Annotated in this window: 39 protein-coding genes (1 of these 39 cut by a window edge); 1 reads left to right on the top strand and 38 read right to left on the bottom strand. The window is 45.2% G+C overall.

Annotated elements, in window-relative coordinates; translation table 11 throughout:
- From flgK to MKY73_RS01640, 6 genes are all read right to left on the bottom strand, one after another.
- Positions 1-1326, bottom strand: the 5' portion of a protein-coding gene (gene flgK / locus MKY73_RS01665; RefSeq protein ID WP_339305378.1) for a flagellar hook-associated protein FlgK. Its footprint begins 213 nt before the window's first position; the window shows 1326 of its 1539 coding nt (coding positions 1-1326); the start codon lies at positions 1324-1326; its stop codon lies off the left edge, out of view.
- Positions 1327-1345: 19 nt separating this feature from the next.
- On the bottom strand, positions 1346-1849 hold the full coding sequence (locus MKY73_RS01660) for a flagellar protein FlgN (protein ID WP_076328745.1): 504 nt from the start codon (positions 1847-1849) through the stop codon (positions 1346-1348).
- Positions 1850-1860: 11 nt separating this feature from the next.
- A complete protein-coding gene (gene flgM, locus MKY73_RS01655) occupies positions 1861-2145 on the bottom strand; it encodes a flagellar biosynthesis anti-sigma factor FlgM (RefSeq protein WP_053779526.1) in 285 nt (94 codons plus the stop codon).
- Positions 2146-2321: 176 nt separating this feature from the next.
- A complete protein-coding gene (locus MKY73_RS01650; RefSeq protein WP_278298061.1) occupies positions 2322-2726 on the bottom strand; it encodes a TIGR03826 family flagellar region protein in 405 nt (134 codons plus the stop codon).
- A 150-nt stretch (positions 2727-2876) separates the two neighbouring features.
- Positions 2877-8354, bottom strand: coding sequence for a fibronectin type III domain-containing protein (locus tag MKY73_RS01645; protein WP_339305377.1), 5478 nt, complete (start codon positions 8352-8354; stop codon positions 2877-2879).
- A gap of 315 nt (positions 8355-8669) precedes the next feature.
- Complete coding sequence (locus tag MKY73_RS01640; protein WP_339305376.1) at positions 8670-9260, bottom strand: ComF family protein; 591 nt, start codon at positions 9258-9260, stop codon at positions 8670-8672.
- 74 nt (positions 9261-9334) lie between these two features.
- Between MKY73_RS01640 and MKY73_RS01635 the strand changes: the two genes are divergently transcribed.
- Positions 9335-9523 (top strand): hypothetical protein, encoded by a 189-nt coding sequence (locus MKY73_RS01635; protein ID WP_339305375.1) that lies wholly within the window; start codon positions 9335-9337, stop codon positions 9521-9523.
- A gap of 146 nt (positions 9524-9669) precedes the next feature.
- Here MKY73_RS01635 and MKY73_RS01630 read toward each other — a convergent pair whose 3' ends face one another.
- The 32 genes from MKY73_RS01630 to MKY73_RS01475 form a co-directional block, all read right to left on the bottom strand.
- The gene (locus tag MKY73_RS01630; protein WP_339305373.1) at positions 9670-10812 is read right to left on the bottom strand and encodes a helicase-related protein; all 1143 of its coding nucleotides are present in this window, start codon (positions 10810-10812) and stop codon (positions 9670-9672) included.
- Between the two features lie 917 nt (positions 10813-11729).
- On the bottom strand, positions 11730-11972 hold the full coding sequence (locus MKY73_RS01625; RefSeq protein WP_339305372.1) for a hypothetical protein: 243 nt from the start codon (positions 11970-11972) through the stop codon (positions 11730-11732).
- A gap of 128 nt (positions 11973-12100) precedes the next feature.
- Positions 12101-12277, bottom strand: coding sequence for an aspartyl-phosphate phosphatase Spo0E family protein (locus MKY73_RS01620; protein WP_339305371.1), 177 nt, complete (start codon positions 12275-12277; stop codon positions 12101-12103).
- A 285-nt stretch (positions 12278-12562) separates the two neighbouring features.
- Entirely contained in the window at positions 12563-13933 is a 1371-nt protein-coding gene (locus tag MKY73_RS01615; RefSeq protein WP_339305370.1) for a helix-turn-helix transcriptional regulator, read from the bottom strand.
- A gap of 425 nt (positions 13934-14358) precedes the next feature.
- A complete protein-coding gene (locus MKY73_RS01610; RefSeq protein WP_339305368.1) occupies positions 14359-14736 on the bottom strand; it encodes a hypothetical protein in 378 nt (125 codons plus the stop codon).
- 355 nt (positions 14737-15091) lie between these two features.
- Complete coding sequence (locus MKY73_RS01605) at positions 15092-15814, bottom strand: response regulator transcription factor (protein ID WP_026081439.1); 723 nt, start codon at positions 15812-15814, stop codon at positions 15092-15094.
- 7 nt (positions 15815-15821) lie between these two features.
- Positions 15822-16982 carry a sensor histidine kinase gene (locus MKY73_RS01600; protein WP_074092506.1) on the bottom strand — a complete coding sequence of 387 codons (1161 nt, stop codon included), beginning with the start codon at positions 16980-16982 and terminating at the stop codon, positions 15822-15824.
- A gap of 47 nt (positions 16983-17029) precedes the next feature.
- Positions 17030-19753, bottom strand: a complete 2724-nt coding sequence (locus MKY73_RS01595) for a stalk domain-containing protein (RefSeq protein ID WP_339305366.1) — start codon at positions 19751-19753, stop codon at positions 17030-17032.
- A gap of 226 nt (positions 19754-19979) precedes the next feature.
- A complete protein-coding gene (locus MKY73_RS01590; RefSeq protein WP_339305364.1) occupies positions 19980-21206 on the bottom strand; it encodes a stalk domain-containing protein in 1227 nt (408 codons plus the stop codon).
- A 116-nt stretch (positions 21207-21322) separates the two neighbouring features.
- Positions 21323-25105, bottom strand: coding sequence for an S-layer homology domain-containing protein (locus MKY73_RS01585; protein ID WP_339305362.1), 3783 nt, complete (start codon positions 25103-25105; stop codon positions 21323-21325).
- Between the two features lie 189 nt (positions 25106-25294).
- Entirely contained in the window at positions 25295-26497 is a 1203-nt protein-coding gene (gene metK / locus MKY73_RS01580; protein WP_339305360.1) for a methionine adenosyltransferase, read from the bottom strand.
- 255 nt (positions 26498-26752) lie between these two features.
- The gene (locus MKY73_RS01575; protein WP_017691962.1) at positions 26753-27025 is read right to left on the bottom strand and encodes an alpha/beta-type small acid-soluble spore protein; all 273 of its coding nucleotides are present in this window, start codon (positions 27023-27025) and stop codon (positions 26753-26755) included.
- 149 nt (positions 27026-27174) lie between these two features.
- A complete protein-coding gene (locus MKY73_RS01570; RefSeq protein WP_339305358.1) occupies positions 27175-27768 on the bottom strand; it encodes a hypothetical protein in 594 nt (197 codons plus the stop codon).
- A 136-nt stretch (positions 27769-27904) separates the two neighbouring features.
- Positions 27905-30556, bottom strand: coding sequence for a hypothetical protein (locus MKY73_RS01565; RefSeq protein ID WP_339305356.1), 2652 nt, complete (start codon positions 30554-30556; stop codon positions 27905-27907).
- A gap of 130 nt (positions 30557-30686) precedes the next feature.
- Positions 30687-34322: an S-layer homology domain-containing protein gene (locus MKY73_RS01560; RefSeq protein WP_339305354.1), complete on the bottom strand. Its 3636-nt coding sequence runs from the start codon at positions 34320-34322 to the stop codon at positions 30687-30689.
- 518 nt (positions 34323-34840) lie between these two features.
- On the bottom strand, positions 34841-35182 hold the full coding sequence (locus tag MKY73_RS01555; protein WP_036612519.1) for a hypothetical protein: 342 nt from the start codon (positions 35180-35182) through the stop codon (positions 34841-34843).
- 206 nt (positions 35183-35388) lie between these two features.
- Positions 35389-39384 carry an S-layer homology domain-containing protein gene (locus tag MKY73_RS01550; RefSeq protein ID WP_339305353.1) on the bottom strand — a complete coding sequence of 1332 codons (3996 nt, stop codon included), beginning with the start codon at positions 39382-39384 and terminating at the stop codon, positions 35389-35391.
- Positions 39385-39549: 165 nt separating this feature from the next.
- Entirely contained in the window at positions 39550-40677 is a 1128-nt protein-coding gene (locus MKY73_RS01545) for an MraY family glycosyltransferase (protein ID WP_339238171.1), read from the bottom strand.
- Between the two features lie 373 nt (positions 40678-41050).
- Positions 41051-41812 carry a WecB/TagA/CpsF family glycosyltransferase gene (locus MKY73_RS01540; protein ID WP_339305351.1) on the bottom strand — a complete coding sequence of 254 codons (762 nt, stop codon included), beginning with the start codon at positions 41810-41812 and terminating at the stop codon, positions 41051-41053.
- A gap of 7 nt (positions 41813-41819) precedes the next feature.
- Positions 41820-43001, bottom strand: coding sequence for a polysaccharide pyruvyl transferase CsaB (csaB, locus tag MKY73_RS01535; protein WP_339305349.1), 1182 nt, complete (start codon positions 42999-43001; stop codon positions 41820-41822).
- Entirely contained in the window at positions 42977-44998 is a 2022-nt protein-coding gene (locus tag MKY73_RS01530) for a DUF5693 family protein (RefSeq protein WP_339305347.1), read from the bottom strand. The genes csaB and MKY73_RS01530 overlap by 25 nt, the downstream gene beginning before the upstream one ends.
- A 410-nt stretch (positions 44999-45408) precedes the next feature.
- On the bottom strand, positions 45409-47130 hold the full coding sequence (locus MKY73_RS01525; protein ID WP_339305345.1) for a phospho-sugar mutase: 1722 nt from the start codon (positions 47128-47130) through the stop codon (positions 45409-45411).
- A gap of 111 nt (positions 47131-47241) precedes the next feature.
- Complete coding sequence (gene fabZ, locus MKY73_RS01520) at positions 47242-47673, bottom strand: 3-hydroxyacyl-ACP dehydratase FabZ (RefSeq protein WP_145324406.1); 432 nt, start codon at positions 47671-47673, stop codon at positions 47242-47244.
- Between the two features lie 482 nt (positions 47674-48155).
- The gene (locus MKY73_RS01515; RefSeq protein WP_210109216.1) at positions 48156-48380 is read right to left on the bottom strand and encodes a DNA-directed RNA polymerase subunit beta; all 225 of its coding nucleotides are present in this window, start codon (positions 48378-48380) and stop codon (positions 48156-48158) included.
- Between the two features lie 12 nt (positions 48381-48392).
- Positions 48393-49232, bottom strand: coding sequence for a flagellar hook-basal body protein (locus MKY73_RS01510; protein ID WP_339238184.1), 840 nt, complete (start codon positions 49230-49232; stop codon positions 48393-48395).
- Positions 49233-49739: 507 nt separating this feature from the next.
- Positions 49740-50624 (bottom strand): flagellar hook-basal body protein, encoded by an 885-nt coding sequence (locus tag MKY73_RS01505; protein ID WP_339305343.1) that lies wholly within the window; start codon positions 50622-50624, stop codon positions 49740-49742.
- A 102-nt stretch (positions 50625-50726) separates the two neighbouring features.
- Entirely contained in the window at positions 50727-51725 is a 999-nt protein-coding gene (locus MKY73_RS01500; protein ID WP_253441322.1) for a rod shape-determining protein, read from the bottom strand.
- A gap of 219 nt (positions 51726-51944) precedes the next feature.
- Entirely contained in the window at positions 51945-52232 is a 288-nt protein-coding gene (spoIIID, locus tag MKY73_RS01495; RefSeq protein ID WP_024632710.1) for a sporulation transcriptional regulator SpoIIID, read from the bottom strand.
- A gap of 170 nt (positions 52233-52402) precedes the next feature.
- Positions 52403-53143, bottom strand: a complete 741-nt coding sequence (locus MKY73_RS01490; RefSeq protein WP_339305341.1) for a M23 family metallopeptidase — start codon at positions 53141-53143, stop codon at positions 52403-52405.
- 434 nt (positions 53144-53577) lie between these two features.
- Positions 53578-54918, bottom strand: a complete 1341-nt coding sequence (gene spoIID, locus MKY73_RS01485) for a stage II sporulation protein D (protein ID WP_339305339.1) — start codon at positions 54916-54918, stop codon at positions 53578-53580.
- Between the two features lie 466 nt (positions 54919-55384).
- Positions 55385-56731 (bottom strand): UDP-N-acetylglucosamine 1-carboxyvinyltransferase, encoded by a 1347-nt coding sequence (gene murA, locus MKY73_RS01480; RefSeq protein WP_082762960.1) that lies wholly within the window; start codon positions 56729-56731, stop codon positions 55385-55387.
- Between the two features lie 522 nt (positions 56732-57253).
- A complete protein-coding gene (locus MKY73_RS01475) occupies positions 57254-57511 on the bottom strand; it encodes a DUF1146 family protein (RefSeq protein WP_124116534.1) in 258 nt (85 codons plus the stop codon).
- Positions 57512-57671 lie beyond the last annotated feature (160 nt).

Genomic DNA, 57671 nt, shown 5'->3' with positions numbered 1-57671 from the left:
TTGCACCCCCAGCTGTCCAACAATGGCACTAAACTGTGCGCCAATAGCTGCATTACGCATGCCGTCGGCAGACTTCATTGGTGTATCTTTCAGATTGGCGAGCAAGATGGCAAGAGTATTATTACCTTTGATTACGGTCTCTGTGCCGGACGCATCTGTAGTACGCAAAGAAGTAGCAATTTTATTCGGATCAGCTAAAATTTCTGCATTTAACGAGATATTACCAGCTGTAATGGATGTCCCACCACCCGCTGCTGTGAAGAAAGGTAGACCTGGGGTGGTTGTACCATCCATCGTATACCCCAACTGATGCAGACCATTGAGTCCCTTTACGGTTACCTTCGTGTCTGTTGCTAATGCTCCCCCTGCAAGTCCTAAAGCATTCGTTGCAGGGATAACCGATCCTGCTGGAAGTGTGATTTCAATATCACCATTCGCGAGTGTATTAGCCAGGTCATCCATTTGTTTCTTATAATCACTTACCAACGTGTCTCTCGACTTAATCATGCCATGAACTTCACCATTGGTGAGTGTACCAGCAGTATATGCATCATTCAGAAAAGCAGGATCTACCGCGACTTGTACTGCCCCGCCGGTAACGAGTGCCTGTCCATTCATCTGGATAGCATATCCTTGCGGGGAATCAGTTACGGTAACATTCATGATTTTGGACAGCTTGTCCGTCATTAAATCCCTTTGGTCACGTAAATCGTTGGCATTGTCGCCAAGAGACTCAATTTTCACGATGGCACTATTGAGGTTCGCAATGTTACCCAGGTAACCCTGGATCTCATTACTTTTCACAGCAATATTACTGTCCAAATCCTGACTAAGCGCATCTAATTGGCGGCTAATCTGATTCATCGCATCCGTAAGAGCGAGTGTGGTTTCCTTGACAATCCGGCGTGCCGTAACATCCTCAGGATTCTTGCTCAGATCAGACCATGATTTGTAGAAGTTATCCATAACAGTCCGAAATCCGGTATCCGATGGTTCATTCACAATAGCTTCAAGTTTCTCAAGTGTATCTCGTTGAATAGACCAACTCCCGAAGTTGGTGTTTTCATTACGATACTGGTCATCCAGAAATTTCTCGCGCACACGGGTAATGGAGTCGAACTCTACCCCTGTACCGAGCTGTCCCGGTGTTGTGCTATGCAAAAAAGCGAACGGCTCCATTGGAATGGAAGCCTGCATGTTTACTTTTTGGCGTGAATAGCCTTCCGTGTTGGCATTGGCTACGTTATGGCCTGTTGTGCTAAGAGCTGTCGTCTGTGTGAACAAACTGCGTTTAGCCGTTTCGATTGAATGAAATGTAGATGTCACCTGGTTTCCCCCTAATTAATCAGGCACGCGTGTCAAACAGACCGATTCGCCCTGGATTGCCGTTCTTATCAGCAGGATGCTGATATGTGGCATCCTGTTCTGGCCGAGAAGCAAAGATGTCCATTGAAAGATCAATAAACATCAACGATTGCTCGATCAGCTTTTGATTCAGTTGATTGATTTCCTTTAATTCATGCAGTGTTCCCGCCAGCTTCTTCTGGACTTCAAGTAATCGCAGTTTGTCAGCCGGATCAAAAATCAGCTTCGAGATCTCCGTAATGTTCAGGTTCAGCATGGACTTGATCCCACGCTCCTGAAGCAATTCGTGAACTGCGCTCTGCCGTTCAATCTCCAATGGCTCCTGTTGTTTCATGAAACGGGATTCTTTGTTCAGAACGGCAATGAGTTCATCCACATCGTTTTTGACAATGACCTGTCTCTTGACCTCGCTGAGTGCTAGCATATCGCGGTGACTTTGTTCCATTTGCTGCAAAACTGCAATTAATCTGTCCAGTGCTGCCATTACGTGATCACCTATTCCTTATCAAAAGACTTAAAATACGGCAGCAGCTTGTCAGCAAGCTTGCTACTGTCTACCTGATACGTTCCCGAACTGACCTGTTCTTTCAGTTCCTGTATCCGCTGAATGCGTCCTGCATCTTGTGTACGCCCTTGTTCCTCAAGCATCTTCATCGCCTCCGGAGAAATGGATACTTCGTCCTTACGGCGGCTCTTCTTGGCATCAGCCTGCTGATTGGATTCAACGTTCCTCTGGTATGAATTGATGGCGCCAATTCTACTCGGTTCATTGATTTTCATTTAAAATGCACTTCCTTCCACGTTAGAATTTTACATTGATATACGTTTTTCTTACTTTATCTTTATGTTATCGAAATGATTAGGATAATAAAAAAAACCGATAATCTTTAATAAGTTTATCGGTACGTTTCAAAACATTTGTTATAGCAAAACATGTATTTGAGCCCTCGCTCCTATTAATCGCGTAGTTTGTCGAGAGCATTGTAGGTTCGTCCGCCTATATTGCCGTTATCCTTCTGACCTACATCACGAGCTGCACTAGCCAAGTCTTTCGTTAGACGATTACGACAAGAGTCACACATGTGACCTTCCCGAATCAATGTTCCGCATACTTCACAAGGATACATCATATTCGGGGCATTTTCGATGGAAATCCGTCCCTCACGGATGAACTTGGTAATGGTTTTGATCGAAACTTCTGTTGCATCAGATAGTTCCTGTATATTGGTGCCTTTGTTTTCGCGCAAATACTCTACACAGATCTGATATTCCTGTTCCATTTCCTTAATACAATTCGAGCATACATCTCGAAAATTCAACGCATATAATTTACCACAGCGAGGACAATTACCCAGATTCATCGCTAAAACGCCCCTCTCAAACTTCCATTTCCGAATAGATAATAACTATACATTACCTTATTTTCTCTGATGAATCCATAGTCTATTTGCAAAACAAAAGAGGGGCGCGGGATGCACATATACGCAACCCTGCTCCCCAATTTTATATTCCTAATTCAATGTTCTAATACTTATTACAGAAGACCAGATGCTTGTGTTCTGATCGTTGAATGCGCGAATGCGATATTTATGCAAACTGGACGGTAACAAGTCAGAATGAGTAAATGTTGCATCACTGACCGTCGCCACAATTTGCCCTTCGGCTTCAATTTCGTAAAACGAAGCCCCCATAACCGCACCCCATGTCAAAATAACGTTTGTTCTATCGGAAGTCCCCTTCAGCACGGGTGTAGTTAATTGAGTCATTCCCGTTATCATCTCACTCCAAGCTCCTGCACCAGAAGCATTTTTAGCACGAATTCGGAAGGTATGCTCCGTATTTGGGGCAAGTCCGCTCTTCGTATAAGCAACTCCACTCACGACAACTACTGTACCATCAATCTCCAGATCATACCCTGTAGCTCCAGTTGCAGCAGTCCATCTCAGCGCGATCGCCGCTGTGGTTGCAGAGTTAATACTTAAACCTGAGACACTGGCAGGCAACGTAGTTTGGGACAGTATTGCTGTCCAGGTACTCGCATTAGTTTCAGTCAGGGCACGTATACGGTACTTATGCGCCGTCCCACCAAGTAGTCCATTGTGGATATACAAGGCATCACTTACTGTTGCAACCACTGTGCCATCGGCCTCAATCTCATATTTCGTTGCACCCGCAACTTCATTCCATGTCAGCGTAACTGCGGTTTCTTCAGGTACAGCTTTCAGCGTTGTTGGTACATTTAATTGAGTCGAAGCGGTTACGACCTCACTCCAGCTACCAATGCCAGCAGCATTTTTGGCACGAATGCGGAAGGTATGATCTGTATTGGCCAGAAGTGCTGTTTTGGTATAAGCCAGAGCCGACACAGCAACGATTTTACCATCGATCTCAAGATCGTATCCTGTTGCTCCCGTAACCGCATTCCACTTCATAGCAATGGTTACTGTTGTTGCAGAATTCATACTCAATCCGGTCACACTGCCTGGTATAGTGCTTTGAGTCAAGACTGTAGACCAAGCACTACTGTTCTTATCCGTTAATGCACGCACACGATAGGTGTGCGATGTTCCTGCAAGCAAATCACTATGAACATATGAGGGATCAATTACTGTAGAGACAATTGCTCCATCTGCCTCAATCTCATAATTGGTTGCATCTTTGATATCAAGCCAATTCAAAGTAATAGCGGTTTCCTCTGATGTTGCTTTCAGAGCAGGTGTGTTTAACTGAGTTGTAACATTTGTTACATCTCCCCAAGCTCCAGCCCCAGCAGTATTTTTGGAACGAACACGGAATGTATGATCCGTATTGGCGATAAATCCCGTTTTGGTGTAAACCACTCCACTAACAGGTACCACCGTGCCATCAATTTCAAGGTCATATCCCGTCGCTCCTGAGACTGCGTTCCACTTCAGAGCAGCAGCTGTGTTCGTTATACTTGTTACCGTTAACCCGGTAACAGAACCAGGCAACGTATTTTGTGTCAAGACCGCAGTCCAGGCTCCAACATTGGTTCCGGTTAGAGCGCGTACGCGGTATTTATGCGCCGTTCCAGCTATGAGATTATTGTGAGTATAAGTAGGCTCCGTAACAATACCCACTACGACTCCATCCGCTTCAATCTCATATTTGGTTGCATCTTTAACTTCAGGCCATGTCAAGGTAACCGCTTGTTCCTCAGAAGAAGCCTTCAGAACAGGTGTGTTCAGTAAAGTTGTGCCATCTACAATCTCACTCCATATACCTGCACCTGCTGTATTTTTAGAACGAATACGGAACGTGTGATCCGTATTTGTCACAAGACCACTCTTCGTATAAGCTACTCCTGTTACTGGTACAACTGTACCATCGATCTCAAGATCATATCCTGTTGCTCCCGTTACTGCCGTCCATTTCAAGGAAATGGCTACATTGGTAACAGAACTAATACTTAAACCAGTAACTGATGCAGGTATCGTACTTTGCGTCAGCACCGCAGTCCAGGCACCTGTATTAGAGTCCGTCAGTGCACGTACACGATATTTATGCGCCGTTCCTGGAAGCAAGCTAGTGTGCACATATTTCGGTTCGCTAATTGTTCCAGTAACGACTCCATCTGCTTCAATCTCATACTTGGTTGCATCTGTTACATCTGCCCATGTCAATGTAATCGCTGTTTCTTCCGAGGAAGCTTTTAGAACAGGGGTATTCAATAACGTTGTGCCACTTACCCCGTCACTCCAAGTCCCAGCACCTGCCGCATTTTTGGAGCGAACGCGGAACGTATGATCCGTATTAGCCGCAAGTCCGGTCTTGTTGTATGTTAATCCAGTAGCGGCTACTACCGTGCCATCAATTTCAAGATCATAACCTGTTGCTCCGGTTACAGCATTCCATTTCAAACCCATTGTTGTGTTCGTTACAGAGGTAATGCCCAACCCTGTTACTGAACCTGGTAGTGTATTTTGATTTAAAACAGCAGTCCATGCGCCATTGTTTGTATCTGTCAGTGCTCTTACACGATACTTATGCGCTGTTCCTGGCTGGAGACCTGAATGCACATATTTTGGCTCATCAACTGTTGCGATAGTTGATCCATCTGCTTCAATCTCATACTTGATCGCATCTGATACATCTGCCCATGTCAATGTAATCTCAGTCTCTTCCGAGGAAGCTTTTAAAACAGGGGTATTCAACAATGTCGTACCATCAATGAGATCACTCCACGCTCCGGCACCTGCCGTATTTTTAGAGCGAACGCGGAACGTATGATTCGTATTGGCTGCAAGACCTGTCTTGTTGTAGGTTAATCCACTTACAGCTACTACCGTGCCATCAATCTCCAAGTCGTAACCCGTTGCTCCAGTTACAGCATTCCATTTAAGAGCGATAGCGACATTGGTTGCCGAGGTTACACTCAACCCTGTGACTGAACCCGGTAAAGTATTCTGAGTGAGAAGTACAGTCCACGGGCTAACGTTCATCTCCGTCAGGGCTCTTACACGATACTTATGCGTTGTTCCTGGAGTCAAACTTTCGTGCGTATAGACTGGCGTCGTAACCGTAGCTACGACAATACCATCTGCCTCCACTTCATATTTGGTTGCATCAGTAACATCTGCCCAAGTTACTGTAATTGCATCTTCTTGGGAAGATGCTTTCAGAACAGGCGTATTAAGTTGAGTCGTACCACTTACCACGTCACTCCACACACCCACACCTGCCGTATTTTTGGAACGTATACGGAATGTATGGTCTGTATTCGCTGCAAGACCACTCTTCGTATATGTTAAACCAGTAACTGGAACTACCACTCCATCAATCTCCAAGTCATATGCAGAGCTACCGGTCACTGCACTCCATTTCAAGGAAATTGCAGTATTCGTTGTGGATGCTATATTGAGACCTGATACTATTGCAGGCAATGTACTCTGTGTAAGGACAGCTGTCCAAGCACTTGTGTTATTGTCAGTAGCTACACGAACACGATATTTATGAGAAGTACCTGGTAATATATTTTCGTGTGTGTAGTTTGATTCACTTACATTCGCAACAATTACACCATCTGCTTCAACTTCATATGCAGTAGCATCTGGTATGGATGTCCACGTCAATGTGATTGCTGTTTCCTCAGAGGATGCCTTCAATACAGGCAAATTAAATTGTGTACGACCTGTTACTATTTCGCTCCAGGCTCCTGCACCTGCAACGTTCTTCGAACGAATACGGAAAGTGTGCTCCGTGTTTCCGGCGAGTCCACTCTTTGTATAACTTGTAGCTGTCAAAGAAATCGGGGTGCCGTCAATTTCCAGATCGTAGCCTGTGGCACCGGTAACCGCATTCCATTTTACCGTAATGGCTGCATTGGTGACTGCACTCACATTCAATCCACTGACAGAGCCAGGCAAGGTATTTTGCGTTACTACTGATGTCCAAGCACTCGTATTCGTCTCATTGATTGCCCGCACACGATATTTATGCGCTGTGCCTGGTGTCAGATTGGTGTGGTTAAAGATTGGATCTTCTAAACCTGAAGAAACAACTCCATCTGCTTCAATTTCATACGAAGATGCACCTTCAATTGGAGCCCACGCAAGCACAACTTCCTCCGCCGTGGCATTAGACTGAACTACAGGTGTGCTCAATTGAGTGGTGCCCGTTACTGGATCACTCCAACTTCCTGACCCACCAGCATTTTTAGATCTGATTCTGAAGGTATATTCTGTATTGGCTGCAAGTCCAGTCTTGTTGTATGTTGTTCCTGTTACCGCAACAACCGCCCCATTGATCTCCAGATCATATCCAGTGGCTCCCTTAACAGCAGTCCAGGATACAGACAATTTATTCAATGTAGCATCTGTGATTTTCAAACCATCTGCACGGTTAGGTACTGTCAATTGACTTAGTGGTTTACTCCATGAACTCTCATTGTCAGTTGAGAAAGCTTTCAGCACATAGGTATGTGTTGAATTGGCCGCCAAATCTTCATGCTCATATGAGTTCACATTGCCCAATTCAATTGGTTCTCCTCCGTCAATTCGCAATTGATATCGATCTGCAAATTCAACAGATTTCCAATTTAATGTATTCTTCCCTTCTTCACCTTTTACGGATAAGATCGGTTTTTCTAGCAAAGTTCTCAGCGAGTATGTATCACTCCACTCACCTGCACCTCTTTGATTAACACCACGTACTCTGTAAGTATAGTTCGTATTATTTCTATAAGGGCTACTTGTATAGTCCAGACCATAGAATGGACCTTTAGTTACACCATTTTCTTCAATCTCATACTGAACCGCTTGTTGTGCAGCTGACCAGTTAAGGTTGATTGTCGCATCATTCGCAGTAGCTACCAGTCCAGTAGGTATAGCAGGAACTGTAGTAATTGGCTCCTTTGTTCCCGGCTCTTTTTCAAAACTGAATGATTCTGCCTTACGTGTGTAATATGGATTAAGGTTAGATACAAAATCTACCACAGCACCTGTATCCGCACTGATCACCAAACTAAGTTGAGAGGCTTCATAACTTTGTACATATCTGGGGGTTTCCATTCCAAATTCATCTACTCTGGAATTGTTCCAAACACCTACATTCATACCTGATTGTCTATATTCCATGGTACTGTAATATTCCCAAACCTCGGAAAAGTCAACGATAAATGCGTTAGTCACTCGCCCAGTATAGGTAGAAGTATATTTACCAAATGTTACATTGGTCATATCTTCGAGAGTTCCCCTGATAGACTGGCTTCTTGAGAATGAATATCCTGTTGATGAAATGCTGTATGATCTCGTCCAGCCCAGATCAACCTGTTTCTGATTCACCATCAGATTCCCATTCTGTTCTGATAATACAAAGCGATAATCATTACTGGATGCGATAATTCTATTACTCGTTGCGGCATCTGCCCGGTTTCCCCCATACACACCAAACTGTCCGAATACCAGCATGAATACTAGTAGACGGACAGTCCATAAGTAAAATCCGTTTTTTCTTTTTCCTGCGACCACTTTTGTTCTCCCCTTCAAAAGATATGTTGTGCCACACCCTTGCTGTCACCTGTGGTGAACGGCAAAACTATCTATTCTGCACGAGAAAACGAAATCCTCTTTTTTACATGTAAAAAATTTCTTATTACACTTTCATTTACGATTTCACCAAACAACTATATTTCAAACGGTATAAATACGAAAAGAGGAATTCGTATTTATGAAATTATTAATAAGAGAACACATTTTCCTATCTACTAGAAGGTAAAGAGTAGGTTGTGTATACAGAGAGACTTGAAGAATATTAAACAGTAGCTCAAGATACTGATTTGCCGATTACGATCTTGCCAGTGTCAACGTGTAAATCTCAATCGGAATCCCCATGGAATGACCAGCATTTAAAATAACCCCGCCACAAGCATCCAAGGTACTGCCTGTTGTGTATATATCATCGATCAGCAGGATCTGCATGGGTTCGGTATGTGACTTGCCTATATGTGTTGGCTGATAAGATTTGCTGTATAGTTCTTCAATTAAATGCATGCCATCCGGGTTGATGGAAAAAGCGTTCTTCATCGTTTCGATACGCTCGCCACGTGATTTGAAGCTTTGTTTGGTGGTGTTGATCTGGCGCTGCAACAGATCAACGATGGGCAGGCGGCAAGCGGTGGCAAGCCCCGCAGCCAGCCGCTCCGCCTGATTGAAGCCGCGCTCGGCCAGACGCTCGCCGCTCACCGGAACATAGGTGACCGCGTCAGGCCGCCATTGCGGCTTCGTTGGTTGAGCAGGTGTGGCGGGATGAGCCACTGGTGCTGGGGGTTCTTTTGCCAAAGCAGAAATGTGTTCCTCGCTCATCGCTTGAAAGGCTTGAATCAGCAGCGCGGTTAAGAGCGGCGCGTATCTTTCGTGGCCTCTGAATTTGTACATACCTATCCATTCTTTCATAAGTGGGTTGTACTGGACGGCGCTGCGGTTAAGGATAAAAGAACGGTTTTGCATGTGTGGACGAGAACAGTCCGGGCATCCTACGCCCCGACCACAACGCAGACAGCGAATGGAACGAATCCATGGAATCTGCTTCACACAACGTGGGCATATACCCGGATAAGTTGAAGACAGAAGCGCGCGAGTGCCACATGTCAGACAAGTCGCTCCAGGTGGGGCGAGCAGGTGATGGAGGCGTTGGGTAAGATGCTGCACTTGATCGGTGATGGTGCTGAGCCAGTTGAACATGGATTAGTGAACCTCCAGTCTTGGGAATCTAAAGGGAAGTATGGATATATGAGCTGTGTGTATTCTGAAATATGGATATGTATTCATATATGGGCTGGTGGCATTATGATTGATTCGGCGGATGCAGGTAGCCTTTGCGACGAGCGATAGTGTTCATTTTCCGTATCTGGGCAACGGCCTTTACCTGGGAACGTGTCCGACGAGACGATGCAAAAACCACTCTACCCGCCGGGTCGTCCTTGGAACGCCCTGCTCTGCCCGCCATCTGAACCAGCGAAGCTTCATCAAAGAGTCCATTGTCTGCATCCAATATAAAGACATCGCTCCGCGGAATGGTCACGCCACGCTCCAGAATCGTTGTCGTTACGAGCAGACGAATCGTGCGTTCACGAAAGGCTGTAACTTTGCTGGCGCGATCAGGGTCCTGAGATGAAGTTCCTTCAATATGTATTCCGGGAAAGGTACGGCGCATCAAGTTCACAAACGCCTCAATCTGGGCAATACGTGTCACAAACACAAATACCTGGGCGTCACGCTTCAATGAAATTTGGATGTTAGTCTTCAAGGTAGAAGGAAGGGTTCGTTTCTTAATGCACTCAGCAACGGTAACCATCTTAATCAATTTTGGCACGGGCAAAGGATGACGGTGGAAACGTACCGGGACTTTGGCATGAGTGAGTTTCCCCTGTGCTGCTTCCCTCTGTAGCCGAGCTGGTGGTGTGGCAGACAAATATACAAAATTCCCATCCGGTTTACAGGAAGATGCCGCCGCGTGAGCGAGCATGGGATCGTTGTGATACGGAAAAGCATCCAGTTCATCGATGATCACGAGATCAAATCCATGATAAAAACGCATCAGTTGATGTGTGGTCGCGAGCGTGAGCTGAGCATCTTTCCAACGTTCGTCACTGCCTCCGTAAAGGGTAGCGAGCGAGGTATCAGGAAAAGCCTTCGCCAGACGCGGAGCCAGTTCCAGCACCACATCCCTTCGAGGGGTAGCGACCAGCGCTCGTCCACCACGATCCAATGTATGTTGGAGCAGGGGGAAAATCATCTCGGTCTTGCCGGCCCCGGTCACGGCCCACAGCAAGAACCGCCCCGGCCCATCCCCTGCGGTCGGCCGGGCCAAAAACGCAAGCGCCGCGGCTGCCGCCGCGCTCTGCGCTGCGCTAAGCCCCCACCGGGCAAGCCCGCCGCCGTTGTGGGCCAAGGCCGTGCCACGCGGTGCTTCGCCGCGTCGTGGCACGGCCCCTTGCGCTGCACTGCGTAGCAGCAGCGCACAAGCACGGCTGCGCCCTAGCGCGAGGCAAGCCTCGCAGTAGGCGCACGCCGCCAGGCCGCAGGCAGCGCAGGGCACGCGCTGCCTGGCTTCGCTGCCACAACGGTGGCAGCGGGGCGCGCTCCGCGCGTGTCCAAGCCACGCGTGCCGACGGCGCGTGGCAGGCCCTTGGAGGGCGGCTGTGATACTCAGCCGCCCGTGCAAGCGCGCGAGCTGCGAAGCCGCGCGCCACTCCCTTGGCGGCTGGGCGGTATCCGCCAGCAACGCCTCCGCCTCGGCCGCCAGTAATTGGCGGCCGCTGATCCGCTCAGCTAGCAGGGCCACGTCCCGCTCCAGCTGAGCCCACTGCCCGGCGGGATATGCCTCTGGCATCCCGCCTACCTGAACACGACGCACAGCGACACTCCCTGCTTTGACCGCTACACCTTTTCTCGCCTCAACTTCCCCCGAGGCCAGTTCATACACATCCAGCTTCCGTGCAAGATAACTCTGCCACTGGCGCTGGCCCCACTGATCCATACCTCGTTCCATCTCAAAATGTTCAACCAACCAGGAGGCCTGACTTAACGGCAACGCCTGACCTAACAGCAACCAGCGCAGCACCTGTCGCCCACTTGCTCCCTCTAGCCACCAAGTCACATCCACACGAATATCGATTGATAACACCATGTCCCATCCTTCTCCTACACGGCACACATATAAGGCAACCTTCATTTACGCTTCTCCCCCATCGTAATTTAATCCGAACGCAAAAAAGCACATGCCAACCCGGCTATTCGCCGGCGCATGTGCTTCATGTCCATATTCCATCTTCTTATGATCAATCTACTTATTACTATATAAATCTAATCATTACTCTACAAACTCTGCCACTCAGAAACATCTTATTTACCAACTCGAATAACAGGTTGCTGATCAGGAGCTGTCTCAATATAGATCGACTCGCCAGGTTGTAAAATCTGACCGTTCACTTCAAAAGTAAACGTCGTTTCAGGTTTCGTACCATATATATCAGGGACTTCTTCATCTTCTTTATATTCTTCTGCAATTACTTTGCTTGAGGTAAGACTCAATACCAAGATCACTGTTATCAAAAACATCATTTTCTTTTTGTAATGCTGTCTCATTAGATCATTCTCCTCATACACCACTTTCTTAGCCACCTATTAACTATTAACCGGGCTCTTGCATGTTTTCTACGATGTACGTTTACTTCAATCATGTTGGACTGAAATATCCAGGAACCGGTTATGTACTACTTAGTTTGGAGATGCCTGTGAAACATTCGATTATATCGATTAATCAACTCATCCAAAATTTCGGATTGCTTAATTACGATTGGATGTTGTAAACCATAAGTCGCAACCAACGCGTGTAAACTTTCACGTTCACGTTCCAAGTCGCTTTCCTGATTGTTGACAACGTATTTCATAGCATCCTCACCTCTATGAAATAGTGTAAACCTTTATGTAAAAACCAAGATTCATGTCAGATATACAAAAAAACCTATAAGAAAATGAAATGTGGCCATCTTCTCATAGATTACCGTCACTATAGAGTATCTACCAGCCGCCTTCTCCATGCGATTGCGTTGTCACAATTATTGGAATCTCAGTTTGAATATCCTCTTTACCATCAGTATAAGAAGACGTATTAAGTGGGACCACGAACAGCATCATGAACATGATTATTGTAGTAATGATTACAGATTTTATCTTCATCTCGTTTTCCGGACCTCCTTCAGCAATGTAGTGTACCTATGAAGTTCTTCGTTTGTTGCTAAATGCCGAATGGAATCAAATGTACAGAACACTCTCACCATACAAGCATCGTTGTTAATTTTAGCTGAGATTGCCAAACTATCCAGTAGGAATTGAATCCCAACCCGGGCCCGGTCTGAGTTTAGATAATAATCTCCTACATCCATCAAAAAAATTGCAAAGCGATCATCAATGATCTGGTCGGTATAGGAACCTACCCTATCCTGTATGAACATATGAGATGATATCTTCATCTTAAAGCGTTCCAATACATAGTCTATGTTCATATTATGCGTATTAGCTGCTTTAATGAGCTTGAACATTCCACGCAGAATCTCGTTTTCTCTCGCTGATAAATACTCCACATACTCATCCAAAACATCTATTTTACCCGCTAAAATCTGATAGAGATATCTATTGGCTGCTGCCCACTCTCGAAACTGTTTCTTTGTAAGCTCAGCCACAGGATCTTTCTCAATAATCCAATCCTGATTTTCGTAACCTGAGACATAGTGTAGTGCCTGATGATAATCATTCTGTTCTTCTGCAATGGCTCCTTTAATCAAACTAGAATATAATATATAACCAAACAACGCTTTGGAAGGCTCTTGATAACTCTTCCCCCCTTGTATCCGTTGATGTTTGATTTTATATTGTACCCTAGCCAGTTTACCCATTCGTGTAGCCAGTTGCTCCGCTTTGTCCCAACGACGCAATGAGAGATATAGATTCATCAGATCCTTCAGCGCATCCAGTTGCTCCAACTCGTTAAGACGAGCGACAAAAGGATCGAATTGCACAGCACATTCCAGATTATTCTGCTGATCATGGTTAATCGAGAGCTTGAATATTCGATACTGGCAGATCGCCAATCGTTCGGCATGTTGGTACCGCTCCCCTTCACACACTTTACGATATATAATTAGTGCAGCTTCCGCGCTCCCTTTGGCGTTTAATGATTCGGCACAGTCAAACAATTGTTGGATATAAGCAGGATTCTCCATCATTAAATCTACAGTTCGTTCAATACAATTGTATTTCCCAAGCTCAGCGCAGCGAATGATAAACGGACGCAGTCGTCGCCAGTTCATCGTAGAATCATCAAACAACTCACTCACATACTGTTCATAAAAGTACCCATCTTCCAATCCCATGTATTCTGTCATAATATCCAGGATTTTTACCGATATAGGCTGTGAACCATTAATCACTCTACTTAGCGTTCCAGAGTTAATGCCTGATCTCTCTGCAAAATGATAAAGAAGGATTTTGTTTTCCTCTATGTAATGTAAAAATTCTGTTCGGATCGTCTTATCCAATATACTCAAGAAGATACCCCCTTCCAGAAACACACTTCTCTCACGCACAACATCCATTTTAAGTAATTATATGGTTTAATATACCATAGGTCAATATAATGGAAGAGTCTGCCTTTCATCTTATAGCCTAATCTCTTCACTCTAGTTCACTCACACCAATTCTTCTAATAACCAGAATCTTTCTTTAAAATTGCGAAACTTTTTCCAATCTTGATCGTCTATACTTTTAAATTAAGAGTTCTGACTTCGAAAATCTTATTTCCATGATCAGTACGTCGCCAGAACCCAGTCAATAACCATAGATTGCATAAAAACCCATTTTTAATTTAAAAGCAGACTTGGCTACAATTACAAAAAAAGACTACAGCTTCTGCTGTAATCTTTTCACTGTAGATCTGCGAAATGCCAATCCCATTTCCCGTTCACAAGATGATTTATTGCTCTGACTCACGCAAATCAATCAGTCGAAAACTGTGATCGGTCTGTGCTACCCGTTCAATATCAGCAGGGACAGCAGACAGATACGATGTCTCCATGCCTTGCCTTTGCATAAGCTTTTCAATAATCGTAATTGTTTCCGCCTCTGTACGATCGGCAACAACGGTCAATCTGAAGCTCTTTCCACGGTATAACAATTCCCGGCAAAGTGCTCTTACAATGCCTTCGATCCGCCCTGCCTGATTGGAAGGGATGAGCAGGATCTGCTCGAATCCTTCAGATTCCGGACGGGAAAGATGGCGCTGGTGCATGGCATGAACGGCCATTGCCGCCAGGAAGTATATGAGCAGAATCATAGTCAGATGAGCAACCATGGCAACTGCACCTCCTCGGAAGGTCATGTTCACCCATGGCGAACATCCCTGTATACAACAGTATATGCCGTACTTCCTGAAGGGTTACACTTGCTTTCCTATCACTCATATTCCACGCTGATCGACACCGGACGAAGAAAGACAGGCCAGGTCATTCATTCACGCCTAAGCTTGAACATATGTTCCGCATAACCTTACGCTTTGCTCATTTGCAGTGATAAAGTCCATTAACCCGCAGACCAATCCAACATTCTGGAAAGGGCGCGAGTGAACACCAATCTATACTTCGTCAAGGTTGAATCAACCAATGGACTGACTTACCGTAAGAATACTGCTTTACGAAAAACATAAGGTATTAGAGCGTAACCCAACCATATTTGATCGAATTGATAACAGCTTGTGTACGGTCGTCCACTTCCATCTTCTGCAGAATACTGCTGACATGGTTTTTTACTGTTTTTTCACTGATGAACAAGAATTCACCAATCATTTTATTGCTCTTACCTTCTGCCATCAAGCGAAGCACTTCAGCCTCACGACGTGTGAGCGGGTTATTGTCGCCAGCGACAAATTTAACGCCTGCTTCCTTCGAAGCTCCTTCACTCATTGCCCCTGTTTCATTAAGATACGTCATACGACGCAGCTGCATGATCAGTTTGCCTGTTACTTTCGGATGAATGAACGCATGTCCTTCATGCACGGAACGAATCGCATTGATCAGAGACTCAGCCTCCATATCCTTCAGCAAGTATCCGTTAGCCCCTTTACGAAGCGTCTCAAATACATAACTTTCATCATCATGAATGGACAAGATAATTACTTTGACATCAGGGAACAGCTCACGCAATTTCTCCGTTGCTTCTACCCCATTTTCAATCGGCATGTTGATATCCATCAATACGATATCAGGTTTATCCTGATTGCAGAATTCGAGCACTTGAATACCATCGCCGCATTCGCCGATGACCTCAATGTCGTCCTCCATATTTAAAATGCGTTTCAGTCCCTCACGGAACAGCTGATGATCATCAGCCAAAAGAACTTTAATCGATGCTTTACCAGTATCACGGTTTTCCATCATCCTGCTACTCCTTTCCCTTATCCACGTTTGTCGGGATATGAATCACTATTTTGGTTCCTTGATTTTCTCCGGATTCAATCTCTATTCTTCCTTCTAACAGTTCAACCCGTTCTCTCATCCCAATCAGACCGAAGTGGGTATGATCCTTGCTTTTCTTCGCAAGAAGCTCCGGTTTGAACCCAAGCCCATTGTCCTGAACGACAATTTTGACGAGCTGAGCCTGGTATGTAATTTCCACTACAACATAAGTGGGATAAGCATGCTTTGCAGCATTCGACAGACCTTCCTGCACAAGGCGGTAGATCGCAGCCTCCATCGCAGAAGATAAACGGTGTTCCTTACCTCTTGTTTCAAAAAGCGACCGGATTTTCGTTTTTACCTCAAAATCCTGCACGTACTTCCGAAGCGTTGGAATCAGTCCCAGATCATCCAGTGCCATAGGACGCAGATTGAAAATAACTTTTCTCATTTCTTCAAGACTGGAACGAACCTGGCCTTTCAAATCTACTATTTCGGCCTGGACCATCTTAAAATCCTGCTTAATGAGCATTCTTTCTACAATTTCCGTCCTAAGCACTAGATTGGCAAGCATCTGCGCAGGCCCGTCATGAATCTCACGAGCAATACGTTTCCGCTCTTCTTCCTGGGCCAAAATTATTTTCAAACCAATCATTTGTCGATTCTTGGCAGATTCGATGATCCGGGTCACTTGACCCAGTTCACCTGACAAGTATTCGAGTACAACACCCATCTGCGAACCGATGGTCTCGGCACGCTCTACAGAAGCTTCCACATTTTTGGCACGCTTCTGCAGATCATCCCGACGAGCCTTCAGATACATTTCCTTCTCACGATAAATCATCAGATCCAGCTGCAGCTGTGTTGCTTTCTCGTACGCCTGCTTGATATCATGCTCGGAATAACGGACAAAGTCGCGGCTAACCTCAGTCAGCCGGATCCGGGAACGGCGGTAGTTCAGCTCCAATTGATCTACTTTCTCGATCGTTTCCGCCGTCTCCTTCAGTACCGACTTTAACTCCTCGTTGAGTGTTTTCAGCTCATCACGAGTTGCGTCCATAATTTCGAACATTTGATATTTGCTGTTTTCCATGACTTGTATGGCGTTTTTAATGACGCGGTCTATGGCATCGGCTTGTAAATCCACGTTTGTTCGACTCCATTTCTATCGTTTCCGGTATATATCATACCATATCACGATGAGATGGTAACGGTCTTCGTTTTCTGTTCCCATTTTACAGTCAGACCAAGTTGCTCGGAAACGAGTCTTAACGGGACTAAAGTCCTACCACCCGTTACGTATGGTGCAACAGTTGCGCTCTGTCTTTTACCATTCAGAATGAATTCTTTCTGCCCTACAACCAGATCAATCAGCTTGCCACCACGTAATACCGTGATCCGCTGATTTTTGCTATCCCAGCTTGCCTGACCACCAAAAGCGTCCAAAACATGTTTGATTGGCACATACGTGGTACCATTTTTCAGGACCGGTGCTGCATCAATGGCTTTTTTCGTTCCATTCACCGTCATCGATTTCTGTCCAAGCACAAGCGAAGCTGTACCCGTAGGCAATCCAACTTCACTGGACTTGGAAGGCATCGTGAATGCGATGTTGTCAAAAGCAACCGTACCTGATTTCGCACGCTCATCCTGACCTTCTTCCACGTTCACCACATAGACCCGCTTCAGGTTCGCCGGATAGGCAATGTTCAGTCCGTTCAGGTCCACACTCAGCTTCTTCCACCCGTTCCAGTCAATCGCCTTGGCGAGATCGGCATATACCGTTTTGCCATTGGCATCCGTGAATTCGGCACGCAGCCAGTTCAGGCTCTTATCTCCCAAAACATCCATGGACATTGATGTAGCTGCTGCAGATACCTCTTTACCTGTGGAACCGTTCAGTTGTGCATAAGCATACATTTTGCCTGTTCCAGCAGTCATATCATAATCGAGTTGCAGCACATTGGAGCCAGCTTTTTCACCAGTTCCTGCAGTAACGGTTGCTGAACCAGTCACACCCGCTGCGTTCGTCGTGAAGTTGATCGGATAATTCACGTTCTCGAAATTCTCCCAGATCGTTTCGCTGGCAGAAGCCGAGAGTACTACGACTGTGCTATAACCATCATAACGACCAATCGCATATCCCACTTGTGCACCAGAATTGACGGAAGATACGGTTAATTGGTCAGCAGTAACTTTACCTTTGAATCCGATAAATTCCCATGTCAGCGAGTCTGCCGGAACCGTCACACTTTGTCCGCTCTTCGTTGTTGCCGTTACAGGAATGGACATCGTTGTGCCTGCTTTGAGCGAACCGAGACCCGATCCTGCTGTCAGGGAAGCCAATTCACTTCCACCCAGTACCGATACTTTAATGGAGGATGAAGCTCCATTGCTCGTTGCTGTCAGCGTTGCTGTACCTGGCTTCACCCCTTTGATCGTTCCGTTGCTAACACTCACGATACTGTTGTTGCTGGACTTCCAGGACATGCTGATATCGCCTGTTGCGATCGGGTTGTAGTATGTGTCATATCCTTTGGCTGTGTACTTGCCCTCTTGTCCCACCAGCAACGTTTGGCTGCCACTCACGGCAAAGCCCTTCAGTTTACCTGCAGGAGCCGTAGAGAACACCCCCAGCGTGTTTACAACCTGACGTTGCTCGGTACCATACTCTGTGTTGAACGTCAGACCAGCAGTTTGCTCACCTAGCGGACGGGTTACCATCGTTGTGGAGCCGCCTCCGTCCAGGTTCATGCCTTTCCAGACACCCACACTGGTCATAAAGGATTGCAGTTCCGTCAGCGACATCCCGCTGCTGTTACTGTTTTTCTCCGCTGCAATGATGTAGACATACCGACCATCTTGAGAGTAGCCTACTGCCGTTCTTGCACGAATACCACCAATGCCGGACGCTGCGATATCCCGGGAGAAGGAAGCTGCCTTACCACCGTTCACCAAAATGGTATGACCACCAATCATCATTTCCAGATTACTTGGATCAACCGATTGTCCGGTTGTTTTGGCTTTCAGCTTGTAATCCGCATCCAAGGTTTGCCCAACAGAGAGATGGCTCATGATCCATGTCGCTGCTGTTCCATGCGCACGCAAAATGTACCCATCCTGCGGCACCGTCATGTTTAATGCTTTTTTATCCGAGATTTGGGTAATGACTCCGTTCTGCACGAGAACCTCTGTCGGTGTTGTGGAAGGGTCATTCGGACGTTTAGTGGATGTCCATGCCGGTGTATAAATATACATCGAGTTGGCATGACTATATTTCACCGAACCCGACTCTACCGTATAATCCTCTTTATTTATCCCACGCAAAGCAAAGGTTGAACCATCCTGTGCCTTCACGGTTCCGTCAAAAGAATATTCGTCGATCATCGGCTTGCCATCCTTGGTCACCGTGAGGGCATACATGCCTGACAGTTCGGAAGGTGTGGAGACCAGTACGCCATCGGAGACCTGTCCACCAATGGGCGCGAGCTCCCCGGATACATTGAAGTAATCGCCATTCACAGCAGCTACTGCACCATTTTCCTTAGCCATGGCACCTGTGCTCTGTTTACTGTTCAGATTACCGCCCTTGCCTGTCATCACATCCAGCTTCACATAAGGGTTCTGTAGATCCACCTGAATTACATCTGCCAGTACGTTGACCTTGGAACCGGAACGTGTTGTTGTATATCTGTATTTCATGAGCTTCGCACCCGAAGTCAGAATTTCTTCACTCAATTTGCTTGTATTCGTAGATGCCGCTGCGGCCACCGATTGCCACGAAGTACCTGACCACATCTGCCCACCTGCACTCATCACCGGTGCAATCCAGATCACACCCGCCAGCGTCACAATTGCCCATTTCTTCACCTTACTGCTCTTAACGTCTTCCAGCTGTTTCCCATGTTTCCCCAGCATGTCTGAAACGTCTCTCCCATCTTGTATATCAATCTTAGACATCCCAACACTGCCAAGTAGGCAGCTGATCGCGAGATCCCTAGTATACTCTTCTATTAATAGACTGCTTTTAGTGGAAAAAGTTACGCCCATAGCTAACTTTGAGGATATTCTTGGCAAAAAAGAACCCAGGCGCAGCATTATCTGCACACCTGGGTTCTACCTGAACAATGATTTATGTTGAATCCTATTCTAATTCTGGAAAAAAAATTTCGGGAAGCTCTCTATTGGTTTCCTCGTAGTTAGCATCAATGTTAAATTCATCACTATAATTCCAGTGCCCATTGGCATAATCAAGATAGAGGAGTGCATTATACTCAGAACTATGCTGCTCTCCATTCTCTGAAATGCTACTCCATTGCAACGTAGCATGAACAACGGCTTGCTTCTCCCCAAGAAACACGACACGTTCGTTGGACATATGGTGCGTAGCATCTTCATACTCGAAAGAAGCCTTTTTACTTTTCTCCCAAGTCATCCAGTCAGCAAGAGCATCTGAATTTCTTTGCTGAATCTTATATGGCGAAGTATATTTATATGTTAATTCATAATCTTCCTGATTCAAGGCTTCATAATATGTCCTCAGATCTGACAATATGCTTTGTTGCTTTTCTTTAAAATTCTCCTTTATATTATCAGCAGATGTATCAATATCTTCTGGGAGACTGGTATAACTGGACAGATATTCCGACTGAAGAATTTTCCACAAATTATTTTCCTTCTTAATTCGGAACACGATCTCATGTTGGTCGTCCATTACCTGATTATTATGGATATATGTAACATACAATAATGCCTGGTTCGCAGACTCATATGTAATGCTTGTTATATCGATACTGTAAATTCGATCCGGAATTTCGCTCTCTGGGAGTGTAATCTTACTATCCGTCAGATAGGATCTCTGCATATGATCTAGAGCAAGTAGTTTTACAGTGAAAGCTCTATCATATGTTGTTATCAAATCAAGTATCTCTTTCTCTTGACCATACCCATACTGCACCATCCACGCCGTATTCGACTTTTGATCATATTTAACCGAGTGCTTGGTTAACCAGGCGGCATAACGGATAGGTAAAAAGAATTTTCCATCAATCTGAATACCTGGCCTTTGTAATTCGTAGTAATCTCCCGATCCACTGATGTAACCATCGTCCGGTAGAAAGATAAATTTTGATTTCCCGATCTTAACTGAGATCTCTCGATCTACCACTGAGTACTCCGCTTGGTACCCCATTAGTTGAATAAACTCTCGAAATGGAATATACACCGTCCCTGATTTTGTCATCAGTTTAATGTCAGTAGGCTTTTCATTAACGTACAGTTGTATGGATTCTTTATTATTTTGAGCATAAGCCAGTGATGGTATGGATATCAACCCCAGAACGAGGAAAATTACTAGCATTTTTTTAAGCAAATTTACACCCTCTATCCATGAAATTTATGACTTTATAATATAAAAAAGCGAAACCAACCAGTTGAACTTATTCCCCTGATCGATTTCGCTTCACTAAGATAAAGAGCTAATTACTATTACAGATATCCTAACTTATCCAGTACCCGTTTCAACATCACTGCTGCCTGAGCGCGAGTCGCGTTCCCTTGTGGCTCGAATGTTCTCGCTGTCATGCCTTGAATGATTCCCTCTTGCACCGCTTTGGCAACAGAATCCTTGGACTGAATCTTATTGCTGTCCTTGAACTTGGATAGAGTGGTAGCAGCCGAAGATTGAAGAGAGACTGTTTTACCACCGTAGTTCATTGCACGTACCATCATAAGTGCCATCTGTTCACGCGTAATGGGGCGATCCGGCTTAAAGGTACCATCGGTATTTCCCGTAATGATTCCCGCTTCAGCTGCAGCACCGATATAGGCACTTGTCACGCTACCACTACGAACATCTTGGAAACGACTTGCTGCAGTAGGTTCTCCATTCAGTCCTAGACCTCTAGCGACCAATTCAGCAAATTCCGCACGTGTTATGTTCTCATTCGGTCGGTAAAAGGAACCACCCGGTGTGTTAATTATCCATTTGGCAGAGAGCTCCTTAATGACCTCACTAGCCCAGTGTGAGGCTGTATCCGGATAACTAACGATGTTGTTAACAGGGACTACTGATTGATTACCATTCAGCTGTCCTCGAACAACTACACCACCTGTCGTATTTTTAAAGGAACTAGGTACATTCGATAGCCTAAACGTAACTGGATCGATATACGTAAATCCGGATGTTACACTTGGGGTATTGCTAGCCAATTGCATGGCCAGTTGGCTTTTGACATTCTGATCCACACGTTGATCGCTTGTTCCGTTACCGGCATACAAATATACGTCCGTATAGTTGCCAAGCTTCTGTGCTCCTGCACCTGCAATCAAGCCTTCCATCGTCCCCGATGAAGACACAGGCACCGTCTCTAACTGAACGTATAAGGATGGAACTGCTGCTCCTGTCGTTATACTTGTGTTTGACGTTCCTACACTCCGACTCATAGCCGCCATATCTAAATTAGACAATGGCACCGTCCAGAGAAGATCGCCATATTTCACACCAATAGTGCCTGTACGATAACTTGCAGCAATCTGAGTCAGTGCATTCAATGGTAATCCAACATATGCAGCCGATTCACTGTCCGGAATCTCAAATACCACCGGCTGAGTCAATTTCCCGTTTGCTCCAGCGTATTCAAAGGACTGAATCAACTTGGTTGCATCCACGTTGAATTGACGAGTCGGCCGATTATAGTGAGACATCGCAGTTACAGCAGAAGCCGTAGTATTATTCATGACAAGTAAAGACTGACCATAGCTCGACGCATCCAATTCCGACAACCAGGAAGGACGGTTTCCTGACTGATTATTGTTCGAACTATTATTCGTCTGTTGCAACGTAAGTGGTCCAAATGCCGCTACAGTGACATTCGACGCATCACGTAACGGCACCGCCCCAGGTACATAACTCACCGTTCCCGTCGGAGTAGCTGTCGATGCTACTGTTGAAGTATCCACTTTCAACGTCACCACAGAGCCAGAAGCTGAAGCAGACAATACGGTTGTCGTTGAATTACCAATCACTACATTGAACTGAGATGCTGTTAGTGCAGCCTGGGACTGGATTGAATCACGGAAATTAATCTGAACCGTGTCTCCTTGAAGCGTAGCCGACAGGATTTTGCCATTCCCATATGTGTACGTTACTGGAGTCAGATTGAGATATCCTGCTGGATTATTGTTCAGATCCGTTAATCGCAATGCTCCGGGTACATATGATAGCGATATATTTTGTGTATCCTTTACCGCTGAAGCCAGCGTTAACGTGACCAGATCATTTTCGATCTCGGAATCATTAACGAAGACTGGCTTGCCATCAACCAGAACAGAATATTGGCTGTTGAGCGGTTTATTTGTCGTGTTCAGTGGTTCATTGTAACGCACCCATAACTTGTTACCACTCACCTCAGCACTCTTGAACTCAGGTGGTTTGGTATCGATGGAATTGCGGACATAGAAGCCGCTAAATCCAGCAAGAGCCTGTCCACGTGTATCTTTAACAGGCCATGAACCTGGCGTGTATGCGACCCGCACGACTTCACCATCCGTAATGGACCGACTGAGGTTCAATGTCACGACTGAGCTGCCATTGATCGATATGCTATTGATGCCTACAGCCGACTGATCCGCAGTTACGCTGAACTGTCTTGCTGCATCACTTGAAGTGATATATACCGTCTCAGGATAGTACAACGTCATTGTACTGTAATACACGTTACCTTCTCGCGGCTTGGACATAACAGAATCTAAACCGTTCTCCACATCTCGTGCGCCAAAAGCAGCCGCAGCATTGGAGGACTGATCTGTAAGACGATTACCTGTAGTACCCGGTGTATATGAAATCCGTACAACTTGTCCTACAGCTACACCTGTATCCAAGACAACATATACACTGTCACCTGAAATATAAGTGGAGCTGACATTCCTCTTTTCACCATTTACAGTTACAGCATAAGTACTACTCAGCGAATTAGTGCTGTACAGCCACTCATCATACGTCAGGCGAATGGTGTTATTGCTATGCATCTTAGCATTTTTCAACACAGGTGCAGTTGTATCTGCACTTAATGTTTTAAATGCCCATGATGTAGACCCATTAAGACCTGTAAATGTATTTCCTGCTTTATCACGAAACGCATTGGCTGGGATGTCTACCACGTAATTTGTGTTGCTATCCAATGCGTTGGTAGGTGTAATCAGCAATTGTCTATTGTTTGAACTATTTATGACTGTCTTAGATGAAACAATTGCTCCATTTGATTTTTTGAGCGTTACATTCTGAATGTAATTCGGATCAAGTTCCTTGTTGAATGTAACTGTTAAATTTCCCGTTAATGGTGCATTGGTAGTACCGTTTGCGGGAGATACAGTAGATACCATAAGGGACGTCGGATCGGATATGACATTGAATCCCCAAACATTCCCACTAATTGCACTGATATCATTCTCATTACTATCCTTCAAAAAACCTTCTGGCATTACGATGTAATATGTAGTGTTGTTGTTCCAGTTATTCGTGGGAACGATCGTAATCGTATTGGTTCCAAAACCTGTAATTCGAGGTGTTCCTGCGTTTACTGGAATCTGCTCAAATACAGTACCACCAACTCTTCCCTGATAAATAATGAGATTACCTCTACCTGCGGTTACCGGCTTATCGAACGTCATTACTACCTTAGTTGAAAGGGATACCATTGCTGCGTTATCAGGAACTCTACTCACAAGAGAAGTTGAGCCTAGCCCCAGAGCACTGAAGGTCCACTCTTTGTTAGTCAGTCCTGGAAATGGAGTATTGTCTGCGTAAACAAATGATTTATTATCTATCTCTACGTAGTATGTTGCTCCCGGTAGAGTCTTGCCCAGTGTAATCATCACTCGTAGGCCAGTAGCTGGTACAGGTGTGTTGTCCCCAGCATCGGGTGTCGTAGGGTCTGTAATCGGTGGTGTGGGATCAATCACGACTTGGTCACTGGATACCAGCACCGAACCTATCGTTGTATTGTCATCCAAACGCTTAATCAAGATTGAACTTTGTGTACCGGTTGCCTTCTGAACAGGTTTATCAAAATCAATAACGAATGGTACTAAACTATCCACATTCGTTCCTTTCACAGCAGGAACAGTATTCGTTATTCCATTTGCACTTAATGCGTATGCCGCATATGCTTCCCGCTCGACTCCACTCCAACCCGTAAGCCAGCCTTGAGCCGTTAGCATGACGATCAAGAGTCCAAGTATGCCTTTTCTGGCAATTCTCTTCAATTTCACTGATCTTCCCCCTTATCTGAATTTCTTCTCTTGTCTGATGTACAGACCTCATTATGTATTTCGGTTAGAGAAGGGATTTCATTTAGTTATTTGGGGATATATTCCATAAAATGATAGAAACACAAAAAAACCCTTAATTCCTTATCGGAACCAAGGGCCTCATAGAATGATCCACATGCCGTTAGCTAATTACAGACCTGCTTGAGCTTTCAAAAGGTCTACTTTGTCCACTTGCTCCCAAGGTACATCCAGGTCTGTACGGCCGAAGTGACCGTAGGCAGCGGTTTGTTTGTAGATTGGGCGACGCAGATCCAGCATACGGATGATGCCAGCCGGACGAAGATCAAAGTTGTTGCGCACAAGCTCAACCAATTTCTCTTCGCTGACTTTGCCAGTTCCGTATGTATCCACGTTAATCGATACCGGGTTGGCTACACCAATCGCATATGCGAGCTGGATTTCCACTTTGTCTGCAAGTCCTGCAGCTACAAGGTTTTTCGCTACGTAACGAGCCGCATAGGCTGCGGAACGGTCTACTTTTGTCGGATCTTTACCAGAGAACGCACCACCGCCGTGACGTGCATAACCGCCGTAGGTATCTACGATGATCTTACGTCCCGTAAGGCCTGCATCTCCCTGAGGTCCGCCAATAACGAAACGTCCTGTTGGGTTGATGAAATATTTAGTCTGCTCATCCAGCAATTCCGCTGGAACAACAGGCAAGATGACATGTTCTTTGATGTCTTTTTGGATCTGCGCAAGTGTAGTCTCTTCAGCGTGCTGAGTAGACACAACGATTGTATCCACACGTACCGGCTTGTCACCGTCGTATTCAATCGTTACTTGCGTTTTGCCATCCGGACGAAGATATTCCAACGTACCGTTCTTACGCACTTCCGCCAGACGGCGTGCGATCCGGTGGGACAATGCGATTGGCAAAGGCATGAGTTCAGGTGTTTCGTTCGTTGCAAAACCGAACATCAGACCTTGGTCACCTGCACCAATGTTTTCTGTTTCACGAGCGACTTGTTCCGGGTCACGATTCTCAAGCGCTGCGTTAACACCTTGGGCAATATCAGCGGACTGCTCATTCAGAGAAGTCAGAACTGCACAAGTGTTATAATCAAAACCGAACTTGGCACGTGTATAGCCAATATCCTTAATTGTATTACGAACGATGGACGGAATGTCCACGTATTCAGAAGCTGAACTGATTTCACCGATGACAAGCACTAAGCCTGTGGCTACGGAAACTTCGCAAGCTACGCGAGCATTGGGGTCGTTTGCAAGAAACGCGTCCAATACGGCGTCTGAGATCTGATCGCAGATTTTATCCGGATGTCCTTCAGTTACAGACTCCGATGTAAATAGATGCCGGCCTTTAACAGACATGAAGTTTCAACCTCCCATAACTAGTAGTATGGCGATTGCCCGAACAAAACATGACAGCGATTCGTTCACTGTACCCTCGAAGCTTTCCAACATGGAATAAGGACCCTGGGTCCGCAGTTACGAAGATAAGGATTTTTCAGGTAATTGCCTCAAACGAAAATCAACCTTTCCCTAGTGGAAAAGGTTGCATACCTCAAATGCCATCTTAACGTATTTGTCAAGACGTGTCAAACGAAATGGGGTAAGGAAAATGCCCTATAAGTGCTGCTCTGCCTGACGAATTAGCCTCTTGGTGATCTCTCCACCAACCGATCCATTCTCGCGTGAAGTCAGATGTCCCCACCCTTTGTATTGCCCATAAGAATGATCACTCACTTCACCCAGTTCAGATCCAAATTCTGTATCCGCACCAGCCAATCCTCTGCCACCATACCCCACATTGAGACCAAATTCTGCAGCAATCTCATACTTCATCTGATCCAGCATTTGACGACTTTCGGGTACCACTTTGCGATTGCTTCTAGCCATAGTTCCTGCACCTCCGTTAAATTGGTTGTCAACAGTTATAGAGTGAGCAGGAACAAGGCTGGCTAGCCGTATTAATGTTTGTTAGAACTGGGTAATCTGAGCAAATGAAATGTATGAATAATGAATAATTCCTTTATCATTAGCAAAACCTATTTCAAAGTATATCCACCACGAACCATTACGGTTAGGCTATATTTGTTTCCTTCCAATACCGTGATCCCCCGTCCATCCCTTGGAAAAGAGAGCAGGTGATTGGTCGGCGCTGCCTGTCCATTCGTCAGGTCAATCCCGTCCGTCAGATCCGCTACACCATTCGTACCTTCACTGACGATCACAGCTTTACCGCTACGTACAATGAACTCCGCGCCAGACTTGCCGATCAGCTGTTGACCCGGCTTCACGGTTACGATCTCAACGGCTTCAGAAGCGCCTGAGACCAGTGGAGGAAGTGAAGTGTCTCCACCTGTGCTACCCGAGTTCCCGGTTCCCGTGGAGCCGGTATTGTTACCATTTCCTACATTGTTGTCTGTTCCCGTACTGGTACTACCGTTTCCAGTCGGAATTTTACCGCCCAAAGCCTGTTGGATCTGCTGATCTACATAACTCTTCGTTACAACCGGATCATCTGCTGTTCCTGGTTGGCTTGTGCCTGCTCCAATGGCTGTATTGCTGTATACCGACCCAACCCACACGCCAACACCAATGGCGAGCGCAGCGAGGGATACTTTCATGTAAGGTTTCATGTGAATCATTTTCCTCCTCTGGTAATCTATTAACTTTAACTATAGAGAATAAATAGACATGCGACAAGCAAAACCTCACTTCCGCAGATGTGGAAGCGAGGTCTTAGCTTTAAAATATCTTAAATTTTCGTACAAATTACCGATTATTATTGGGATTATTAGAACCCTCTTCCGGGAACTCCGGAAAGATCGGTTCTTCTTTAGGCAGTTTGGACACATCGTAACTATAACCTTGTTCTGCAAGGCGTAGGCGTTGTCCCTCGAACACATCATACAAGGCTACGCGATATGAGCCACCACGTATTTTATCAAATACCGTATCATCAATACTCCAGTTGAGCGTCTGGTTAATGCCTGTCTTCAGATCGGTTCCTGGTGTGATCTCTTTATCAAACACTTTACCTGACCCATCAGTTAGAGATAGAACAAGCTTGTGTCCATACTCTCCACTATCCACAGCTTCCTCCTGTGTTAAGGAGTAGATCATCTCAATCTGTACTGCCGTTCCACCTGTAAGGTAAGCTTTAATATTGCTGCCCGAGAATTTGAACGGATACAGGTCTATATCATTCAGAGATGATAGAACAGATAATGATTTCGGTTGCACCTCGAATGACATGGCATTAACATAAGCCGTCGCCTCGCCTTCACCCGTGACAAACTTGTTGTCAGCAACCCCTTCACCTACAATCAGACGCATATCAGATAATGTGTTAACACTCTTCGGTACTTTAGCCCAGAACGTCACGATGCTCTTCTGACCTGGTCCTGGTACACGGTTTGCCTGCTTGGCTGTTGCTTTGTAATATTGACCATCTGCTGTTTTGTAGTATCCTACCAACTTCGCAAGGCCACTCTGACGCAGAGACTTATTCGTCATCTCGAATTCGGTATATACAATATCGGACGAAGATCCCGGATACACATACGTTCTGCGTATGCCCAGCTCTGTTTCTTTATCAGAAGTTCCTTGGGTATAAGTCTTCCCTTCGCCTACATAAGAGAGGGGCTGAATTAACCCAGACGTGCTAAGAGTAATCCAATCATTCTTTTCTTCCTCACTTACTTTCTCCAGCAACGTCAATTCCAGACGGCTCATGTTGAGTTCAGATGGAATCTTCGTCAGGAGATAAGCTTCCATCACCATCCCCGAACCGAGCAACTTGCCGCCTTGCGCGCTAATCAGCTTCGTATCTCCATCAATTCTAGCAGAATCAATCGTGAACATCGCTTCCAGCTCAGGCAATTGGACCGTTTTGGCTGATGCATTACGGATGGTGACCTTGGCAGCAATAATATCACTGTCTGTCCATGGGAGCCGTTGCAAGGAACCTACAGATACACCGAATGTACCTTTACTATTTTTAATTACCGTTTCCGTTGTGAGTCCATCTCCACTTGTTACGGATTCAGGAATAGCATAGATGCCAACCGGATAGGAGAACTCAAAACCGCTCGTGCCTCCACCAGACGTTTCCCCTTCTTTGCTCTCATCTTTGGTTGTAGGTGTCATGGCATATAATTTGATCTTGCTGGTATCCCCATCTCCTTGAATCGTAGTGATCAGCTTGATCGTCTTGGTCGCACCTGGCTTCAGCTTCAGATCATCTAGCGCTTTCGTCTCGATCGGATAGGAAGTACCATCTTCTGTACGGATCTCTAATGCGTATTTAGGAACCTTAACTTCTTTTTTCCCTTGGTTCTTAATGACCCACTGCATCGTTAGATCGAACTCTCCATCCTCACCACGGACACGAGCAGATTCCAGAAGAGTCGATACAGGTTGTCCATCAATCGAGATAATGTTCGGTTGATTTGCTGCTACGTTTACATTGGTTTGGCTAGCTTCAGGAAGCTGTAGTGCTGCAACTGGCAGAGCGGTCTTCTCTTCACCTTGTTCTTCCACTAGCAATAATTCTGACTTTTCCAGTTTCAACGTTGTAGGCAATGAAGCCACTAAATTTAACGTTTTGTTGGCCTGTGCCTGAATACTGACACCTGTACTATCCTTATCCGGAGTCAACGGATAATTCGTACCACCTGGTGTACGTAGAATCCACTTAATGTTTGGATTATCCAACAGCTTGTAACTGATATTATTCAGGTTTACGCCAACTTTGACGTATTGCTTCTTATTCTCACCCGGATACACTTTAATACCAGAGACTTTAACCTTGACGGCTGAGTCACTCAAACGAACCGTCTTTGTTTTGCCTACAGGTGTAGTGATGCTATATGATGCGGGAACATTGAATTTCCCCAATGTGCTTTCATAATTTGGTTTACTGAAATCCCATTTCACAATCAGGAAGTTCAGATCACTTAATTTCACTTCACGTCCAACCTTCATAACGTATGTGAGATCCACCGTAGAACCCGGTGAGACCGTCTTTTTCTCCTGATCCTTAGCGATCAGTTTCGGAGAGAAGCTTGTTCCGCCTTTTGTTTTCACTTTGCTCCAATAATCGAGCATCATCATCGGTGTGCTGTCATTATTTTTATACGTCAGTGTATACGTCACCGTATTCCCATCGTCTTGAGACAAAATATTGACGTCCGTTAAATTCACGGTACTCCGCGCAGTTACTTTGACCGCAGGCACCTTAGCCAGGGTATGTACAACTTTATTCGTAGGTGTAGTCTGTTGCTTCTTTGTTGTTGCGCTGTTATTTGTAGCAGGTTTACCTGAGTTAGCTGGTGTATTTGCAGCAGTAGCTACTAAACCTCCACTTGAACTGATGAATAACATACTAGTTATCAAAGTCGTTATGACCTTTTTATGATTCACTTCCAAACCTCCCATAAGTTGCTTGTTGCTTTATAGTATAAACGTTTAAGAGGGAAAGGAAGTTACGATGTTGTTGTAAAAAAGAAAAAAGCTTACCCATTAGGGTAAGCTTTTCTACAACTCACTGTTATTAATTAACAGAAGTTGTGATGGAGATGTTTTTGTTAACAGCAGGGGTATTTGCAGTGATTACAACATCAGCAGTTGTACCAGCAGCAACAGTATAACCCGGCAGTTTTCCAGTGATAGCAGCTCTGATTAATCCAGCTACTTGAACATCAGTTTCATTACCAGTTACCGTAATTGTAAATGTTCTAGTTAATGTACCATCATTGAAAGTGATTGTGTTCTTACCAGCAGCAGAAGCGCCTTTAGTAACTTTAAGCGTAACTTCTTGAGCTTTAGCTGTAACTTGGTCTTTACCTTCAATTACAGTTTTAACTTCGCCTTTAACTCCAGCGCCATTCAACAGGATGCTAGTTGCCTTAGCTCCCACAGCATTAGAAGTCAAAGTAATAACATTGTTATCACTTGCAATAGTGTAATCTGTATTCAAATCAGTACCAATAGCCGTTACAATGTTATCTGTTACTGTTTCCAAACTGTCAGTAGCCAAAACAGGAACAGTTTTAGAAATAGCAGTCACTCCATCATTGAAAGCCAATTGCAAGTTACCATTAGCTGGAACACCAGTCACTTCAACTTCAAGTACTTGCGCTTCACCTGGGTATGCAACAGCTCCATCAACAGTAGTAGTTGCAGATGTAGTTACACCAGTAGGTGTAGATACATTAGTAGTTGTTCTGTAGTCAGAAGACTCGCTTGCAAATTTCGTAGCGTCACCTGCCAAGTGAATGAATGTTGCATTTTTGTTAACTTTAACAATATAAGGATTGTTATCGTTGTTCTCATCTGCAAACTTCACTTCAACAGATTTACCATCTGCAGAGATTTTTGCAGTATATTCACCTTTAGCAGCTGATAGAATTTCATTTTCTGCTTTATCAGCGCGTCTAACAGTAAGGTTACTTGCTACACCATTAGCATTAGTTGCTTCCAAAGCAGTTGTGAATGGAATTTTAACTGTTCTGTCTTGTTGATACAATTCTTTGTTTGAGTTAAAACCTACTCCACTTTCATCAACTTTTGGTGCAACATTGCCGTTTGGAGTAACTTCTACAGAACCAATTTTGTTGCCTGCATAAGTTTGAATTCCATTATTGCTTACAGTGCTAACTCTGTTAGAAGATGTAACATCGGAATTTGTTTTCAAAGTTACTTTGTTTCCGCTAACGGATACAGAGTTGATTACTGTTCCCGATACGATGAAGTCACCAGCAGAAGCATTAGCGATAGCTTTGTTGAACTCAACTTCGATTGTTCTAGCATCTTTAAGAGTTGCAGTATTAGCTGTCAACGCAACTTCATTCAATGTGTTAGCTTCAACCCAATCAGTTGCTTGACCTGTTTTGGATTTCAATCCGGCAATTTTAATTCCTTTAACAGAACCACCATTGAAAGTAACTTCAGTTCCTTCAATGTATTGCGGAAGAATAACTACAACAGATTTACCGCTATCCACTACATTTACAGTAGCATCACTTGGAAGAGAGATGTTTTGTACTTGAGTAGAGTTATTTTTTTGGAAAGAGATGTAGTAATTAGCACGGTTATTAAGAGCTGTAAGATCAACTTCTCTATCGAATGTCAAAGCGATTTTACGATCAGATCCACCTTTAACATCTACACCGTAACCTGTCAATCTTGGAGCAGCACTGTCACTCGCCAAGAATGTACCTTCGTAAGTTACCAATGTGTTAGAAAGAGCAGTTCTATCTTTTACATCAGATACTTTCAAATTGTACGTACCAGACAATTTACTGAAGAATTCAACATTGAACTCTTTGTTATCATTGCCAACTGGTTGAACAGCTTTGATTGGGACAGCATTTCCGTCTTTTTTAACAGAGTAGTATTTGATATCGTTAGCATCTACTGCTTTGTCAAAACGAACAGTCAATTTATCTGCATATTTAGAACCATAAGTTGCTTCAACTACTTTAGGTTGAACAAGATCAACAGAAGCAGTTACTTTATGTTCTTTAGTAGCATTAGCATTACCGGAGTAGTCTTTCACTTCTACGAACAAAGTGGACTCGTAACCTGGAAGACGGTTACCGGAATCAAATACAACTTCAAATACATTGGAAGACAATTGAGTTACTTTACCAGTCTTCTTGCTGTCACCATTTTTCCAGTAGAAGCTATCATTAGTAACAGAGTTCGGATCGATCTCTTCGTCGAAAGTTACAGTTACTTTCTCCAATGTTGCTGCGATCTCAGTTACTTTAGGGCCTTCTGTATCAACAGCTACAGTAAAGTCAGTTGTTGCAGACAAAGATTTCAAACCTGCAAAATCTTCAACTAAAGAAGTTGTAAGCTTGTGAGCACCTTCAGAGATTGTTCCTGTGAAATCACGAAGAATAACTTCTCTTTCATTAGCACCCAGAGTTACTGAACCAACATATGCTTTATCATCCAATTGGAAGTTGCTGCTTGTTGGAGCTTTAACTGGCTCAGAGAAAGTCACTTTAATCGCTTTAGTTCCCAGAGCTTTAACTTCAGTTACTGTAGGGAGTACATTGTCAGCAGATGTGAAGGAAACCTCACCTTGTGGTACTACTGTACCTGTAGATGACTTCACGTTTTTAACAACTACTTTATAAGTAGTGCCTTGTGTGAATGCACCTGCAGAAGTTGTATCCAACAAGAGACGAACTGTTTTACCATCTTCCAACAAAGTTGCAGACTTAACTTTGCGGGAGTTGTTATCAACACTGTAGTTAGCTTTGTCAGTTGCAGTAGCTTTGTCTACTTTACCGTCAAAAGCAACGTCAACTTCTTTCAGGTTAACAGAAGAAGCAGATTGTACTTTAGTTGCAGCTTCTACAACATAAGTAACTTTTTCAGTGAAAGATTTTTCTTTGTAAGTAAATTTCACTTCAGTTTCTTTGTTAGCTTCAAGAGCTTTATCCAAAGTAACTTTTACAGTTTCGCCGTCACTGATTGTGAAAGTAACGACTTTACCGCCTTCACTTACTTCATATTTAGTAACTTTCAAGCTTTGTGCTTCGTCAATTGCGTAAGCAGCGCCTACAAGCAATTCACGGGAAGCGTTAGCTGTGAAGTTAGTGTTTGCATCAACCAAACCAGCGTTGATTGCTGCTTGAACATAACCTTTAGCCCAAGCTGGAGCAGTGTTGTTTGTTTCAGCTGGGATTTCAAGATCCAATGCACGAGTCAGGATTGTAGCCATCTCGGACACAGTCACTTTACCGTTGAAGTCGAAGATTTTCTTCTCAACGTTTTTACCTTCCATGATACCAGCAGCAGTTACTGCTTCGATGTAAGGTACAGCCCAGTTTTTAGCTGTGTAGTTTTTGTCAGTGTAAGAAAGAGTTCCAGTGATCTCTTTCAGACCCAGCAATTTAGTGATAACTTTTGCAAACTCAGCGCGAGTCATGTCTTTGTCAAGACCTGCTGTACCATCCGGATAACCGTTGAAGATACCTTTTGCTTTCAATGCATCAAACTGTTGTTGCGGGGAAACTGCTGTGTCACCGAATGCTACAGATGCAAACATTGAGAATGCCATTGCTGTAGACAATGCTACGGATAAAATTTTCTTCATAACCTTTTTTTCTCCTCCTTGGGCGTTCATAACATTTGAATTTTCTTTTTTAATAGGGTCGCTCGTATTCCTCATATATTGTTGCACCCCCTTTCCAGAGTTGTGAGCAAGTTAATATAAATGATGTCTGTGAGCATATCACAGAAACTTGTAAACTAGTTTGTAAAGCAGAATCACACGTAAATAGACTAGTTTCCTAATCCTACCTTACGTATTATACAATGGGTCTCTCGTGGCGTAAAGCAATTTTTTCTAAAAAATAGACAAGATTCTTCACGAGGTCATTCTTGGTAACAGGCCCAATGTTTTCGACTCTACACTTTAAACGCAGTAGATTTCAAAAAGTTGCGGATTGCACAAAAAAAGTTTTGATTTTTTTTATGTATAGGTACAGTGCGGGTATTGAAGCCATTCAAAACCTTTTCAAACCGTTGATACAGCAGTATATCTGGAATGGTGATCTCTGGTTTGTCTGTGCTACCAACGTTTATTTATACCCGCAACTTCAGCCCATGAAGCGACAAAATTCACAAAAAATAAAATAAAAAAGCACCCCTATTGGGATGCTTTTGCTGCAGTTCTGGAAATATAAGTTATTTAATCTTCATCGCAAGTTCAATGATTTGAGCACGCATGTTTGGATCACTGTTCAATCTCAGATACATATCGTCAATTGGTTGTCTGTTCTCACGGTACGTTTTCTCATGCTTCATCGTTGTGTGAGACCATTCAATCAACTCATTCTCAGCCAGAACCAGATTGTTATACGCATCATGGAAGCCAGTGGACTGTACAAGCCCTTCCATAACTTCCTGAGAGATCTCCTGAGTCTTGCGTGTATCTTCCAACTTTTTCTCCAGAATGACTGCCTGCTTCTCAAACTGTGTCTTTGCCTTCATGTAGCCCAGCTGGGCTTTCGAATAAATCGGTTTCATTAGCTAACTTCACCCTCTAGATCATTGTGTATTTACCGTTATTGTATCTTAAACTCTAGCAAATTACAAAAATAGTTATTGGTAAAAATTCTGTTTCTTCTATTATAAAAGTACTCTATGTCAATTCATTGACAGCCATGAAAAGGACCTGCCCCTTTAGAGTAAGGGACAGGTCCTTCCTAAATTGCATCGATGAATCAAATGAATTAACTCAAGGTTTTAGGGAATAGACCTGTGCTCTTTTTGAGCAATTCCACAGCAATCTTCGCCGCTTCCGCGCGAGTCATGTTCCCTTTTGGATTGAATTGGAATTGCGATTTCTTAGATCCTGCTACATTTACAGGACTACCATCCATGATCTTAGCCTTAGTTACAGCTTGTACAGCTGGACGAGCATAATACTCAATTGAAGTTGAATCCAGGAACGACTTGCCTAGTGCTGAAGACAACTTGCTATCATTCGCTGCCAGTTTGGCGTTCATCGCACGTGCAATCATTACAGCTGCATCTTCTCTTGATATTGGTAACTGCGGCTGGAAGAAGCCATCACTGCGTCCCGTAATGATTCCTACACGTGCTGCAGTTTCAATAGCTTCATAGTTCCAAATCTCTGCTCCCGTACCTTTTCCTACATCACTAAACGTTTGTTGCGTTGGAGTTGTAATTGGAATATCCATTCCTTTTACCAATAATGTTGCAAATTCACCACGTGTTACGCGATCATCCGCTCCAAACGAATTACTCTTTAACGGCTTCATAAGTCCTTTTGCATACATCGCATTAAGGAAGTTTCTTGCCCAAGGATGGTTCGTAATATCCGCATAACTTCTACTTTGTTTCATTACTTTATAATATCCAAACTCATCAAACGGAACAGTAATTGTATGCTTTTTCGTGTCTACTTTACCGCCAATAGGTACCCATGTACCTGCCCGTGTTTTGTCAGAAAGACGGAACACCGTAATTGTGGAACCTACATCATCAACAATAGATGGATCGTAGTTTAAAACTAATGTACCACGGTTAGATGGCGTAAGAATGCGCTCAGCTGCAAACGTAGTGAAGATTCCATCCATACTATAAGGTGTAACCCCATTCGTCGCGGATCTGTAGCTACTATCATTTCTATTGCCTAACTCACCTATCCCTCCGTTAATCCAATAAATATCCGAGATCAACATAAAGTCACCTGTATCCGAAGCGGATGAGAAATTACTTGATACAGAAATTGGAATCTCAATTTTCGGTTTGTTCTCTCCTCCAATTTCCGTATCATATCCGTAATCATTAATTTTCTCTACAATCCCTTTTCTGGGCTCTGCAATACCAAACAAGATTTTATTGTTTGGATAGAACTTTGTGATACCAATAGCATTCTGTGATTGCAATACGGTTCCCTTCGGGAAGGAAAGTGATATGTTTTTATTTAAAGCTGTATACTTATTCGCCACTTTAGGTGCCATATACTGCGAACCCGTTGTCACTGCACTGGTGTAGTAGACTGAGACTGTGTCAGTAATCGTTCCACCCGGACGGGTAATCTCAATTTTGATCTTATTGTCTTTGTCTGGCTTCAATCCTACATAATCCAGGACAAATCGATTGTTATAATCTGTACGTTTCTCAGCAGGTTCTTTCCCAATCAGAACTTGAGTTGCACCTTCCGCTTCAATATCGAAACGTATATAGTTTTTGTTAACAACGATCTGATCCCCTACTGTCGGTTGTGGGGCTAAGATCCGATATGGAGCAGGCTCACGTACAACCTCTATACGTTGTGTCGATCGAGCACCTGTACTATTAATTAACTCAAGTGTATACACTTGAGTCCCCGGCGCATCGAACTTCAATCCACGAACCCGTCCAATGAACGAATCCTCATTACCTGCAAAGTCCGAGCCTGTTATATCCCCAACTGTAGCACCGTTATCTTTACTATCCAATACATTTTTGTTGTCGACTGTCTTACTAAAAATCACTTTTGACCCATAGCTCAAATTAATATTTTGAGCCCCGTTTCCTTTGAACACAAGGTCAAATTCTTTTTCACTGGTTACATATTTCCCATCTTTTAGAATGAAATCAGGAGTCACCGCAAAGATCCTACTTAATTTCTCTTCCGTGTAGTTTGTAACCGATTCATTATCAAACAATTCTCTACTTGTAGGAATCCGTGTTGGCATAAAAGATGCAATCGTTGAGTTATATGAATCTACTACATTAATTTTCAGAACCGAAGTTATGGTTTTCGGTCTTCCACCTGCATCGTCAACAACCGCACGAATATCAATGGTGTTCTCTCCGTAATAAATCGGACCATTTTTTTTGATTGGTAAACTAAACTTAAATTTTTCTTGTTTCGGAAAAGCAATCACCGGAACCTTTGTAGAACCTGCTGGAACTACCAGTGTAGTATCATTCACTAAGCTGTCTACAGTTGTTGCAACCAATTGGCCATTGACAAGCATTTCTGCCTTCAATTCATTTAGGTTCTTAAAACCAAGCAGTTCCCCTTCTACGTTCAGGAACTTATCTCCAGTGGATGAATCAAATGTATACGTTTCTCCAGTCTGTATACTACTTACATAAATAGAGCTAATTGTCGCGTATGTAACCTCGACAACCTTAGCCAGATCGGGTTCGGGATTATCACTGAAAGAGAAACGTAGTTGCTGCTTACCACTTGCAAGGTCAGTGATTTCATAAATCTGCTCGTTATCTTCTAACCCCGTTACTGTACCAGTAATTAGTTTAAGATCAACTGGTTTAAGTCCTGATGGCAAATATACACCTTTCAAAGTTGGAGCTGGGATCTTATTGAGCGTGCTTCCTGACTCTACAAGAATGTACAATTTATCTTCTTGCAATGTTGCACCATTCAGCGGTCTTTTGGAATCAACAGGCGATCCTTCTTTATAGTTAGGTAAGTAATACAGGTTGGTAATATCTTGTGCACCTGATGAATACACATAACCGGCTGTATATTGCGCACTAAACGCACCTTGGGTTACTTTGACTACAAGTGTCTGATCCTTGGCAGCTTTTGCACTGTCATTGGCACTAGGGATCAGATCAAACTCCTCATTAGATGTAAAGCTTACCATTCGATACTTGACCGACTTCCCATCTGGGCCTGTAATCAACTTCTCATCTTGATCTCCTACTATAATATTGTATTTGTCAATATCACCTTGGATGTTTATGGTACCCTCATCTGCAAATTTCCCACTACCTTCCACATAAGGAACCAGGATCTGACCCGATAATTTACCTTTGGTTTGATTTGCGCTAGTAAAGGTTGCTGGCTCCGTTTTGCTTATTACTGATTTAGTTTCATCACCAATTGTCACTTTGAGATCTACGAAAGGCTTGGTTTTATCAAAGTAATAAACAATACGCTCCGTTTCTATCCCATTTGGTTGACCCTCAATCTTGAACTTGAGAATATTTTTACCCGATAATAGCTTTATCTGAGATGCAAAGAAACTGCCATCGCTCGTTACAGGCGGGTCAATGGGCTCTCCTCCATTAACTGAAATTGAGACTTGAGTTGCATTTTTAACCGTACCTTGAAAATCGACACGTTCTGTATCAACAACTGTCTCTGTGCCCTCATTCAAGTTGTATGCTACTCCACCCCCTAGGACGGTACGATCTGTGTAGAGTACGAAGTTTTCGATATAAGGAGCCGGATCATACATTACATAGAATGTATCCGAACTCTCTACCGAACTATTACCTTGTGTCCCTATAAACGTTATTTTATTAAAGCCTGAAAATAAAGCTACATTACTAGCTGTAAATCGGTTGCTGCCACTATCCGTAATTGCCGTAGTTACTGAACGTGTCTCATCTGGAACCCATGTACGTAGATTCCCCTCTTCAACAAGCTTCAGTTGCTCGACTCTTACCTTTAAACTGCTACCGTTAACCTTGGCAAATGTACCTGTAATATCTAACGAGGAAGTAGGGCTTTTATACACAAGTTCTCTAGAGAGGAAATTGGAATTATCCGTCTTAGTAGAATCATAGATTAGCGAAAGTCTTGAGCTTTCTCGGATCGTGCGATCGGATGGTGTGAAATACGTTGAAAATGCATCTGCAGCGGACGCAACGGACGCACTGAACAAACCTTGTGGGAACAATGAAAACACCATGGTGGCCAACATGATCCAGACCAACGGCCGTTTCTTTTGTTGCATTAAATATCATCTCTCCTCTTTTTAAGTCAGTTACCTTTATATATCGGCAAAAGGTTCCAATTATTTAGTAAAAAGCTCAAAATAAACAAAAAACCTTATCCACAAGGGATAAGGTTGGGTCTGGAATAATATTCAAGAATAGCTATAACCATTACATTTATCTATTTATGATTTCGAACGAGTCTCCGGGCTCATCTTAACACGCATGCGCATCAGGAAATTAATAACCGGTCTTCTCGTTTTGCTAACAAGTCCGATGACTTCTGCTCCCACCTGGAGGAAGAACATCATGATACAGATAACCACAAACGTTACCCAGTTCGCTTCGAACATGGCAGCGGATGATTGGATAATTGCCAGAACTCCGAAGAATGCGGCAATTCCATAAATGATCAATACCGTCTGACGGTGACTGAATCCAAGTTCACGCAAGCAGTGATGCAGGTGACCTTTATCCGGTGAGAAGATCGGCTTCCGTTGTACCGCACGACGAATGATCGCGAAGAATGTATCCGAGAGCGGCACACCGATGATGATCAGCGGTGTAATGAAGGACACGACAGCAATTTGTTTGAATCCGAGCATGGATAACATCGCCAGAGAGAAACCAAGGAACAGTGACCCGGTATCCCCCATGAAGATCTTGGCCGGGTGGAAGTTGAAGAACAGGAATCCGATAATGCTACCCAGCAATACAAGACACATCAAGGCAATCATCATGTTACCCATCAGGAAGGACATCACGGCAATGGTACCAATGGCAATACCAGATACACCGGCTGCCAGACCATCCAGACCATCAATCAGGTTAATCGCATTGGTTACACCAACGATCCATAAGATTGTCAGCGGAATGGATACCCAAGCCTCGAGTGAAGAATAGGAATCCTGAAAAGGAATGTTAACGAAATCTACGCGAATGTTAAACCCGAATACAACGACAGAAGCAGCAACGATCTGACCGAGCAACTTCACTTTGGCCGACAGCTCAAACCGATCATCGAGTGCTCCGATCAGTACGATAATGGTTCCACCAATCAGAAACGCGCTGACAAAACTCATATCACGAGTCGTGAACCATGCCGATACAAACGGAAGCAATGCAGCAACTGTAATAATAAAGGCCAGGAATATCCCCAGACCACCAAGACGTGGCATGATCCGTGTGTGTACTTTACGTGCATTCGGCGTATCCATTGCGCCAATGCGGACTGCGAACTTTTTGACAAGTGGTGTCAGGGCAAGAGCCAGTCCCATTGACACGATAAATCCAATGATAAAGATCGCTACCATTTGAACATTCGACCCCCAATTATAATACCTGTACGAAATTATAAATCCCCTGATCTCTTTTTATATATAAAAAATTATTGTTAGTCACTTTTGATGAAATGCCATTTGCACCAGAACGGAGAGGGCAGAAATAACCTGTAGAAGCGAAGCGTTCGCCTTTATCGCGGGATTTCAACCTTGTAAAGGTGGATAAAAGAAATCCAGAGATAACAGCGATCAAAAGGTTATTCTGACATCGAAGTGGCAACGTGCAACTTAAAGTTTCATTTGAGTGGCACACATGTAATCCGGAATGAATTATACGCTCATCACACCCGAAAAGCCATCCTCAATTTCTAGCAAAAACACGCATTTATCTCGCAATTACCTGTTTTTAAGGGACTTTCGTCACGTTTTCTTTGTCCCGCATCACCTTAACAGCGAATTTCGGAAGCGCAAGCATCCGGCCAGCCCGGCTTGGTTCACGCAACAAGCGATAGAACCACTCCAATCTTAACTTTTGGAACAGCATAGGCGCACGTTTGGTTTTACCCGAAATTACATCAAAACTGCCGCCGACGCCCATGGTTACGGGAACCTGTAGTGCGTCTTTGTGCTTGTGAATCCACGGTTCCTGTGTGTCGGCCCCACGTGCTACAAACAACAGATCAGGTGTCGCTTCACGTATGGCAGCGATGACCTGTTCATCCTCAGCCGGACCAAAATAACCGTCGCGATAACCCACAATTCGAATCGCCGGATACTGCTGTTGTAACCGAACTGCCGTTTCTTGAATCACCTCAGGGGTGGAACCCAGCAGATATACGCCCCATCGATAGTTTTCTCCAACACGCAGCAATTCATGTAAAAGCTCAAATCCCGGCACTCGCTCAGCTACAGGATCTCCACAATAGTTGGCAGCCCATACGACACCAGTTCCATCCGGAACAATCAATTCCGCAGATTGCATGACTTCCATGATTGCGGGATCTTCCAATGCGGCCATCACCATAATTGGGTTGGCTGTAATGACTTGATGGGGTGTCTGCTTGGACAGCACAGCTTCCTGGAGAACCTTTACCGTTTCTTTCATTGTCAGTTTGGAAAAAGGAATGCCGTAGATCGAAACGGTAGGTATTGATCCGGTCTGACTCATCTTTATCTCATCCTTTGCGGCCTAAATAGTTAATAATGTGCTGTGCAGGTACTCTGGCTTCCTGCTTGAGTTGGGTGATACCTTCTTCATGTTCCTTCAGCCACTGTGAACGTTGATCCAGCAGCCCAACGACAGTTTTGGCGAGTTTGTCGCCATCGAGTGTATCCGTATTGCCTGCTGGTTCACTATCCAGACGAAGCAGAAATTGATCTATTTTCGGATCGTACGAGATGCCCACCGGAGGCACATACTGCGATGCTGCATAGATCAGACTGTGCAGACGCATACCGATGACGAGATCACACTTGCTGACTTCCTCCAGCATAAGCTGAGGATCGGTCATATCCGGTGTGATGCTAATCTCACTACCTTTACTGGTCACATCACCGAGCATTTCCATAAGGAATCGTGAAGCCTGTTCATCAACTGGCAAATGGAATGGCAGAAAACGCAAGTGCACAGCTCTTTTGGAGCACAACTTTTTCAATCCTGCCGCAATAGCCGTTAGCTCTTTACGATCCGACTCCCAGAACCGTACCGATATGCCGATCACAGGAAGCTTGGTGTGTGCTCCAGATGTAGTTTCCACTCGATTAGCTTGAGTAGCTGCATCTGCTGAGACAGCACCTGTGCCACTGTCAATTTTTGCTTCAGGTAATGGCAAGCCCATTACCGGGTCGGGTACGACATGGATCTGATTCCACTGTAGCCCGAGCCCACGCAGGTAGTCTGCAGATTGTTCATCCCGAACGGATACATAGGTGCAGCCCTTAAAGACTGATTTGATCATCGGATTAAAAATCTTACGATTCACAGGGCCAATCCCCTGAGCATAGATGAACGTTGGTTTTTTCAACATCTGAGCCAGCTTGATCACACCCAGATAATAAGGAATGGACTTCAGTCCAGTGGCATCCTGCAATAGACTTCCTCCGCCACTGATTAACCCGTCACTTTCCTTGAGCGCTTCACGGACTTCCTTCAATTTCATACGTTGCACGGAGCGTACACCGTACATGGAGGTGGTCCATTCGGGATCACCCGAGAGAACAATCGGTTCAATCGTAACGTTTGACCTCTGACTTTCCTCTTCCAGCGCTGTCAAAATCGACTTTAGCACTGCCTCGTCTCCGCTATTGTGGAATCCGTAATACCCCGAGATGACTAACTTTTGAGAAGTGGTGACCATTTTTTCCAACATCCTTCCGCTACTTGCCACACACCCACAGCAATGATACCGAAGATTAAGCCAAGTCCCAATCCCATCACTCCACGAATGAGTGACAATACAGCCGGCGTATGGATATGCGCGAACGTATCCACCATGGACAACTGTCCAATCGCTGCAATAATGAGCACAAAGATGACTTTACGATATTTTAAAGCGGCGAACACGCCAACGATAAATAGCGGGTGTCCCAGCATAAATTCTTTGAATCTCGGACGTACACCGAACGTATCTTCCAACGTAGTACGCAGGAACATCTCGAATGGTGTTACTGATCCCGAGTTGCCTGTACGGCTCAAGTAATAGTAACCAACAACGGCAGCAACGAGTGCCAAAACAACCATTAAAACATTAATTGGCATACGAAGCATTTCTTTGATTTTCTTGATAGAGAACGAACCCGAACCACGATAAAACACAATGTAGATCGCTACCAGCGCCATTGGTGCAAAGTGCAACAGACTTACGCCGCGGAACTGGTTAATTACCAGACTGTACGTAATGCTGTTAAGCAACGCGATGACAAAAGGTACGGCCAGGAACGAAATAATTGACGTTCTTACATATAAAACTATCGTCTGCTTCAAACGACGACTCGCAGATGCGTCAGGTTGACGCTGTTGCTGATAGTTCACGGTACGAACGGCCAGCACCATCGCTATGGTCGGCGCCGCTATGGCCACAAGCAAGGCTATTCCTTGCTCCAGCAGCGTTGGTTTCAAGAGGAACAATCCTGCACTGCCCACCAAAGCAACCACAAACGCGATCAAGGTCAGTAGTGGGATAAAATAAGAAACCATAAGTGCAATCATCGCAATTGCACCAACAAGAGCAACCAGCTTGGCATAACGTTGAATCGACGAATCCTTCACTGTGAATGCTTCAGCTTGTCCGAGTTCGAAGCCATGTTTCGCCATACGTTCTATCGCATGACCCGGCTCACCCAGGCTGTTGATCAGATTCTCAATTGGATCTGTAATCATGGCCTTGGCTGTATTCCGACTTGGCGATGCATTCATATAAAGCATACGAATGTTGCGGTCTTTGGTTGCCAGTACAAAACGGTCAGCGATCGTGTCTACGTCCAGATTGGCATCGCCATCACTAAGCGAGTACAGACGCGTAACGTTGTAATCCGTTTTATAAGCAAGGGTCTGGAATCCAGACTGCGGTTTCTTCAAGTTCTCAATGGCTGCAAGACCAATATTGTGCTTGTTCAGCAACTGTGCAAATTGATCAAGACTTCTCATCTCTGCATTATCATTGTACCCTTTCACAGCATCACCATCAAACAAGATGCGCTTTACGCCATTCTCTTCGAAGAAGGTAAGCAAGCGCTCCATCGATTCCTGGCTGTAGGGCACACTGTCCGAGATCCGCGGCAAAATGTAAAAACCTTTATCACGCAGCATCTTCACGGCAACCGGATCGGGCTGCAAAGGCTGCATGTTGGCATTCTCCGGAGGAGTCTGCAATATTAAGCCGCTACGACCTTCATATTCCCATGGTTGCACTGGAATCTGCCGATCAGCGAACGTTTGTTCAATAATAGGGGTATACGTCTGTGCATTTTCCTCCGATGTAAATAACACATACGTATAATTTGCGTTAGAAGGGATCACATCTTTGGTCAGGTTCGCGAGATCCTGGCCGTTATACACCATCAGTCGGCGTGTCTTTCTAAGCTCGTCCAATGTACTTTCGAACACAGCCATTGTTGTTACGCCTGCGTCTTTCAGACGAGTCAATTGTTCATTCATGAAATCTTGCGGATGTGCCTGATACGCGGAGATATCCAGCAGCCCCCGATAGTTGAAAACAAGTTCTACCTTTTTGGCAGAAGATTCTGTCTGCACCCGATCACTGATTACAGGGATGGACGCAACGAGACCGATAATAACGACGAGCCACAACCACTTCCGAGAAGCGTTATTCCAATAAAGCCATTTTTGACGCACTACATGTACCTCCTCAAGTGTTGGAACCAAATGCACGTTCAGCTCAAGTAATTCGTTCATTTAACATTCATACAATAGGTTACAAACAGCTTGTGTCAACAAGCCTTCTTATATGCTATATAGATTGAACTAAAGCAATATTTACACTTGCCACTTCGATGACAGAACAACCTTCCGATCGCTGTTAACCCCCGATTTTGTTGATTTACTTTTAATAAAGGTGAAAATCTGGTGATCAAGGCGAACGTTCCACTTCTTCAGGTTATTTCTGCCCTCTACGTTCTCGTGTAAATGTTCAGTTCAATTTATATAGATCCATCTGTATATTATTTCAAAGAAAAACCCCTCCGCCAACCAACCTTACGGTGCGGAGAGGCCTTCTCATGTTCTTGCTCATTGTTGCATTCGTATTATTGTGCGTCTACACGCGACATCACGGTAGTCACCAGACGCTCGATCCGGCTTTCCGCATCTTCCAAATTCTCTCCACGCACGGCGAAGTATACTTTGATCTTCGGCTCTGTTCCCGAAGGGCGCAAGCAGAACCATGAACCGTCTGCCAAAATGAACTTCAGTACGTTCTCCTTCGGAAGACCGTCCAGACCAAGGGAGTAGTCCAGTACATCTTGTACCGCAATTCCCGCTACTTCTTGTGGCGGATTGGAACGCCAGTCCGTCATTTTGGCTTGAATCTGAGCTACGCCGTCTTTGCCTTTCAGCGTACGGGACTCCAGCTTCTCCAGGAAATATCCGAATTGGTTGTATAGTTCTTGCAAGACATCATAGAGGGTCTTGCCTTGACTCTTATAATACGCAGCAGCTTCAGCAATCAGCATCGAGGCAAGGACAGCATCCTTGTCACGGGCATAGTTGCCTGAAAGGTAGCCATAACTCTCTTCATATCCGAACAAGAATGTATGACTGCCTGTTGCTTCGAACTGGTTCATTTTTTCACCAATATATTTGAAGCCTGTCAGTGTGTTCATCACTTCAGCACCGTAATGTTTAGCAATAACAGCACCCATCTCACTTGTTACGATCGTTTTGACAACCGCACCGTTGCTTGGCAGTGTTCCGGTCTCTTGCAGGCGACTCAGCAGGTAATGTACCATAATGGCACCAGACTGGTTACCAGACAAGACGAAATATTTGCCATCGTTGTCTTTCACGACAGCACCCATACGGTCTGCATCCGGATCTGTACCGATCAGAATGTCAGCGCCCACGGATTCTCCCAGCTTCATCGCAAGCGTAAACGCTTCGCGTTCTTCCGGGTTAGGAGATTTCACGGTAGAGAACTCAGCATCCGGCTGTTCCTGTTCCGCTACAATGTGCACTTGCTCGAATCCGATCTGCTCCAGCACACGACGTACAGGGATGTTGCCTGTGCCGTGCAGCGGTGTGTATACGATTTTGAAATCACGACCAATGCCCGATTGGATCAGTTCGCGGCTCAGACTGCGGCTTGCTACGGTATCCACGAATGCTTGGTCTTGGTCTTCACCCAACCAGATCAAGAGCCCCTGCGCTTCTGCCTCTTCTTGGGTCAGCTTCTTCACGTCAGCAAGGGAAGGCACTTCTTGGATGTACTGAATAACTTTTTCCGCTTCATCCGGTACCAATTGACCGCCCTCATGATTGTAGACCTTGTATCCGTTGTATTCCGGTGGGTTATGGCTCGCTGTTACAACGATTCCGCCAGTAGCCTTCTGATTACGCACTGCAAATGACAACTCTGGAGTTGAACGCAGGGATGGGAACAGCTTGGCTACAATGCCGTTTCCAGCCAGTACAAGCGCAGCATCCAATGTGAATTCAGGTGAGAAATGACGGGAATCATGAGCAATGACCACAGAAGGTTTGCCTTCTTGGTCACCATGCTGCTCAAGCAAATAACGCGCAAATCCTTGCGTCGCCCGACCTACAGTGTAACGGTTCATCCGGTTGCTTCCTGCACCAATGACCCCGCGCAATCCTCCTGTACCAAACTCCAGATTTCTGTAAAAACGTTCCTCCAGCTCTTTCGGCTGATCCTGCAAGTCACGAAGCTCTTGTTTCGTTGCTTCATCAATCGAAGCATCCTCCAACCATTGCTGCAACGTCTCTGCTGCTGCTGTGCTTAACTGTTCCATTCCAATAAACCCCTTCCGTCTATATAAATTCAGGTGTGCTGAGTTACTTCAGCATCTTGCATCATTCGGCCCGTCTATGTTCCGAAATGATGTCAATGCTCACGTATGTAATCAGCTTGGGTCAGACAGTGCAAACATAATCTCGCCTTCAGCGACTACTTTATCGTCCACTCGGGCAGTTGCTTTACCTTTACCAATGGAACCCTTCAAACGTGTAATCTCCACTTCCAGGATCAACGTATCTCCGGGCACGACTTGTCCACGGAATCGGAAGTTGTCCAGTCCCGCCAAAAAGCCAATTTTGCCTTTATTGCCTTCCATATTCAGAATGGCTACTGCACCAACTTGAGCCAGCGCTTCAGTAATCAGTACACCCGGCATTACCGGATACTCTGGAAAATGACCAATGAAGAATGGTTCGTTAATGGTTACGTTCTTCAGACCAACGGCACGTTTGCCATCCTCAATCTCTAGAATCTTGTCCACCAGCAAAAACGGGGGACGGTGCGGGATGATTTCTTGAATCTGTTTGATATCGAGCACAGTGTAATCTCCTCTCGGGATGTTTATATGAGCGTTCTTCATCATAAAATTCTCATGTGCGCATAGATGACCGTTACGGTTACGGATCGTTCTTTCGATCGCTGTTGTTTCCTGATGTTTCTGAACTATATCTCAGATGGATAACATTAGGAAACAAAGGCGAATGCTTCGCTTCTTTCGAACGATTCCGTTCCCTCCACTTACTTCGGTGCGGACACGGAAAACCTTTATGATCAAATCGATGCTCATATAAAATGTTTTAATTTAAATTGTTGTATGGAAAGCATATTTTCGGTTAACACTAGTTATATCCTTCATGACTGCAGTAGTGAAGGTTAAGATAAGGGGTCTCTCTTCGCGATGACGAATGTCTTTCGCAGGGGAGGCCTCTTTTGACGTCAAACGTCATCCATCATTATACTGTTTTCAACGTCAAAAAGAAAACTCCTGCCTGCGCAGGAGTTTTCGCTTAACTCGTTACATTATGGAGCGAACACTAGATTATATACATGTTCCCATGTACTCCATTGCCATACGGAACCAATATCCTGTTTGCCCAGTACCACATATCCAGCTACCATTCCGCCAGCGAGGGCAAGAACAAGCAGGGCCGGAACCAGGAACCATCTAGCGATGCGCCATCCACTCTTCTTCTTCTTGACTTCCTTTTTCTCTGGCTTACTGTTCTGCTGCTGTGTTTCTGTCATCACATTCACCTTTTATGCTCTCATATTGTTGGCGAGACCCAACATGGAATCACTTGAAGTTAGCGCCTTGGCCGCCAGTTGATATGTCCGCTGTCCTTGCATAAGCAGAGTCATCTCCTGTGTCATATCCACATTGGATTGCTCCAGAAATCCTGGACGGATTAATGCAGCTGCTTGACGTGTAGCTGCATTCGCGCCAAATACATCATCCTCGGTTAATCCCGCATCCAGGCCGAACAGGTTATCCGCATATTGTACCAGACCTTCAGGGCGTTCAATGTCTACCACTTGTAGTTGTGCCCCAATGATTGCGTTCGCCTCATTACCACGACGGATTAACAGGTTGCCATTTTCATCAAAAGCAACTTTGCTATTATTCGGTGCCGTAATGCGATTACCTTGACGATCCAGAGCAAAGTGGCCTTCACCATTAACCATCACCATCATATCTGGTGCATTTGGATTAGCTTTTGGTCTTGTATCCGGTACAAAATGAAATGCACCCTGACGAGTCCACATTTTCTCCCCGTTCGCTTCAACTGCAAACATGGCATTTCCTTCAATGGCCAGATCAGTCGGAAGGCCGGTCTCGTTCAAGGGGCCTTGAGACATATCCTTCGTTACATCCGCCAAACGAGCACCAAAACCGAGGTTATATCCCATCGGTGTGGAGCGTCCATCCAGTTTGTATTTGTCCGGTTGTTGTTGCACCCGGGTCAGCACATCCTCGAATGCCGCTTGCTTGCTCTTATAGCCTGCCGTATTCACGTTGGCAATATTATCGGCAATGACATCCAGTCGTTGCTGTATGGCAGTCATGGAAACCTTGGCACTAATCATCGAATTATTCATCGGTGGTTTACCCTCCCTTGTGTCCTGTCCACCCTCCCAAACCCTCCCTAGTAGGGAGGGCCCCAGATGGCGCTGCCCTCTGGACTCCCGAAACAGGCGGATTAGGTAAGTGGGGTACGATCTTGCTAAGTGACGGTGGTGTGTGTTCGCCGCGACTGCCGGGTTATGATTCTCGCCATAGTTTCACATGGCTGAATCATAACCCGGCACGCTCTTTATGCAGCGTGGTAGCTCCGCGTGGCCTCTCCCTGCTTTGCTTCGCAAAGGACTGTCGGGACCGTCGCTTCGCTCAGGTACTGCCACGCATTCCTCGCATAAGCTCGGTTGCGTCTAGGTCTTGCGCTTGCGTGGTCTCTTCCCTGCTTTGCTTCGCAAAGGACTGTCGAGACCGTTGCTGCGCTCAGGTACTTTTACGCAATCCTCGCATAGGCTCGGCTGCGTCTTGGCTCTTCGGCTGCGCAAAGGGCGTTTGGCTCTCCGCTGCGCGGTTATATTTAAACGTCGGCGTTATACACGGCCGACTTCATTGACGGCTTTATCCAGACTGCGGTCGTAGAATTGTACGACCTTCTGGTTCGCTTCATACGCACGGTATGCAGCGTTCATGTCAACCGTTGCCTGTGAAGCATCAACATTGGAGCCTTCCAGGTAACCTTGACGGATCTGCACATTATCACCGGCAGCCATCATCCGGGCCGTTGCCCCATTTTGATCACTCAGACTGAAATTGCCATCACCTTGACGAACCAGTTGATTCGGCTGGTCAATGACACTGATGCCGAGAGTAACCCCTGTCGGTGCACCGGTTGCTGCATCCACCAAACGGCCTTGCTCATCCACTTTAAATTGCTCTACGGAACCTGTCAACACTATAGGTTGTCCATTATTATCCAACACTTGTGAACCTGTTGAGCTCAGCAATTGTCCCGTTCCTGTAATCTCGAAGTGACCATCGCGTGTATATCCGGTGTTACCTTCTGCATCCTGAACTGTAAAATACGCCTGAGGCTGATAAGTTACCGTGCCATCGGCCCGTACAAATTTGCCTGATGCGTCAAACGGGACAGGTTGTCCAGTCTGCGGATCGTTGACCGTCATATTGGATGAAATGGAAAAATCATTTTTCTGCCCCGTCTCCATAATGGTCCCCTGCAAATTCATGGACAAACTCTCTTCCGCGAACACCCCCGTGTTCAGCTTGCCCAGCCGCTTTGTCGGGAGATTTGCATCTCCGCCTACCAAGGTAATGAGCATTTCCGGGAAGGAACGGCTTACGCTGTTCACTTGTTTGTATCCCGTGGTGTTCATATTTACGATATTTTGTGTTGCTGTGTCATGGCGGCGTTGTTGCGTAATCATTCCCGCAGTAGCGGTGTACAGACCTCTTAACATGTATTAACCCCTCTCCTCAAGCGCTTGCACTGCATCGCAGGTTGGCTGCTTGTCCGTTCTGCTTTCCGAGCATGGCGAACCTTTGCTTTTTATATCGGCAGATTAGAACTTTTTCTTAACCACCTGATCCAAATTATTAAGCATAATGCCTGTCCCCTTCACGACACAGTGCATTGGATCTTCCGCAACCCATACCGGTACATGCAATTCATTGGATAAAAGCTCGTCCAGTCCGTTCAGCAATGCACCTCCACCTGTCAATACAACACCACGATCGATAATGTCCGCTGACAATTCAGGCGGTGTACGTTCCAATACCGACTTTGCTGCCACGATGATGGATTGCACAGAATCCCAGAGTGCTTCCTGTACTTCATTTCCCGATACCGTTACGGTAACAGGCAGACCGGATACCATATCGCGTCCGCGAATATCCATCTCCGTTTGACGTCCACCCGGATGTACGGAACCAATCGCAATTTTGATATCTTCCGCGGTCCGTTCACCGATCATAAGCTTGTATTTGGCTTTGATAAACTTGATAATAGCTTCGTCGAACTTGTCCCCTGCGACCTTAATAGAAGAGGCGGTGACCACGTCGCCCATAGACAGGACTGCAACGTCAGTCGTACCGCCGCCGATATCCACGACCATATTGCCGCTCGGCTGAAAAATATCCATTCCCGCACCGATCGCTGCCGCTTTCGGCTCTTCTTCCAGAAACACTTCTTTGGCACCGCTGCGTTCTGCCGCCTCGCGGATGGCCTTCTGTTCCACAGAAGTAATGTTCGTTGGTGCACAGATCAGAATTCGAGGGTGGCTGTACCAGCTTCTTGCACCCACACGATTAATGAAATGTCTGAGCATCGCTTCCGTAATCTCGAAGTCCGCAATAACGCCGTCACGCAGCGGTCTAATGGCAACAATGTTACCTGGAGTACGCCCCACCATACGACGCGCTTCTTCCCCAACAGCAAGGACACGCTTCGTATCTCTTTCAATGGTCACGACGGAAGGTTCATCGAGGACAACCCCACTTCCTTTCACGTGAATAAGCACGTTGGCCGTGCCAAGATCAATACCGATATCCTTGCTAAACATAAAAGAGCCCCCAAAGTGATATTATTTGGTCAGCGTATCCTGTGAAAAAGAGTCCCTTATCACGTCACCGCTCGTTCGACAAAGTGCAACATATATATGTAAAAATCGGGCTGATAAGATGTCATAATTCGATCCTGTACCAGCTTTTAACATATCATACTTCAGGGGAGGGATTCAATGCATGTGTGAGCTTTTTGACCTACGTCTTAAAGAAGATGCCTACGATTTGGCGGAAGCCAACACCTCGCGTTTCTTGCCACTCGTTTTTTTGTATTTAATTTTGGTCGCTTCCCCGCCCCGCAAATGGCGGATGGACTTGTGATACTCCAAAATGTGTTTTACCTGATCTGCAAGATCAGGGTTGATTTCCGGCAGACGCTCCGTCAGATCCTTATGCACAGTACTCTTTGACACGCCGAATTCTTTGGCTATGGTACGGACCGTATTCCTCGTCTCAACAATGCAGCGACCAATTTTGATGGTCCGTTCCTTGATGTAATCGTGCACGCTCCCGCCTCCCTACTGTGTGGATAGTTTGGTACATTATATGAGGAGCATGCCTATATATTCGCGGTTTAGAGGTGTGACAAGCTTCGAAGGTCCCATTATTTTCTGAAAAGCACAAAAAGAGCAGAGGTTGAACCCTCTGCCCATCATGTTGCTGCGGTAAAAATCATTTATTTTTCCGGAAGATATCCTTGCGGGTTAACCGGCTGTCCATCTTCGTACACTTCAAAGTGAAGGTGGTTGCCAAGCGTTTTACCCAATTCATTGACACCAGCAGATGCAATCGCATCTCCCTGTTTCACTTCGTCGTCCTGTTTCACTTTGACGTCTGCCAAGCTTTGGTATACCGTTTTCAGGTTATCACTGTGTGTGATTTCCACAACCTGACCTGTGAGCGGATTTTGCTCAACGCGGGTAACTTTACCGGCAAGCGCTGCTTTGACTTCAAACGTTTTGTTATCCCCACGTGCCAGATCCACACCCGTGTTCGGGATGAATGTATCATTGTACTGCACCATTGCCGCTTCATGTTCCTCGGTTGAAGCTTCGCTATCATAGAAAGGTTTTACTACCGAAATTTCGGACGGTACCGCTACCGGCCATACAAAATTCTCCGACTTGGCAACAACTTCCACACTTTCTTCTTCTCCGCCTGCTGCTGTTCCTTCTGTACCCGCCGATGCACCTGTTTCTACTACCCCGCTAGCAGTGTCCGGGTTCATAGCTTTGTCGCCTGTTCCCTGATAGACCCACACTAAGGTTAGTATAATGCCTGCTGCTGCGATGTAGGCTGCCGGGAAGACCCAGCGTTTGGACATTGCTCTTTTCCATGAAGAGGGCTGGCTAGCCGGTACTCCTTGAGTTGTTTTAGGAGTTTCTTCTTGGACTGTTTTTTTGTTTTGTTCATTCATCTTGATCACCTCAGTAACAAGTGTTACCGGGTGCAACTCTTTTATACACGCGCGACTCTAATTATTTTCACGGAGGTTTCAGAGAGTGCTATATATATATATTGGACATAAGTGTTAGTTCGTGCACCGCTTCGGGGCCAGAAAACCTTTCGACCGCTGGTTACTACCAGATTTCTTCTATCACCTTCTTCAAAGGTGAAATCCGGTAGTAAAGGCGGACGCTTTGCTTCTACAGGTCTTTTCTGCCCCCTGCGCTCTGCATACGCTAGCACTCTCCGCATATATAGCCAAGTCTTAAAACCTCCGGAATGGGTGTTGGTAGACTGGTCTGGATTGGCTGTAGAGGCCGATCCTTCTATAAAGTGCATTTATCGGTGAGAGCGAAATGATATAGGATGTGGCTGGATAATATAGTTTAAAGCGCCTGGGTTCTCCTACTTCGATGCAAGCATCTTGGATGCCTGTCCGAATGAGATGCCAGTATAGTAGTGCTTGAGAATCTGGGTGGCCGTGTGTCCCTCCTGCGCCATGCCATTTGCTCCCCATTGGCTCATGCCAACACCATGCCCGTATCCATACGTTGTAATCTGGACCTCATCACCTGTGGTCTTCCAACTGAACTGGCTGGATCTTAATCCGAGCAGCTTGCGAACCTCTGGGCCGCTGAATGTTTCACCTGCGATTTGCATTTCCTTAATCCGATGTCCTTTGGTTGTAGACAATACCTCCATCCACGACCCACTCTTCTGGGTGGTAACCGGAATCGCATCCAAGTTCAGTTTCTGCAGAATCTCGTTACGCTTCATGGTAACGGTCTGTTTGTAGCCTGGGGCAAGGGTTTTGTCCCATGGACTGTCCACACTTTGCAGATACGGTACAGCGTTACCCCACACATCCTCCGCATTCTCGGTATACCCATTACTTGTGGAAAAAAAGGATGCGGTGATCGCCTTGCCCTGATATGTCATCACCGTATCTCGACTTTCGCGCACAGCCTGTTGCAGCTTCTCCCATTCCTTCGCCTTCCCTAGGCGAGTCCAATCTGCTTTTACCTGATCTGGCGGAATAAACACCTGATGGCTGACCGTATCCGTCACATCCGCCGCACCCGATGGAACACCGCTTGTATCACTTGCAGCAAGTCTTCGCACGATAAACGTGCGAGCCGCTATCGCCTGTGCCTTTAACGCCTCCAGCCTGAATGCCGCCGGCATCTCAGCAGCCACAACCCCCGTAACATAGTCTTCCAGCGGCAGATTCATCGTTGTGCCCGTTGCAGACAGGTATACGCGTACCTGGGGTTCTGGATAGGTAACAGGAACTGCTGGCACAGGAGCTGGAGTTTTTGTACTGCTGGCATCTGTTGGAGCAGGGATCGGCTTGGGTGATTCGGTTGTCCGTGGCCATACCAGAATGACCGGAATCAGCAAAGCCATTGCCAATAAGGCAGATACAGCGGCAGCAGGTTGCCATCGTGTAGCGTTGCGTCCCCATCGGGGTTTTCGCGCGAATGTCCACATTCGGCGACGCTTCACACGGCGAAATTGGTCCAGCTCAATGACAGGTATATGAATTTGCTCGGTTGCCTGCCGGTTCAGTTCATCTGTCGACACCCGTTCTGGAGTTGATAATCTTGCAGGCTGTGATGGAACAGTCCTCAGATTTAATGGAGCAGGCTTGTCTTTCTCCACTCCAGAAACGGCATTCTCCTCCGGCTCTTGCACACCTGGACGGGGGACAAGCGGTACCTTTACCTGTACACGAGCTTCTTTCATTCGACGATAACCCTCCGTTGTCTATGGCCGGTCATGTGCCGGTCGTGTTGATCAAATCCATAGTTTAGGTTATGACCTAGCTCGATCTGATAGAACCTGATTTAAGAGAAACGAGGCCCTTTTCCTTCCATTCACTCACCTGCTTTATTTTGCCGCGTATCTCTTACAAATGCTGATCTGTCGCCATAAATAGGCGTTTATCCTTAAACCAAATTCTTAAAATAGACGCTCTTTCATTTTGTTCAGACTTGGAACAGAATACGATGTACATTATATAAATTAGGACCAGCTATTAATAGAATCAGGTATCAAATTCCTCATCATCTTGTTAAAAGTAAACACAAAAAAAGCCAAGCCAGATGGCTTAGCTTTATCATTTTTTTACAATATACAGTTCCATCACATTCATAAAACACACAAGCGTGTCGTTCATCATAGAGGGACCATATTTTTACTAAACCCAGTGTTAAGCCAAAGTTGGTTGCACCTTAAACATCGGTACTTCTTTCTCCACTTTTTCACTAGGAGCTTTGGTTGCTTCCAACTTAGGCTCATCAACCGAGATCCGATAGATGTCAGCGCCAAGTCCGTTAAGCTTCTCAGCCAGATGTACATAACCACGGTCGATGTGATGAACACCGCCAACTTCCGTTGTACCTTCAGCAACAAGACCTGCAATAATGAGTGCGGCACCCGCACGCAAATCGGTAGCCGTTACTTTGGCACCCTTCAGTTTGGCATTACCTGTGATGATGGACGAACGTCCTTCAACTTTGATCTCCGCATTCATCAATTGGAACTCATCCACATGCATGAATCGGTTTTCAAAAACAGTCTCTGTCACAACACTTGTTCCTTCAGATGCGAGCAAGAGTGCCATCATCTGGGATTGCATATCTGTTGGGAATCCTGGGTATGGTAATGTTTTCACATCTACAGCCTTAAGAGGGCGATCTGCGATTACACGCACGCCATTCTCATCCGGTTGGATGGTTACACCCATCTCTTCAAGCTTCGCGATAACGGAGCCTAAATGATCAGAGATTGCACCTTCAATGTACACGTCACCACCAGAAATTGCAGCAGCAGCCATATACGTACCCGCTTCTACCCGATCCGGAATGACTGTGTGTGTAACGCCTGTGAGTTTCTCCACACCTTCAATGCGGATCACTCCAGTACCAGCACCACGTACAATGGCACCCATTCCATTCAGGAAGTTGGCAAGATCCACAATCTCAGGTTCTTTGGCAGCATTCTCCAGAACAGTTACGCCTTCGGCCAATGTTGCAGCCATCATAATATTTTGAGTGGCACCTACGGAAGCCACATCCAGATAAATTTTCGCGCCACGTAACCGTCCTTGGCTACGAGCTTCGATATAACCCTGGCCCAAGCTGATCTCTGCGCCCATGGCTTCAAAACCTTTCAAATGCTGATCAATAGGCCGTGTACCGATGGCACATCCACCAGGAAGTGAGATTCTTGTATGACCCATTCGAGTCAACAGAGGTCCCATGACCAGGAAAGACGCCCGCATTTTACTTACCCATTCGTACGGGGCTTCACAGGAAGTAAGCTTCTCCGCATTTACGGTAATCACTTCGTCCCGGTATGTAACTCCCGCTCCCAGCGATTCCAACACCTTGTTAATCGTCATCACATCGTCTAGAGGAGGTGCGTCAATAATAACGCTTTGTCCTTCTTCCCCTAAGAGAGAGGCAGCGATGATCGGAAGAACAGAATTTTTAGCGCCGCTAACTTTGACACTTCCGGTCAACCTTTTGCCACCGCGGACGATAAATTTGCTCATCATGGTTCCCTCCGCGCTTTTATTCCCTTTTCTTCATTCCGGAATACGTAAGCCCCACTGTGTGTAGAAAGGACTGTTGCTGTGTGTGGAATTTCGACATATTCTGGCATATTGCCACAGATGTCTGTTCAGAAAAGAATTGGTTTTTATAATCCATATCAATGATACCATGTGCCGTGCTTCTTGCTATTCAGCATGTAAAATGAGTGTCTTACAAGCCAGCAGAGCATCAGAACAGACAGAGTGGGATGGTTATTAGCCGGCATGAACCGGATACCCCGTTTATAACTACAAAATAAGTGAACAATTGTGAATTCCCTAACTTCCATCATAACATTGTTGAATTGTACGATACAAGCATTTTTACATAAAACATCTCAAATTCATCCAATTTTACGTCACATTTTTTTCTTAATTTCTTTACCGACAACTCATACTCTAATTGTTAACACAATTAATCGATGTTATTCGACAATGAGCTCCTTCAAGGGCCTAACAGATGATTAACCAACCATCTCAACATTAAAACAAATTACGCAACATTTGAGTCCATGACAAGTAGTCAATGACAAAGCCAGCAACGGCATGCCCCAGAATGATGGCGAGCAACAAATGTAGCAGTCTTCCCTGAGCACCTCGTGGTTGTCTGATGATTAAATCCAGTTTGAGATTCTGCAAAGCCCACCAAGACAACGCAATACATAAAAGGGAGACGATGATTGAGACCAAGCCATTGGTGCTTAACGCCTGATTCACCTGATTCGTCAGATCAGTATCCATATATTCTTTACCTCCACATTTGTTGCAGCGATCAGCATATCATATGCCCGGCACCCATAACTTGTTAGTATACTGGAATGTCTTGAGCACAACATACTGAGCGCACTGTCAGATTTACTCCTGCCAGGCAGGAATCTCCTGATACCCAAAGAACGAGCAG

It is taken from the genome of Paenibacillus sp. FSL R5-0519 (assembly GCF_037974275.1).
Classification (GTDB): Bacteria; Bacillota; Bacilli; order Paenibacillales; family Paenibacillaceae; genus Paenibacillus.
Note: the sequence above shows the minus strand (reverse complement) of the source record. Positions and strands in the feature narration are given on the sequence as shown.

What these genes read in the sequence shown, in the direction of transcription:
- MKY73_RS01660 (WP_076328745.1), bottom strand. Translation starts at nt 1,849, where the DNA reads ATGGCAGCACTGGACAGATTAATTGCAGTTTTGCAGCAAATGGAACAA.
- flgM (WP_053779526.1), bottom strand. Translation starts at nt 2,145, where the DNA reads ATGAAAATCAATGAACCGAGTAGAATTGGCGCCATCAATTCATACCAG.
- MKY73_RS01650 (WP_278298061.1), bottom strand. Translation starts at nt 2,726, where the DNA reads ATGAATCTGGGTAATTGTCCTCGCTGTGGTAAATTATATGCGTTGAAT.
- MKY73_RS01640 (WP_339305376.1), bottom strand. Translation starts at nt 9,260, where the DNA reads ATGTACAAATTCAGAGGCCACGAAAGATACGCGCCGCTCTTAACCGCG.
- MKY73_RS01625 (WP_339305372.1), bottom strand. Translation starts at nt 11,972, where the DNA reads ATGAGACAGCATTACAAAAAGAAAATGATGTTTTTGATAACAGTGATC.
- MKY73_RS01620 (WP_339305371.1), bottom strand. Translation starts at nt 12,277, where the DNA reads ATGAAATACGTTGTCAACAATCAGGAAAGCGACTTGGAACGTGAACGT.
- MKY73_RS01610 (WP_339305368.1), bottom strand. Translation starts at nt 14,736, where the DNA reads ATGGTTGCTCATCTGACTATGATTCTGCTCATATACTTCCTGGCGGCA.
- MKY73_RS01605 (WP_026081439.1), bottom strand. Translation starts at nt 15,814, where the DNA reads ATGGAAAACCGTGATACTGGTAAAGCATCGATTAAAGTTCTTTTGGCT.
- MKY73_RS01595 (WP_339305366.1), bottom strand. Translation starts at nt 19,753, where the DNA reads ATGCTGGGGAAACATGGGAAACAGCTGGAAGACGTTAAGAGCAGTAAG.
- metK (WP_339305360.1), bottom strand. Translation starts at nt 26,497, where the DNA reads ATGTCTGTTAAAGGCCGGCATCTATTTACATCGGAGTCTGTAACTGAA.
- MKY73_RS01575 (WP_017691962.1), bottom strand. Translation starts at nt 27,025, where the DNA reads ATGGCTAGAAGCAATCGCAAAGTGGTACCCGAAAGTCGTCAAATGCTG.
- MKY73_RS01570 (WP_339305358.1), bottom strand. Translation starts at nt 27,768, where the DNA reads ATGAAACCTTACATGAAAGTATCCCTCGCTGCGCTCGCCATTGGTGTT.
- MKY73_RS01560 (WP_339305354.1), bottom strand. Translation starts at nt 34,322, where the DNA reads ATGAGGAATACGAGCGACCCTATTAAAAAAGAAAATTCAAATGTTATG.
- MKY73_RS01555 (WP_036612519.1), bottom strand. Translation starts at nt 35,182, where the DNA reads ATGAAACCGATTTATTCGAAAGCCCAGCTGGGCTACATGAAGGCAAAG.
- MKY73_RS01550 (WP_339305353.1), bottom strand. Translation starts at nt 39,384, where the DNA reads ATGCAACAAAAGAAACGGCCGTTGGTCTGGATCATGTTGGCCACCATG.
- MKY73_RS01545 (WP_339238171.1), bottom strand. Translation starts at nt 40,677, where the DNA reads ATGGTAGCGATCTTTATCATTGGATTTATCGTGTCAATGGGACTGGCT.
- MKY73_RS01540 (WP_339305351.1), bottom strand. Translation starts at nt 41,812, where the DNA reads ATGAGTCAGACCGGATCAATACCTACCGTTTCGATCTACGGCATTCCT.
- csaB (WP_339305349.1), bottom strand. Translation starts at nt 43,001, where the DNA reads ATGGTCACCACTTCTCAAAAGTTAGTCATCTCGGGGTATTACGGATTC.
- MKY73_RS01525 (WP_339305345.1), bottom strand. Translation starts at nt 47,130, where the DNA reads ATGGAACAGTTAAGCACAGCAGCAGCAGAGACGTTGCAGCAATGGTTG.
- MKY73_RS01515 (WP_210109216.1), bottom strand. Translation starts at nt 48,380, where the DNA reads ATGACAGAAACACAGCAGCAGAACAGTAAGCCAGAGAAAAAGGAAGTC.
- MKY73_RS01510 (WP_339238184.1), bottom strand. Translation starts at nt 49,232, where the DNA reads ATGAATAATTCGATGATTAGTGCCAAGGTTTCCATGACTGCCATACAG.
- MKY73_RS01505 (WP_339305343.1), bottom strand. Translation starts at nt 50,624, where the DNA reads ATGTTAAGAGGTCTGTACACCGCTACTGCGGGAATGATTACGCAACAA.
- MKY73_RS01500 (WP_253441322.1), bottom strand. Translation starts at nt 51,725, where the DNA reads ATGTTTAGCAAGGATATCGGTATTGATCTTGGCACGGCCAACGTGCTT.
- MKY73_RS01490 (WP_339305341.1), bottom strand. Translation starts at nt 53,143, where the DNA reads ATGAATGAACAAAACAAAAAAACAGTCCAAGAAGAAACTCCTAAAACA.
- spoIID (WP_339305339.1), bottom strand. Translation starts at nt 54,918, where the DNA reads ATGAAAGAAGCTCGTGTACAGGTAAAGGTACCGCTTGTCCCCCGTCCA.
- murA (WP_082762960.1), bottom strand. Translation starts at nt 56,731, where the DNA reads ATGAGCAAATTTATCGTCCGCGGTGGCAAAAGGTTGACCGGAAGTGTC.
- MKY73_RS01475 (WP_124116534.1), bottom strand. Translation starts at nt 57,511, where the DNA reads ATGGATACTGATCTGACGAATCAGGTGAATCAGGCGTTAAGCACCAAT.